The 57,671-nt window shown below is 44.1% G+C and carries 34 protein-coding genes and 1 pseudogene; 15 read left to right on the forward strand and 20 right to left on the reverse strand.

Annotated elements, in window-relative coordinates; translation table 11 throughout:
• The first annotated feature begins 640 nt into the window (after positions 1–640).
• The gene (gene glf / locus V7K44_RS05060; RefSeq protein WP_334929249.1) at positions 641–3,076 is read left to right on the forward strand and encodes a UDP-galactopyranose mutase; all 2,436 of its coding nucleotides are present in this window, start codon (positions 641–643) and stop codon (positions 3,074–3,076) included.
• Between the two features lie 165 nt (positions 3,077–3,241).
• Here the strand turns inward: glf and V7K44_RS05065 are convergent, their stop codons facing one another.
• Positions 3,242–3,442 (reverse strand): hypothetical protein, encoded by a 201-nt coding sequence (locus tag V7K44_RS05065; protein WP_334929251.1) that lies wholly within the window; start codon positions 3,440–3,442, stop codon positions 3,242–3,244.
• A 343-nt stretch (positions 3,443–3,785) separates the two neighbouring features.
• Between V7K44_RS05065 and V7K44_RS05070 the strand changes: the two genes are divergently transcribed.
• The 7 genes from V7K44_RS05070 to V7K44_RS05100 all read left to right on the forward strand — a co-directional run bounded on the left by V7K44_RS05070 (position 3,786) and on the right by V7K44_RS05100 (position 13,032).
• On the forward strand, positions 3,786–5,993 hold the full coding sequence (locus V7K44_RS05070) for a family 1 glycosylhydrolase (protein WP_334929253.1): 2,208 nt from the start codon (positions 3,786–3,788) through the stop codon (positions 5,991–5,993).
• A 102-nt stretch (positions 5,994–6,095) separates the two neighbouring features.
• Positions 6,096–7,082, forward strand: a complete 987-nt coding sequence (galE, locus tag V7K44_RS05075; protein ID WP_334929255.1) for a UDP-glucose 4-epimerase GalE — start codon at positions 6,096–6,098, stop codon at positions 7,080–7,082.
• A 91-nt stretch (positions 7,083–7,173) separates the two neighbouring features.
• Positions 7,174–8,130, forward strand: a complete 957-nt coding sequence (gene uvsE, locus V7K44_RS05080; RefSeq protein WP_334929257.1) for a UV DNA damage repair endonuclease UvsE — start codon at positions 7,174–7,176, stop codon at positions 8,128–8,130.
• Between the two features lie 545 nt (positions 8,131–8,675).
• Positions 8,676–10,364: a GTPase HflX gene (gene hflX / locus V7K44_RS05085; protein WP_334929259.1), complete on the forward strand. Its 1,689-nt coding sequence runs from the start codon at positions 8,676–8,678 to the stop codon at positions 10,362–10,364.
• A 15-nt stretch (positions 10,365–10,379) separates the two neighbouring features.
• Entirely contained in the window at positions 10,380–11,252 is an 873-nt protein-coding gene (locus V7K44_RS05090) for an isoaspartyl peptidase/L-asparaginase family protein (RefSeq protein ID WP_334929261.1), read from the forward strand.
• A gap of 183 nt (positions 11,253–11,435) precedes the next feature.
• A complete protein-coding gene (locus tag V7K44_RS05095; protein WP_334929263.1) occupies positions 11,436–12,704 on the forward strand; it encodes a carbamoylphosphate synthase large subunit in 1,269 nt (422 codons plus the stop codon).
• A 115-nt stretch (positions 12,705–12,819) separates the two neighbouring features.
• Positions 12,820–13,032, forward strand: coding sequence for a hypothetical protein (locus V7K44_RS05100; protein ID WP_334929265.1), 213 nt, complete (start codon positions 12,820–12,822; stop codon positions 13,030–13,032).
• A gap of 210 nt (positions 13,033–13,242) precedes the next feature.
• Here the strand turns inward: V7K44_RS05100 and V7K44_RS05105 are convergent, their stop codons facing one another.
• The 4 genes from V7K44_RS05105 to V7K44_RS05120 all read right to left on the reverse strand — a co-directional run bounded on the left by V7K44_RS05105 (position 13,243) and on the right by V7K44_RS05120 (position 16,478).
• Positions 13,243–14,706, reverse strand: coding sequence for an MFS transporter (locus V7K44_RS05105; protein WP_334929267.1), 1,464 nt, complete (start codon positions 14,704–14,706; stop codon positions 13,243–13,245).
• Positions 14,707–15,063: 357 nt separating this feature from the next.
• Positions 15,064–15,555, reverse strand: a complete 492-nt coding sequence (locus tag V7K44_RS05110) for an O-linked N-acetylglucosamine transferase family protein (protein ID WP_334929269.1) — start codon at positions 15,553–15,555, stop codon at positions 15,064–15,066.
• A 59-nt stretch (positions 15,556–15,614) separates the two neighbouring features.
• Positions 15,615–16,001 (reverse strand): tetratricopeptide repeat protein, encoded by a 387-nt coding sequence (locus V7K44_RS05115; protein WP_334929271.1) that lies wholly within the window; start codon positions 15,999–16,001, stop codon positions 15,615–15,617.
• 21 nt (positions 16,002–16,022) lie between these two features.
• Positions 16,023–16,478 (reverse strand): tetratricopeptide repeat protein, encoded by a 456-nt coding sequence (locus tag V7K44_RS05120; RefSeq protein WP_334929273.1) that lies wholly within the window; start codon positions 16,476–16,478, stop codon positions 16,023–16,025.
• On the opposite strand from V7K44_RS05120, the gene V7K44_RS05125 reads away from it, so the two are divergent.
• Both V7K44_RS05125 and V7K44_RS05130 read left to right on the forward strand, forming a co-directional pair.
• Positions 16,469–16,735: an FG-GAP repeat protein gene (locus V7K44_RS05125; RefSeq protein WP_334929325.1), complete on the forward strand. Its 267-nt coding sequence runs from the start codon at positions 16,469–16,471 to the stop codon at positions 16,733–16,735. The genes V7K44_RS05120 and V7K44_RS05125 overlap by 10 nt on opposite strands.
• Before the next feature lie 53 nt (positions 16,736–16,788).
• Positions 16,789–16,977, forward strand: a complete 189-nt coding sequence (locus tag V7K44_RS05130) for a hypothetical protein (RefSeq protein WP_334929275.1) — start codon at positions 16,789–16,791, stop codon at positions 16,975–16,977.
• A 226-nt stretch (positions 16,978–17,203) separates the two neighbouring features.
• On the opposite strand, the gene V7K44_RS05135 is transcribed toward V7K44_RS05130, so the two are convergent.
• The 3 genes from V7K44_RS05135 to V7K44_RS05145 form a co-directional block, all read right to left on the reverse strand.
• Positions 17,204–18,154 carry an NmrA family NAD(P)-binding protein gene (locus V7K44_RS05135; RefSeq protein ID WP_334929277.1) on the reverse strand — a complete coding sequence of 317 codons (951 nt, stop codon included), beginning with the start codon at positions 18,152–18,154 and terminating at the stop codon, positions 17,204–17,206.
• 191 nt (positions 18,155–18,345) lie between these two features.
• The gene (locus tag V7K44_RS05140) at positions 18,346–19,092 is read right to left on the reverse strand and encodes an SDR family NAD(P)-dependent oxidoreductase (RefSeq protein WP_334929279.1); all 747 of its coding nucleotides are present in this window, start codon (positions 19,090–19,092) and stop codon (positions 18,346–18,348) included.
• A 71-nt stretch (positions 19,093–19,163) separates the two neighbouring features.
• On the reverse strand, positions 19,164–19,328 hold the full coding sequence (locus V7K44_RS05145; RefSeq protein WP_334929281.1) for a hypothetical protein: 165 nt from the start codon (positions 19,326–19,328) through the stop codon (positions 19,164–19,166).
• Positions 19,329–19,345: 17 nt separating this feature from the next.
• On the opposite strand from V7K44_RS05145, the gene V7K44_RS05150 reads away from it, so the two are divergent.
• Positions 19,346–22,987 carry an NB-ARC domain-containing protein gene (locus V7K44_RS05150; RefSeq protein WP_334929283.1) on the forward strand — a complete coding sequence of 1,214 codons (3,642 nt, stop codon included), beginning with the start codon at positions 19,346–19,348 and terminating at the stop codon, positions 22,985–22,987.
• Positions 22,988–23,006: 19 nt separating this feature from the next.
• On the opposite strand, the gene V7K44_RS05155 is transcribed toward V7K44_RS05150, so the two are convergent.
• Both V7K44_RS05155 and V7K44_RS05165 read right to left on the reverse strand, forming a co-directional pair.
• Positions 23,007–24,050 (reverse strand): transaldolase family protein, encoded by a 1,044-nt coding sequence (locus V7K44_RS05155; RefSeq protein WP_334929285.1) that lies wholly within the window; start codon positions 24,048–24,050, stop codon positions 23,007–23,009.
• 284 nt (positions 24,051–24,334) lie between these two features.
• A pseudogene (locus V7K44_RS05165) lies at positions 24,335–24,592 on the reverse strand (hypothetical protein); the annotation flags it as partial.
• Between the two features lie 187 nt (positions 24,593–24,779).
• Between V7K44_RS05165 and V7K44_RS05170 the strand changes: the two are divergent.
• From V7K44_RS05170 to V7K44_RS05185, 4 genes are all read left to right on the forward strand, one after another.
• A complete protein-coding gene (locus V7K44_RS05170) occupies positions 24,780–25,562 on the forward strand; it encodes a glucose 1-dehydrogenase (protein WP_334929287.1) in 783 nt (260 codons plus the stop codon).
• A gap of 346 nt (positions 25,563–25,908) precedes the next feature.
• Entirely contained in the window at positions 25,909–28,581 is a 2,673-nt protein-coding gene (locus tag V7K44_RS05175) for an MGH1-like glycoside hydrolase domain-containing protein (RefSeq protein WP_334929327.1), read from the forward strand.
• Positions 28,568–29,398, forward strand: a complete 831-nt coding sequence (locus tag V7K44_RS05180; RefSeq protein ID WP_334929289.1) for an MIP/aquaporin family protein — start codon at positions 28,568–28,570, stop codon at positions 29,396–29,398. The genes V7K44_RS05175 and V7K44_RS05180 overlap by 14 nt, the downstream gene beginning before the upstream one ends.
• Complete coding sequence (locus tag V7K44_RS05185) at positions 29,395–30,960, forward strand: GMC family oxidoreductase (RefSeq protein WP_334929291.1); 1,566 nt, start codon at positions 29,395–29,397, stop codon at positions 30,958–30,960. Before V7K44_RS05180 ends, V7K44_RS05185 begins: the two co-directional genes overlap by 4 nt.
• A gap of 194 nt (positions 30,961–31,154) precedes the next feature.
• On the opposite strand, the gene V7K44_RS05190 is transcribed toward V7K44_RS05185, so the two are convergent.
• From V7K44_RS05190 to V7K44_RS05235, 10 genes are all read right to left on the reverse strand, one after another.
• Positions 31,155–32,219, reverse strand: coding sequence for an isocitrate/isopropylmalate dehydrogenase family protein (locus V7K44_RS05190; RefSeq protein ID WP_334929293.1), 1,065 nt, complete (start codon positions 32,217–32,219; stop codon positions 31,155–31,157).
• Positions 32,220–32,282: 63 nt separating this feature from the next.
• Positions 32,283–33,368, reverse strand: coding sequence for a 3-phosphoserine/phosphohydroxythreonine transaminase (gene serC / locus V7K44_RS05195; RefSeq protein ID WP_334929295.1), 1,086 nt, complete (start codon positions 33,366–33,368; stop codon positions 32,283–32,285).
• Positions 33,365–44,158 (reverse strand): amino acid adenylation domain-containing protein, encoded by a 10,794-nt coding sequence (locus tag V7K44_RS05200; RefSeq protein WP_334929297.1) that lies wholly within the window; start codon positions 44,156–44,158, stop codon positions 33,365–33,367. The genes serC and V7K44_RS05200 overlap by 4 nt, the downstream gene beginning before the upstream one ends.
• A gap of 353 nt (positions 44,159–44,511) precedes the next feature.
• The gene (locus V7K44_RS05205) at positions 44,512–45,999 is read right to left on the reverse strand and encodes an MFS transporter (protein ID WP_334929299.1); all 1,488 of its coding nucleotides are present in this window, start codon (positions 45,997–45,999) and stop codon (positions 44,512–44,514) included.
• Between the two features lie 191 nt (positions 46,000–46,190).
• Positions 46,191–52,775, reverse strand: a complete 6,585-nt coding sequence (locus V7K44_RS05210; RefSeq protein ID WP_334929300.1) for an amino acid adenylation domain-containing protein — start codon at positions 52,773–52,775, stop codon at positions 46,191–46,193.
• Positions 52,776–53,061: 286 nt separating this feature from the next.
• Entirely contained in the window at positions 53,062–53,598 is a 537-nt protein-coding gene (locus V7K44_RS05215) for a chorismate--pyruvate lyase family protein (RefSeq protein ID WP_334929302.1), read from the reverse strand.
• A gap of 103 nt (positions 53,599–53,701) precedes the next feature.
• Positions 53,702–54,220, reverse strand: a complete 519-nt coding sequence (locus V7K44_RS05220) for a LeuD/DmdB family oxidoreductase small subunit (protein ID WP_334929304.1) — start codon at positions 54,218–54,220, stop codon at positions 53,702–53,704.
• On the reverse strand, positions 54,217–55,440 hold the full coding sequence (locus V7K44_RS05225) for a 3-isopropylmalate dehydratase large subunit (protein ID WP_334929306.1): 1,224 nt from the start codon (positions 55,438–55,440) through the stop codon (positions 54,217–54,219). Before V7K44_RS05225 ends, V7K44_RS05220 begins: the two co-directional genes overlap by 4 nt.
• Entirely contained in the window at positions 55,437–56,573 is a 1,137-nt protein-coding gene (locus tag V7K44_RS05230; protein WP_334929308.1) for a homocitrate synthase/isopropylmalate synthase family protein, read from the reverse strand. Before V7K44_RS05230 ends, V7K44_RS05225 begins: the two co-directional genes overlap by 4 nt.
• A 260-nt stretch (positions 56,574–56,833) precedes the next feature.
• On the reverse strand, positions 56,834–57,664 hold the full coding sequence (locus V7K44_RS05235) for a class I SAM-dependent methyltransferase (protein ID WP_334929310.1): 831 nt from the start codon (positions 57,662–57,664) through the stop codon (positions 56,834–56,836).
• Between the last annotated feature and the right edge of the window lie 7 nt (positions 57,665–57,671).

The following is a 57,671-nucleotide window of genomic DNA, read 5'->3' on the forward strand; positions in this document are numbered from 1 at the left end:
TCTCAGTTGCACTCAATTTAATAAATCCTCAACATTTAAGAAACTGGTTTGCTAGTTGCTGCTACTGTACCTCATAACAGCCGTAAATGCTGTATAATTAAACTTGCTTAATATTCCAAAACTGACACAAAAATCTTCTCTATTTCTCTTCTCTCTGTGTTCTCTGTGCCTCTGTGGTTCCTTTATTTGGATAATTTATTTCCTGAAAATCCCTTAGAAGCGATCGCGTCAGGTTCATTAATTAGCATAGAACTACTTTACACTGACTAATTAAGTAATGTAATCAAGAAACTAGACTTATTAAATTTGATACTTTTATTAATTATTTTAATATTTATGTATGAAATCGAACAGACAAAAAAACATATATGTGCATATATTTTGTTATTGTATACCGCAAAAGATAGTACTTAGGGCTTAATAAAAAAGTAATTTAATATTTATTTGGGTAGATGAGTAAATCATAAATAAAACAGTATTTTATTAATACAACAAAGAATTGATTATAGCGATTCGATAGAGCAATGCAGCAAACTGTGTTGTAAACTTTGGCCTGAAAGTAAGCTTGGTGCTGCCTTACAAAGAAAAGGTATTAGCGTTTGGCTAATCAGAATTAATAATTTAAATAATGAGACGAACTATGGCAAGTGAAAAATCTCAAGTCAAAAACAATGGTGTCGGTAATATTATTTCACCTAAGCAGCGTAAAACAAAGCGATCGCAGCTAGCTGAAACCCAATCATCAGGTACATCACGGTTGAATTTAACTTCGTCTAACAAAAAAGTTCAATCAACAGAAACCTTTAAAGACACACCTGATATAGTTTGTTTATCTCATTTGCGTTGGAATTTCGTCTATCAAAGACCACAACATTTACTAACTCGCTGCGCTCAAGGAAAACGAGTGTTCTTTATTGAGGAGCCAATTTTCTCTGAAGAACCCTTGGCAAGGTTAGATATAAACGAAGATTCTAATGGAGTAGTTGTGGTCGTGCCACATCTACCACAAGGTTTAAGTGAAGAAACAATCAACGCAGATTTACAAGTATTAATCGATGGTTTGTTTAGAGAGCAGAACATCAACAAATACATTTGTTGGTATTACACACCAATGGCGATCGCGTTTACCCGTCACTTGCAACCCCAAGCTGTGGTGTACGATTGCATGGATGAATTGTCTGCATTCCAGGGAGCATCACCCACTTTAAAGAATTACGAAGCCGAACTATTCAACCGTGCAGACTTAGTATTTACTGGGGGACAAAGCCTTTACGAAAGTAAAGTGAACCAGCACCCCAACGTTTATGCCTTTCCCAGCAGTGTAGATGTCCCCCACTTTGGTCAGGCGAGAAATATTCAAGAACCAGAAGACCAAGCTCATATTCCTCATCCTCGCCTTGGATTCTTTGGCGTAATTGATGAACGGATGGATCTTGAATTGCTTGCAGGTATTGCCGAAGCACGCCCCGATTGGCATTTAGTAATTATTGGGCCAGTTGTCAAAATCGATCCAGCAAGTCTGCCACAGCATGAAAATATCCATTATCTTGGTGGCAGAGATTATAAACAACTACCTGCATATTTAGCCGGCTGGGACTTAGCAATGTTGCCGTTTGCGCGTAACGAGTCAACCCGCTTTATTAGCCCGACCAAAACTCCAGAGTATCTTGCCGCAGGTAGACCTGTAGTATCCACCTCAATTCGGGATGTCGTACGCCCTTATGGAGAATCGAAGCTGGTGCGAATTGCAGACACAATTTCTGAGTTTGTCACTGCCGCAGAACAAGCAATGCAAGAAGACACCCCAGCCTCAGAATGGTTGAGTCGAGTAGATGTCTTTTTAGAGAAGATTTCTTGGGATCGTACTTGGGCATCAATGATGAAGCTGATTGACTCTGCGATCGCAGCCCGTGATGGTGAAGACAAAGCTAACTCCACAGGTGCGGCTGGTAAACAAGCACCAAATATCATTACCAGAGAGTTTGTTTTCGATTACTTAGTCGTCGGCGCTGGTTTTTCTGGTAGCGTCATTGCTGAACGTTTGGCAACTCAAGGTAAAAAAGTGCTGGTTGTAGACAAGCGCAACCACATAGGCGGCAATGCCTACGATCATTACAACGATGATGGTATTCTTGTACACAAATACGGCCCCCACATCTTTCACACCAACTCCCGCGAAGTTTTTGAATACCTCTCGCGCTTTACTCAGTGGCGGTCTTACGAACATCGCGTCCTTGCAAGTGTAGACGGGCAACTTGTTCCGATTCCAATCAACCTCGACACCATCAACAAGCTGTATGGGATGAATCTCAATTCATTTGAGGTGGAAGAGTTTTATAAATCCCTTGCTGAACCCGTAGAATACATCCGCACTAGTGAAGATGTGGTGGTCAGCAAAGTTGGTCGAGTGCTGTATGAAAAGTTTTTCCGTAATTATACCCGTAAGCAATGGGGACTCGACCCATCGGAACTTGATAAATCAGTAATTGCCAGAATTCCCACCCGGACTAATCGTGACGATCGCTATTTTACCGATAGCTACCAAGCAATGCCACTCCACGGCTTTACCCGGATGTTCGACAATATGCTAAATCACCCGAATATCAAGGTAATGCTTAACACCGATTATCGGGAAATCCAAAAAGCTATACCTTGCCGCGAGATGGTATACTCCGGGCCGGTTGACGAATACTTTGATTATCGCTACGGCAAACTACCCTATCGTTCGCTTGATTTCAAGCATGAAACGCATAACACCTCTGTGTTTCAATCAGCCCCAGTCATTAACTATCCTAATGAACAGCTTTATACTCGTGTGACAGAGTTTAAATACTTGACTGGTCAGGAACACTCTAAAACTAGTATTGTTTATGAGTTTCCTCAAGCTGAGGGAGATCCTTATTATCCTGTACCGCGTTCTGAAAATCAGGAAATTTACAAGAAATATAAGGTGCTGGCTGATGAAACTCCAGGAATCTATTTTGTAGGACGATTAGCGACCTACAAGTACTACAACATGGATCAATGCGTTGCTCAGGCTTTGTCTGTGTACAAGCAAATTGCGGTTAAGGCTTAAATAATTCCTAATTCACCCCGTCCGTGTACACAACTTTCTTTCAAACCTAACCCCCAGCCCCTGCCCTGGAAGGGGAGCAGGGGAGGCAGGGGGAGCAGGGGGGGGAGAAAAAAGCTTAACTGAACTGTATTGCCTTATAAGGGGCTACAGTGTACACACAGTCTTTTAAAGTTGCTGCGTAACGTAGGGTGGGTTAATTTTTGTAGGTCGATACAACAAAGATGCAGGACGATGCAACAAAGGTGCGGGGCGATGCAACAAAGGTGCGGGGCAATGCAACAAAGGTGCGGGGCGATTCAACAAAGGTGCGGGGCGATGCAACAAAGGTGCGGGGCGATGCAACAAAGGTGCGGGGCAATGCAACAAAGGTGCTTAGTTGAATGGCACGCTTGTAAAGGGAGAATCGTTGAGGCAGCAGGGGTGCAGAGGAGCAAAGGAGCAGGGGAGAAAGAAGAAGTTTTAAGCATTGCGTTCGGATATTTAGAAATTCTCCTCTGCGCCCCTGGCCTCCTGCTCCTCTGCAATTCTTACGCTGCATACCCTTCAGCTTAACTTAGTGCCATTCGGTGCTTAGTTTTTAGCCTTAACTGAACTGTATTACTGTATAACACACCGAAAATCTAAGATGGTGCGTTAGCCTTCGGCATAACACACCCTACAAAAGTTGAAAAGAACGCATTAAATAAAATATCAGCTTGAGTTGTAAATTATGATTTCTGCTTTCAACTCGACACTCAACATTAACAAAGCACAACTTCCTCTAGAAGTGTGGGCTGGTGTAGAGTGTACGGTTAATCGTGTGGGTGAAGAGTATTTCGATCAGTTAGAACGCAATGGTCATGCAACCCGCTTGGATGACCTAGATTTATTTGCCCAACTAGGTATACACGCCATCCGCTATCCAGTTATTTGGGAGCGGATAGCACCTAATGGTTTAGAGAATGCTGATTGGTCGTGGACAGATGAGCGGCTGGAGCGTTTGCGCGAACTCGGCATCTGTCCAATTGTGGGATTAGTGCATCATGGCAGTGGCCCGCGTGATACCAGCTTGGTAGATCCAGAATTTCCTAAGAAACTAGCGGTGTTTGCTCGTGCGGTTGCAGAACGCTATCCTTGGGTTACACATTACACACCCATCAACGAGCCACTGACAACAGCACGATTTAGTGGGATGTACGGTCACTGGTATCCTCACGGAAAGGACGATTTAACTTTCGCCCGTGCTTTATTAGGAGAGTGTAAAGCGATCGCTCTTTCGATGCAAGCAATCCGGGAAGTCAACCCCAATGCCCAACTCGTACAAACTGAGGATTTGGGTAAAACTCATAGTACGCCAAAGCTGGCTTATCAAGCAGAACTAGAAAACGAGCGTCGTTGGTTGAGTCTTGATTTATTATGCGGTCGAATTAACCCAACTCATCCCATGTGGGGTTATTTGCGCGATTGTGGTGTAAGTGAGTCTGAACTTGAAGAATTTTTGCAATATACCTGTCCGCCTAATATTATCGGCATTAACCATTACCTGACGAGCGAACGCTTTTTAGATGAAAACCTAGAAACCTATCCAGCTTGGACGCATGGTGGTAATGGCCGAGACAAATATGCAGATGTAGAGGCAGTGCGAGTCTGTGCTGAGGGTTTAGCAGGCCCGCGGACATTGCTCAAAGAGACATGGGAACGCTACAAACTACCCTTTGCTGTCACTGAAGTTCACCTGAGTTGCACCCGTGAGGAACAGCTACGCTGGCTCAATGAAGTGTGGAATGCAGCGCAAGAATTACGAGACCAAGGCGCAGATGTTCGCGCTGTAACTGTTTGGGCACTTTTGGGCAGCTACGATTGGAATAGTTTAGTGACTCGCTCCGCAGGATACTACGAGCCAGGTGTGTTTGATTTGCGATCGCCACAGCCTAGACAGACAGCGATCGCTAAAATGGTGCGAGATTTAGCCACTGGACATAAACCCAATCATCCACTACTAAATACACCAGGATGGTGGCATCGAAAAGAGCGCCTATTATACCCAGCCGTCAGTTGTCGCATATCTCCCCCATCTCTCGCGTTTTCCTCCCCTGCTTCCAATCGTCCCCTAGCGATCGTGGGAGCCACAGGAACACTAGGCAAGGCTTTTGCTCGGTTGTGTGAAGTGCGAGGAATTTCATATTGCCTGCTAAGACGACAAGATATGGACATTGCCAATCCTGCTTCCGTCAATAAAGTACTTGCCGAGTTGCAACCGTGGGCAGTTGTGAACGCTGCGGGATACGTGCGGGTGGACGATGCCGAACGCGAACCCGATGTTTGTTTAAAGGTAAACGCTGAAGGGGCAGCAATTTTAGCTGCTGCTTGCGCTCAACATAATGTGGCGCTGGTAACTTTCTCTTCAGATTTGGTATTCGATGGTGCTGAGTCAAATCCTTATGTAGAAACTGATACTGTTGCGCCCCTCAATATATATGGATGCAGCAAAGTTTTGGCAGAAAAGCTAGTATTGCAGGCTCATCCGGCATCGCTAGTGATTCGTACCAGCGCATTTTTCGGTCCGTGGGATGAATACAACTTTGTTACGATCGCCCTACGCCAACTTAGTGCTGGTAATACTTTTGTCGCAGCCGAAGATGCGATCGTTTCACCTACTTATGTACCCGATCTTGTCCATACCAGCCTTGATTTGCTGATTGATGGTGAGAAAGGTTTGTGGCATTTGGCTAACAAAAGTGCTATAGCTTGGTCTGACTTAGCCCGATTAGCGGCGAAAAAAGCAGGTGTAAGTGTCAGTAGTCTAATTGCTCGTCCAACACAAGAACTCGGTTTAATTGCTGCCCGCCCAGCTTACAGCGTTCTTGGTAGCAATCGAGGTGAATTAATGCCAAACCTTGACAGTGCAATTTCTCGCTACTTGGAAGAAAGAAATTAGTACAAAAAATTTTAGATTTTAGATTTTGGATTAGATTTCAATCTAAAATCCAAAATCTAAAATCCAAAATTCAAAATTGTTTACAATCTCCAATTGCCAATTATGTCAACTATTTTAGTAACAGGAGGAGCCGGATATATTGGCTCCCATGCTGTATTAGCTCTGAAAAATGCAGGTTATGAAGTAATTGTTTTAGATAATCTGTCCAACGGACATCGAGAACTTGTAGAAGAAGTTTTGCAGGTAAAATTGATTGTTGGAGATATGAGCGATCGCTCTCTTCTTGATGAGATATTTTCAACTCACAATATAACTGCGGTTATGCATTTTGCCGCTTATATCGCAGTCGGTGAATCTGTCACCGACCCAGCCAAATATTACCAAAATAATGTTGCAGGCACTCTGACACTTTTAGAAGCAATGATTGCTGCATCAGTTAATAAATTTATCTTTTCTTCTACTTGCGCTCTTTATGGTGTACCAAAGTTTGTTCCTCTTACCGAAGACCATCCGCAAGATCCCATTAGTCCTTACGCTACTAGCAAGTGGATGGTAGAAAGAATTCTATCTGATTTTGATGCAGCCTACAATTTAAAGTCTGTACGTTTCCGTTACTTTAACGCCGCAGGTGCTGACCCTAATGGGTTGTTGGGTGAAGACCACGAACCTGAAACTCATCTCATACCATTAGTACTACTAACTGCTTTTGGTAAGCGCGAATCTATTTTGATTTTCGGCACTGATTACCCTACCCCAGACGGAACTTGTATCCGCGATTATATTCATGTGACTGACTTAGCACAAGCCCATATTTTAGGTTTAGAATATCTGCTCAAAGGTGGAGAAAGTGAAGTCTTTAATTTAGGAAATGGCAGCGGTTTTTCAGTCAGAGAAGTGATAGAAACTGCTAAAGAGATAACAGGCAAAGAAATTAAAATAGAAGAACGCGATCGCAGACCAGGCGATCCTCCTATTTTAGTTGGCAGCAGCGACAAAGCAACTAAAATATTGGGCTGGCATCCAGAGTATCCTAATTTGAACGAAATTATCGCCCATGCTTGGCAATGGCATCAAAAACGACATAGGTAGAGACATCGTTCTTTAGGTACTCGTAAGCCAGTGGTCAAAATTGTTTAAATTAAAGAATGGCTTAAAACAGATAATAGTTTAATATTAATTAATGACCACAATCGAGTTTTCAAATTTACCTAATGCACAGCAGTGCCAAAAAAGTACACTGCCCCATTTAGGGTTAGTTTGCATTACTTCCGACAAACAAGTGCGTTTTCGGACAATGACACGCACCCGATACTTAAAACTTTCCCTTAGCGATCGCAAAATTGCCCTAAGTGAATTGTATCGCAATAACTTACAACGCTTACATGACGCCCTCTCCTTTTGTGAGCAGAATAAAATTCAGCTTTATCGGATGTCTTCTGCTTTATTTCCCCTAAGTGACTTAGAAGACGAAATCGGCGCAAATATATTAGAGACAATGAGCGCTGATTTAGCAAAAATCGGTGAACGAGCAAATGCATTGAGCATAAGAATGGTGTTGCATCCAGATCAATATGTAGTGCTGAGTTCTGATTCTCCCGAAGTGGTACAGGCAAGTATCAATAATTTAGCATGGCATGGACGTATACTTGACTTACTGGGATTACCGCGATCGCCTTGGTCATTGATGAATATTCATGGTGGCAAATCTCAACGGGCTGAACAACTAGTAAAAGTAATTTCCGAACTACCAGAAAACATCAAAAGTCGCTTGACTCTAGAAAACGATGAATACGCCTATAATGCCGATGAAATTTTAGCAGTATGTCAGCAAGCTAGTGTGCCAATGGTATTTGATGCCCATCACCATATTTGCCACGAAAATTTGGACAGCTACGATCATCCGAGTGTAGCATCCATGTTTTACGCAGCGCGAGGAACTTGGAAAAATCGCGATTGGCAATTAGTCCATATTTCCAATGGCGAGCAAGCTTTCAATGACAGAAAACACAGCGACTTGATTACCGATATGCCCAATGTTTACTACCAAGCGCCGTGGATTGAAGTTGAAGCCAAACAAAAAGAAGAAGCGATCGCACTTTTGCGTTCTCGGTGGCTAATGAATAATAATTGTACGTAAATTAGGACTTCTAGTAAAAAAACATCTTACTATAGGAGCGCACATCTGTCATTGGCGTCAACTTAAGCTGAAAGCCTTTTCAAATCTCGTTTCCAGCCTCTAGGCTGGCTTTGACGTTAAGTTGAGACCTATGGCACATCTGTGCGCCCCTACAAATGTACAAATAATTTTGAATAATTTATTTTTTGGAAGTCCCTTGCTCATAAAAATTCATACCGTCACCGCTTTAATGATTCTGAATATGATAGTAAGACTTTATTAAGCAATACAGTTTAGTTAAGAAAATTTTCTTTATCTTTATTCTCTCTCTTTTCTGTGCACCTCATCTGTCTGTGGCGTCTGCTTTAACCACAGCAAAACTTACACATTTCTACTTTCATGGTCGATACTTCATTGAGCTATAAACCATTTTATAAGAGATTTTATAAAAGATTTATCTTAACAGAAATATTCAGCCAATTTGCTTATTCCTATTGATAGATTAAATCAAAATTAAAAATATCAAAATAATAATATACAGAGATGAAAACAACCTAAAAATTATTATGCAAAAAATTTATGGCAATGTTCAGGGAATCAAAGCTAGTCAGATTAAACGACTGCAAGAACTTTATGAGCAAAATCAACCAGCAGATAGATTTATTACTCCAAAATTTGCTCAAGCCTTAGCTACAATCAGTCAACAAATTCATCACCCGATTTGTTGTTATATCAATCGGCGTGGGCAAGTTATCCGAATTGCTGTCGGAACACCTAGTCAAACTCAAATTCCACCTGAAGAATTACCCCGCCGCAGTGCAGAACGTTTGAGCGGAATCCGTTGTATTGTTACTCAAGTTAAATCAGAACCACCTGATGAAGCATCGTTAATTGCAATGATGCGTCAGCGCTTAGATGCTCTTGTTATATTAATCGCAACTGATAGTGAAGTAAAAGAAGCTTTTCTAACTTACCTTTTCCCTGATTCAGAAAGCCCTTGGGTAATTTCACCTCCTCTAAGTTTGGATGATTTAACCGAACAAGAATTTGATGAGCTAGTTCACGAATGGGAGAGAGAAATTGTTGATGCTGGAGATGGAATATTCCTATCTCAAGAAGTTGTCTCTGACCAAGACAGGGTGCTGCTGGTGGGAGTGCAGACAGAAGATGTATCTGTCCAACGGTTTGAAGATGGGCTGGCAGAACTAGTGCGTTTGGTGGAAAGCGCTAAGGGTATTGTACTGGATACAATGCGGCAAAAGCGCGATCGTGCCCATCCCCAAACAGTGGTCGGTAAGGGAAAAATTGAAGAAATCACGCTTTTAGCTCACAAACTAAAAGCTAATCTAATCGTTTTTGACCGAGATATTTCTGCATCTCAAGCCCGCAACTTAGAACAGGAAATTGGCATCCGAGTTGTAGACCGTACGGAAGTAATTCTGGATATTTTCGCTCAACGCGCTCGCACTCAAGAGGGTAAATTACAAGTAGAACTGGCGCAACTCGAATATATGTTACCTCGGTTGCGCGGTCGCGGACAGGAAATGTCTCGATTAGGTGCGGGAATTGGTACGCGAGGCCCTGGTGAAACAAAACTAGAAACGGAACGGCGAACAATTCAACGACGAATAAACCAGTTACAGCAGGAAGTAAACGAATTACAAACACATCGCGCCCGCATTAGACAACAACGACAACAGCAAGAAATTCCGGTTTTGGCATTAATTGGCTATACCAATGCTGGTAAATCTACTTTACTGAATGTGTTAACCAATGCAGAAGTTTACACCGCAGACCAACTATTTGCTACCCTCGACCCAACAACCCGCAAAGTAATCATTACAAAACCAGAAACACAAGAACGCCGCTCGATTTTGCTCACAGATACTGTAGGGTTTATTCACGAACTCCCGCCAGCACTGATGGATGCGTTTCGCGCCACATTGGAGGAAGTAGTTGAGGCTGATGCGATGATTCATATTGTGGATTTGTCCCATCCAGCTTGGGAAAGTCATATTGCAAGTGTGCTGGAAATACTCGAAGAAATGCCTGAGATTCCAGAAAAAAGTTTGATTGCTTTTAACAAGGTTGACAAAGTAGATAGCGAAACCTGGGCTAGAGTTCAACAAGATTATCCCCAAGCTGTGTTTATATCAGCAACCCAGCACTTGGGTTTAGAGACTTTAAAAATGCGATCGCTACAACTAATTGACGAAAGAGTTGAAGCAGTTGCAGTCCCACAAAATTCATACTAAACAAGAAGGAATTATATGACACCGACTATTATTGTTCACGGTGGAGCAAAAACCATCACAGACGACAAGGTTGCAGCCAACAATGCAGGCTGTACAGCAGCAGTAGAGGCTGGTTGGGCAGTGCTAATCAGTGGAGGTACAGCCGCAGAAGCTGTAGAAGCAGCGATTCGAGTTCTGGAATCCGATCGGACATTTAACGCTAGCCTCGGTGCAACTCTCAATAGTGATGGAGAGGTGGAATTAGACGCGGCGATTATGGAAGGCTCATTAAGTTGGGGAGCGATCGCAGCAGTTCAAGGCATCCGTCATCCAATTTCGGTTGCACGGAACATTATGGATGATAAACCCAGACTACTAGTAGCGCGGGGTGGAGAACGCTTCGCCATAGATTCCGGGGCTGAAATGTGCAAAAAAGAAGACTTAATAGCTGAGGAACAGTTGGAGCAGTGGAAGGAAGATCGGGAAGTAATCGATCGCCCCAACACTGTAGGTTGTGTGGCTTTGGATGCTAGCGGCATCCTAGCTGCTGGCACTTCAACTGGCGGCACTACCAAGCAGCAACAAGGTCGCGTCGGTGATACTGCACTTGTTGGCTGTGGCTTGTACGCTGATAATAAAATCGGCGGTTGCTCAACAACAGGTGATGGCGAGTCAATTATCCCAGTGGTTTTGGCTAAAACTGCGATCGATTTCTTAACTGGAGACAGACACCCAGATGAAGCCGCACAGATGGCAATTGACGCTTTGGTTTCTAAGGTTAAAGGTGAAGCTGGGTGCATCCTCATAGACCGTCAAGGACGCGTTGGCTGGGCGTATAACTCATCACACATGGCTTGTGCTTATATGACCGCAGGACAAGACAAGGTGGCTGTCTTTACTAAGAAATAACTCATACCAATTCGGAATGGGCTACGCTCAGGTAATGCGTAATTAATGAAGCCAAATTACATCTGAGTTTTCAAGTTTAAATATACAGCTTTATTTTTTCAAGCTGGTATTATTTGGAAATTCAGGAGACTCGTTTAAAAAAAACCGCATCCACAAAAGAGATGCGGTTTCTCGGAGGACTAGATGAATTCAAAATACAACTTTCAATACTTTCAAGGGAATTCTCTTTCTGACTTGTTTGCTGAAGATATCACAGATGCATCTTATGGGTTTATTTTAAATTACCCTGCAACTGCCAGTTGGGCTGCTTATCCCAATCGGAAAAAATATTTTATTCAAGATGGCAGTAGTGAAGCCACAAAAACCTCCTTCGACAAGATTTGTCAGAAGGAACCTTGGAAAAATCTGGCTGTATTAGGCGATCGCATTCCAGGAATTGTGATTATACCACCGTCAAAGTCGCTGCTTGAATACTGGCAAGAGCATTTCGGCAGCCGCTCCAATCGGTCGATGATGGATTGTTCGACTTATCTAGATGACCTCAGCCAGGGCGAACATTTTGACAAACTCATCACTTTATTTCCCTTTGATCGTCTAAAACCTGAAAAACACGCTGTTGATTCAGACACCCATTACCGCTTACTCAGCAAAGTAACACTAGACCAACTGGGCGTGCAATGTCCAAAATATAAGAGCTACAATTTGCACACCTGTAATCTAGAAGACATTGAATTACCAGAATTCCCCTATTTAATTAAAACGTCGCACGGACTCTCAGGAGAAGGCACTTATATCATCAAAAATCCCAGCGATTTGAACTACTGTTTTGAAGAAATCAGGAAATATCTTGATATTAAGTTGCTCGATACGATTATCGTCTCGGAGTTCGTCAAGAATGAGGTGCAGAATTACTGCGTACAGTTCTATGTCAACAAGTTAGGAGAGATAACCCTCATCGGTACTACCAGCCAACTTGTCACTCCAGAAGGCAACTATTTAGGCGGACTGATTGACTACCGCAACACTGACATGAGCAAGTTCTTTGAGATGATTGCCGCCATTGGTCAGTATGCTCACAAACAGGGGTATTTTGGCGTGATTGGGTTCGATGTGTTGGAAAATCGAGACGGACAATTTTATGCGATCGATGCCAATTTTCGAGTCAATGGCTCGACTCCTTTGTGTTTGCAGCGTCATACTCTACTGGGACTGGGAAAGGAAGTAGCTAAATATTCCAGTGACTACCGCATGGAAGGAACGTTAGATTCAATTTTAGTGACTTTAAAACCAGAACTAGATCGCAAAGACTTGATTATCCTGTCGGCTTTAGAGAAGGCTAAATATGGAAAAATCTATACCGAAATTTATGCGATCGTTACTGGAGAAAGTATAGAAGAAATGCAGAAGATCGAGCAGCAATTACAGGATAAGGGATTACAATGGCTCCCTTAAACAGCGCTACTGTTGATATCTGGCGTTTGTTTTGTAGATGTAAATTCTTTAGAGAAATCATAAACAATGTATGTAATTTATCTATATCTAAAGGTCTTAAAAAAGGTGAGTAAACATGAAATTTCAAATTGAATGCAATACAGACAAAATCAACAAAATATGTTTAATTTGCCAGCAAAGTTTTCAGACACATGAAGCCAGATTAATTGTATGCAATGACAAAGGCGAAGGCTATGGAGATATCTGCCATGAATGTATAGCTCATGGCGGTAGTTGGGTTCAATCTCAACTCCAACAATTTAGTCATCAACTACTAGCTTTAAGATAATTTTAAGTAAATTAAAAATTGGAACTTATTAATTTATAATTCTTTATTTATTTAATAGATTGAGTTGTGTTTAATTCAATTACATAGATTATTTATTATAAAGTTTGGACAATTCAATTAATGATTGCAACACATCCATTTGTAGAGACGCGATTCATCGCGTCTCTACAAATGGTTTATTTGTCGCATTCTTTTTTCCAAGTGGTATTATTATTCCACTTCTATCAAATCAGTTGACTGCTTCATTGGGAATAAGAATCGCATTAGCTGGCCTAGTGGTATAGAGCGTTGCTCATGAACAAAAACTAAGGGTAGAAGTGCAGCCATGCGTAGTAAGCCTGAGATAACAAACAACCCCAGTAAACCCGCAACACCAGGGAGAGTTGCTAGAAAGCTACCGACAGTAATACCCATTGCTCCAGTGATACCAGCAATTGCACCTGCGATCGCAAAATAACTCGACTGATGACCCAACGGTGCTATTCCCATCATCAAATTGTTGGTACACAAATCAATTGCTGCCCACGTTGCGCCAGCTAGTATGTGCAACAAGGGTAGCAAGATCCAAAAAGAAATGCGATCGCTTCCAACAAAAAGCCACAGCAGAGGTGTCACCGCCACTAAGACTCCCACTAATAGTAGTAGCGGGCGATTCCCAATCCGGTCGGCCAGTTTGCCCCACAAAAGCAGCATTAGCATATTTGCACCAGTTCCTAAGCCGTGATAAATCGTTACCACACTAATATCTATATCCAGGTTATCCAGCAGATAAAGGTTAAAGAAAGGAGCGCTGACGTTAACAGCAAAGCACCAGATGCTCAGATAAAGCACAAACTTCAAAAAATTAGCATCTTTAAATAAGCTAAAATCTATTCCTTGGGGCTGTGGATTTGGTGTGTCTGAATGTGCAACTTTTAAAAGGTGCGGGTTTATATCGGTCATCCAGAACTGACAGCCCACACTGATTAACCCTAGCATAATTCCTAGAACCAAGACTGTGCCATAACCTTGAAGGGTTCCACCAGGCCAAGCTGATACTACTAAACCTAGCAGAGGCACACCAACAAGGTTAGTCAAGCCAAGAATACTATTACGAAAGCCGAAATATCGCCCCCGCAACCGCTGAGGTACTAAAACCGCTGACCACCCAAGCCAAGGCGCACGACCAAAAGCTTCGATGATATTAGCCACTAAGAGAATTGCCAATGTCAACTGTACTACTTGGTATCCAGTAATACGAGATGAAGTAACCAACCAAATTGCTGGTAGAAGAATCAACCATAGCAGCCGCGACGAGATGAAAATACACATGAAATACCAACGGAAGCTGGTACTTCGGTTTACCAAATACGCTCCCAATGGTTGAAGCAGATTCACCATCTGAGGGATAGCCGCGAGTAGACCAATTTCGACTGGACCAGCACCTAACTCTAGCAAGAAATTACTGAGCAATGCGCCGCCGATGATACTATAAAGAAGCGCAGCAAAGACACTTTCATAAGTTAACGCCCTGAGACTTTGGCGAATTTCTGGCTTAGGAATTTTTAGAAACAGTTTTGGAGTTGGGAAAAGTACCGTCTCTGTTAATGCCCTATCCTCTGAGATTTCTTGAATGGGGACAGGGGGAAGAGAACTAGCTTCTACAGAAATGTCATCTTCTTGGGGCTGAACCATATTATTTAGTCAATATTTAAAGAATTAAATTGTTATAGCTACTATTAGCCACAATTAGGAAAACTTATAGAAAATTTAATCAATAAGTTCTAAGGCATTGCAATTGCTTACTTATCCTGAAGAACTAGTCCATAGTAAGTATTACCTCATTTACTTGCAAACTGCTGTAACTGTAGTTAGGCTTCTATCTCATAAGTCAATTATTTGACCTAAATTTAATACAGATTTTGCTAGAAGCTTTAGTGTAATGAATTTAGCAGTTAATTAATATTTAGTGAATGTAAAATAATCGAGTATTGTCAAAATCATTCTTGAGGATTAATACTTTTATATAGGAATATTAAAATTTAGCTTTTACTAGTACACATAGACATAAATAATACTGCATTTATCTAACCAAGAGTTAGGAGTGAAGTTGAAATTAGCGATTAAGTCTGGTAAACCAACTGCTTTCAGCAAACTAGCCCCAACACGAGAAGCAAAGGTTTTTCCTATACAATTGAGGACTGGTAAACCTGCCCATAAAGCATCATTAGCAGTAGTATGAGCATTATAATAAAGGGTATCTAGAAATAAGTCTGCTAATTGATGTCTTGCTAAATGTTCTGCTTTGATGTGAGAATATTGGGCAAAAATTAAGCGATCGCTATTAATTCCTCGCGCTTGGGCTTCTCTTCTAAAATTATCCTCAGCATTAGAGAATTTGACAGTTAACCACAACACACTACCCGGAACTGCGGTGAGAATTCTCATCCAAACATCGAAAATCTGCGGTTCAATTTTATAATTGTTATTGAAGCAGCAAAAGACAAAACCCGACTCTGGTAAACCATACTGAGAACGAGTCACAGGAGTGGAAGCGATCGCTTGTTGATAATCGTTGACTTGATAACTGTGGGGTAAAGTAACTAGCTTCTCGCTAAAAATACTACCCTGGCTTCATCTACTTGACCTTGAGTCACGATCGCCAAAGATACCAAAGATAACAGTGCTGACCCTAAACGGTTATATGCTTTAATATAGTCTGGGTTGTGGCGAATAGCAGATCGATAACAAGCGATCGCCCCTTCTAAATTCTCCTGCGTCTCTAAGACAATGCCCAGATTCAGATAAGCTTCTGGATATGCGGGATTTTTCTGTAAAGCCTCCTGAAACTTAGCTGCTGCTGATAGCTTACCTTGCATTTGCCAAGCTAGACCAAGATTGTTGTGAGCAAAAGCATAGTTCGGGTTGCTGAGAATTGCAGACTCAAAACAAGCGATCGCTTTTTCTAAATTGTTCTGGGCTACTTCCACAATACCCAAATTATTGTATGCTTATGCATATTTCGGGTTGATTGTCAATGCCTGTTGGTAAGCCAGAACAGCTTGGTTAGTTTGTCCTTGATTGCTCATAATTACCCCCAACTGATACCAAGCGGGAGCATATTGGGGATATTGGCTAATTATTTGTTCGTATAAAGCGATCGCTTCTGTAAATCGTAGTTGTGTTTGTAAAGCTAATGCTTGTTCATAAAGCGGTTCTACGGCTGAGAATTCCAGCACTGGGGTTGGCCATAACCAATCAGAATTAGGCCAGTCTTGATTCTGAGGCGCGATCGCACAGATTGTATTGTTCCGATTTGCGTTGTCAGTCAATTCTTGTGTAGGCGCTGACTTGTCAGTTCGCAAATTTCCCTCTATGAGAGGAGAACGTGGATCGAGGGTAATCAACTGCTGAATCTCCTGAGTCTGGAATCCCAACGCTTGGGGACGACGAACTCCTGGTAACACCTGCTAGTCCCTTTTCAGTAACAGTTGGAGACTTCAACGGCGACGGCAAACAAGACTTGGCTGCCGCTAACTACAACAGCAACAACGTCTCAGTGTTGCTGAATGCTAACCCCAGTGCCACTTTAACAATTGCCGAACCTGTTGCCCCAGTCATTATCCTCACCAACACCGCCCTTGCTTACACCGAAAACGACCCTGGCATCACCGTCACCGATGTAGACTCAACCAGCCTCAGCAGCGCCACCACCACCATTTAGTCATCTTAGAAGAAATTCAGCATAAACCTGCCGAAAACAACGGTTTATTGTGTATGTTCAGCGACCAAGAGTTTGAAGACTGGTGTCGCCGCCTTTGTTTAAGAGAGACGACAAAAAAGTTTGTGCAAAAAATCCGTTGTTCAGAACCTGTTAGGAGAGTAGGTGGCGGAGCGAAAAATGTTTGCGGTAGCTATCCAAGCCGCAAAATGGGGAAAACAATTCAGTTTGAATCTCATAAGTAGTGAGTAAGAAAAAAGGACAATAACTTCGCCACTCATTACTCCTTACTCATTACTTATGACCAACAAAGGCTTTAGGGTGTAGGGTATCGGGTGTGGGGTGTAGGGAATGAAGAATAAGTAATCTCTGTTTCACCTCGTGAGCTTGAATGATGTTTATTAACACTACACCCTACCCCCAACAAGATAGCCCAGACGAGGTTTCACGTTTTCTTAGTGCCATTCCCCTTCACCCGATTAGTCTTTTTAAATGTGGAAGGGCATGAACCGGGGTCGAGGTAATGGCGTAGAGACCATCGTTGGTGAAAGCTTCCTTGTTGGCGTTCACGTAGTCCTCGACAGTCATCGGGGTCTTGTTGCCGATGACCTCGATAAAGTTGTTGGTTCCGGCGAAGATCCCGTTTTGGTAGTCGACTGCGACATTGCTGAGGTGCTGGACGAGGTGAGATGGAAATTGCTTTGCCTTCAACGCTTCTGCGAACGTGGCAACATCGATAGGTTCATACCGCACGGGAATGCCGAGTGTCTGTGAGATCGCCGACGCGATCTCGTAGTAGTCCATCTCGACCGGGCCGTAGAGTGGGTATATCTGGCGATCGTGCGGTTCCGGGTTTTCCAGAATGGCGGCGATGACGTAGGACTGGTCTTTTCCAGCGATCGGTGCGTGGCGACCATTTCCGAGAGGAAGTCGCAGAACACCCTCGTCACCAGGGTAATTCCAGTACCATGTCAACCATTCGGCGAAGAACGTCGGTCGCAGGTGTACCGTCTGCATAGCGGTTCGATCCAACAGGCGTTCGCCAAGCCAGTGCTGGCGTGCGGCATCGCTATTCGCCTCGCGGCGTGCAGATATTTGGGACATATTCACCACTGCCTTGACACCAGCTTCGCTGGCTGCTTGGGCAAAGATGACGGTGGCGTCGAGCAGTCCGGGATTGATAGGGTAGCAGAAATACGCTCCCGTGACCCCTCGCATTGCAGAACTGACGGCGTGGAAGTCGAGAAGATCCCCGACAACGATCTCAGCCCCTGCTGCGGACAGGCTCTCGGAACGTGCGTCGCTACGGTGGACGAAGGCACGGACACGGTGCCCCCGTTGAAGCAGCAGGCGCACCGTCGTGTCACCCGTGTTCCCGGTCGCTCCTGTGATTAGAAACAGCTTATCATTCTGCGTATTCATGAAAAAACCTCCTTGACGGCAGTTTGAGAAATAGAGTTAATGCGGACTTCTAAGGGTTGAGATCCCTTGAGCTTGTTCATGTGTTACCTCTTGAGAGTGCCTCGCGGCATAACAATGGAACCGACCTCACTCAATCACAGATGCAGCTGTATGTTGAATGAGGTACTCGGTCGAGTGGGAGTCCCTATGGATTAGCGCTGGCCTCCGGTAGCGAGCAGCTGTTCGCCGGTGAGCCAGCCAGCATCGTCTGATGCCAAGAAAACGGCAATGGAGGCAATGTCTCCGGGTCGTCCCGCGCGACCAAGCGGTGTCTGAGCAATGAATGCGTTCTCGAAGTCAGAGCCGATGTAGCCAGCACTTTTTGTGCCCTCGGTTTCGACGATGCCGGGATTAAGAGAGTTGACGCGGATCTGCCTCGGTCCGAGTTCCCTTGCCAGTACACCCGTGATGGCATCAACAGCGCCCTTGGTGCCGGTATAAATCGTGCTGTTTGGAGGTGTAATACGGCTGACACCAGAGCCGATGTTGATGATGCTGGCACCTTCGCCGAGGTGCTTGACGGCTGCCTGCGTCATGAGCAGAAGACCGAGTACGTTGATGTTGAATATCTTATGGAACTTGTCTTCGGTGATGTCCTCGATCGGAGCGAACTCGTAGACGCCAGAGTTGTTGACGAGGATATCGAGATGTCCGTAGTTCTTGATGGCTGCGTCAATGATGCCCTGTGCCTCAGCAGCCTTGGAGACATCACCACCCACGGCAATAGCCTTGCCACCGGCTGCGACGATCTCACTGACCGTTTTGTCTGCACCAGATTTGCTAGAGGCGTAGTTGACGACGACTGCTGCACCTTCTACGGCGAGTGACTTGGCGATCGCAGCACCGATGCCCTTAGATGCGCCTGTAACGACCGCTACCTTACCTGTGAGCTTGCTCATAGTCTTTCCTCAAATTAGTAAATTGCTTCTGCTTGAATTGGCGACTTTGATTAGCAACATTTGCTTATGCTTCATAATCGAGCGATCGCTCCATGCAGACCACTCAAGTTCTTTGAGTTAAAACGCAATTTAAGCCTCTCTGCTTCAGTAAGAATGGCATAATTTGCCGATTCACCTGTATCAGCAAACCCTTCGGCATGAAAGAAAAATGCGGTATTCTTGAGGGGAAGCCTCACGTTGCCCTCGCTTGTCTATGGATTCCAATGCGCCAAAATCTGGACGGGGTCGATCCGCTGCTGGGCGAGTTCGAGGAGTCATCTTATCACCTCAGGGGTGGCAGAAGTTTCAGACGGCAAAACAGCAGGCGGAATCTGACGAGACTTGGGGTAAGCACTTTACTCAGGAAGATATCAGCGATCGCACTGGACTCTCCCTGAATACCCTTGCTCGAATCTTCAAGCGCGAACTGGGGGTCGATCGCCAGTCATTAGAGTATCTCTTTGGAGCATTTGGACTGGAATTAACGAAGGCAGACTTGACATCTCCCGTTTCATCACCTGAAGCGGCAAAAACCCGACGAGCAGATCCCCAACAGGATTGGGACAATGCGGTTGATACCTCGGTGTTTTATGGGCGCGCGGCAGAACTGGCGCAACTGTGGCAGTGGATTGTGTCTGAGCGCTGTCGCATTGTCGGGTTATTGGGCATTGGGGGCATTGGTAAAAGTACGATCGCTGTCAAGGCTGCGCTTGGGATGCAGACAGAATTTGAAGTCGTCGTGTGGCGATCGCTTGCCAACGCGCCACCCCTGGATGAACTCCTGTCGAGCCTGCTGAAGTTTCTCATGCCGCTCTACGGCGAAGATCCAGTGATTCCCACCACGCTCGATGAAAAGCTCTCGAAATTGATGCATTACCTGCGATCGCGGCGGTGTTTATTAATTCTGGATAATGCTGAAATCATTCTGCACAGCGAGCAGGTGGGACAGTGGCGATCGGGTTATGAAGGTTACGGACAGTTGCTCAGAACGATTGGCGAAACGTCTCACCCAAGTTGTTTGTTGCTTACCAGTCGAGAAAAGCCACAGGAAATGGCGCTGATGGAAGGCGCACAGGCTCTAGTGCGATCGCTAACCTTGAGTGGGCTAACACCCGCTGATGGACGCGCCATCTTTCGACAAAAGGGAGCGTTTACAGGTTCCGAAGCCGAATGGCAGACCCTGATCCATCACTATGGCGGCAATCCTCTGGCGTTGAAACTAGTGGCGGCTGCCATCCAGGATTTGTTTAACGGCAGTATTGCAGAGGTATTAGCGTATCTCAATCAGGGGATTTCTATTTTTACAGACATCCGCGATCTGCTTGCTCGTCAGTTCGATCGCTTAACCGAAAACGAACAGCATCTGATGTTCTGGCAAGCCATTCATCGGGAGCCAGTCTCGCTCGCAGATATGCGGGAAAATGCGATCGATCTTGCTTATCAGAAAAGTGTGCCCAATCTGGTTAACTCGCTGCTGAGGCGATCTCTAATCGAGAAGGCAAAGCCTACACTGCTCGAAAAAACGGATGGGTTATTCTTCTTGCAACCAGTTGTGATGGAATATGTCACAGAACGATTCGTACAGCAGGTCTGTGCAGAATTTGAGACACAGCAGATTGAAGTCTTGCGAAGTCATCTCTTAATGCAGGTGCAGACAAAAGACTATATCCGAGAGATTCAAATCCGGTTGATTGTGCAACCTGCGATCGAGCGACTCCTGTCTCGTTTTGGTAGTGTGGCAGCGATCGAGGCAAGAGCAAGGCAATTATTGGCACAGCAAGGGAAAACTCCAGGGTACATTGGGGGCAACCTGATCAACTTGCTGGTGCAGCTTCAAGTAGATTTGCGTGGCTCTGACTTTTCCGATCTGGTGGTGCAACAAGCCGACTTCCGACAGGTCGATTTAGCAGGGGTCAATTTTCAGCAGGCCGCTTTAGCCAAGTCCGTCTTTTCAGAAACACTCAGTCTTGCGATGTCGATCGACCTTAGTCCAGACGGTCAGCGAATCGCCGTTGGCGACTCAAGCGGCAACATTCATCTCTGGAACATCACCACAACCCAACTGTTAGCAACCTTTGAAGGTCACATGGGCTGGGTTTGGTCAGTTGCCTTTAGTCCTGATGGCAATACTTTAGCTAGCAGCAGTAGTGATACTTCCGTGCGCTTGTGGGATGTCCAAAGCGGGCGCTGCTTGCAGGTGCTTACAGAGCATACTAGCTGTGTTTGGTCAGTGAGTTTCAGTCCCGATGGTCAGCAAATCGCGAGTGGCAGTGAAGACCGAACGGTGCGCTTGTGGAATTTGCAAGGGCAGTGCCTCCATGTTTTGCAAGGGCATACCCAAAGTGTTTACGCTGTCCACTTCGCTCTCAATGGGCAAACTTTAGTCAGTAGCAGTCATGATACTGACATTCGGATTTGGGATGTCCGCTATGGAAACTGCCTGAATGTCTTAAAGGGGCATACCAGCGGGGTTCAGTGTGTGCGCTACAGCCCTGACGGTCAACAGCTAGCCAGTGGCTGTCGCGATGGGTCGATTCGATTGTGGAGCGGTTATTGCTCCAACGATCGACAGTCAAATCCCGCTTTCAAGCTGCTGCATGGACATACCGATTGGGTTTGGGACATCACCTTTAGCCCTGATGGTCGTTTGTTGGCTAGCGCCAGTTGCGATGGCACTCTGCGCCTTTGGAGTGTCCCAGACGGGCAAGCGATCCATGTGTTCAACGGTCACATACACGACGTTTATGGGGTTGTTATCAGCGCGGATGGGCAATGGTTGATGAGTGCAGGTCAAGACAATACAGTTAGATTGTGGCATTTGCAGAGCGGACAGAGCCTGAAAACGTTGCGCGGCTATACCAGTGGCGTTCACTCCCTGAGTCTCAGTGCGGACGATCGAATGCTTGCCAGTAGCGGTCAGAATAAGACGATCCAGTTGTGGCAGTTGCCGTTGGATGACAATCCAGTAACGCTTCGCCCCTACAAAACCTTATCCAGCAAGACCCGTTGGATTGCATCATTAAGCAATTTAAGCTTTAGTCCCGATAGTCAAACGCTGGCAATCAATCGACATGACGGCTCAATTGCCGTATGGAATGTCCAAACCGGGGATCTCGACCAGTGGTCAGCGCACAGCGCGTCCGTGTGGGCAGTGCTGTTTAGTCCAGGGGGACAGGTTTTAGCAAGCAGTAGTGAAGATCGCACTGTGCGACTTTGGGATGTGCAGACTCATCGCTGTTTGCAGGTGTTACGCGGTCATGAAAGCAGCATTCGCGCGATCGCCTTTGATCCCAGCGGTCAATGGTTGGCAAGTGGCGGTTATGATAACACCATTCGGCTCTGGGATGTGCAAACCGGAGCGTGTCTGAGGCTATTGCAGGGGCATACAGATTCAGTTTTCACAGTGGCATTCGATCCCAGTGGTCAACGACTGGCAAGCGGCAGTCATGACCAAACGATCCAATGGTGGGATCTGCAAACTGGAGCGTGTTTGCAGACTTTGCACGGGCAGACGGGAGCTGTGTGGACACTTGCCATCAGCCCCGATGGTCGCCTCTTAGCCAGTGGCAGTGCTGACCAAACCATTCGACTGTGGGATCTCCAAACAGGGCATTGCCTTCAAGTCTGGCGCGAACACACGAGTTGGGTTCGGTCAGTCATCTTTAGCTCTGACGGTCAAATTCTCTTCAGTGGCAGTGACGATCGCACGATTAAGCTATGGGATGTGACGACAGGACGTTGTATCAAAACGTTGACGGTCGATCGTCTTTACGAAGGCATGAATATTCAAGGTGCAACCGGGCTGACAATGGCTCAAAAAGCCACCCTTAAAACGTTGGGGGCAATTGAGCATTAGGGCGATTGCACATCCAGTTTTAGCGAATTCTCTTTTGTGCAATCTCGTCTAATAACCGATCGAAGGCGTTGAGCGATCGCGTCATCTCTTCATGGACAAGTCGATCGACCAGTTCATCCAAAGAAATTGCCACAAGCGGGAAGTTCGTCAGCATCTGCTCAACTCTTTCGCTGCCAATCACACTCATGGGCAGTAGAGAAACCTCTTGATACATTTTCAGTGTTGCTTTTGACAGCAGGATAACGGTTCCAGGAAATGCCAGCACCTGAATATAGCGCCAGGCATCCTGAGGCTGAATATCTGTACAATCCCACACTAAACGAAGTGGGTTTGCTCTTCCCTGTAACGCTTTCCAACGGGCACTTTGACAAAAATTTTGAGAATGCTGGTAGAGGATTTCGGCTTGAGTGATTCCAAAAGATGTCAGGGGATGCAGAGCAGCATCCAAGCGCCCAATCGAAAAACTGGTAAAACAAACAACATCGTTCGCAGACTCTCCTTGCTGAATTAATCGCTCTAGACCGCTGAGATAAACATCAAATACCTGCTCATAGGTTCGCTGAGAAAATACGAACGTCGCATTTACATTTATGCGATCGCCAATCAATTGTTCAATTACCGGAAGCATGATTGGCGTCGCTGGAATTCTCAGCATCAAATTCTGCCACCCAACCTCTTGCCAAATTTTCTGAGCTTCTGCGATCGCTGTTTCAGGCTGCAATAATGCATGAGGCGGGAAATCAACCTGAACATAACCCTCTCGTCCTTGAGTCTGAGAATGTACTTGTTTGAGCAAATCAGCCGCTAATTGCAAATCTCGCTCAACGATATAGTCATAATCCGATCGAGCCGTTCGATTGACTGCTTGTTGAGTCAGTATGCTGAAGTCGCGATCGTACTCCTGCCCCTGGATAGCAAGCCTTAAACCTTCAAAAGTCAGAAGTACACCCCGCACACCATCATCAATGGTATGCTGCAATTCCCCCTGACTAATCCAGCCTCGCTCAAATCCATCGAGCCAAACCGATTGTCCCTGTCGTCGCAGCGATTGTATCAGGTTCATAGATTGCAAACTTCAAGATCGAGGTTCAAACGTTCAATCAACCAGTCTGCGAAACTTCTTCAAATTCCACCACTCAAGATCCGCCAGTTAAGCTCTGATTTAAGTGAAGAATTGATTATGGGGTCAAATAATAAGCAATCGTAAATCGTATATATAGTTACGCTAAGGCTGTAACCCTTGCTGGGTATGCATTATGTCAAATCGATTCCACAATTATTACTCTTACCAGTAAGTTATTATGGCTGCTAGGTCATCATCAAGTAAAACTTTTTACTTCTCTCGCAGCGGGTAGCATTGATATCCGGTGGTAGCAATGCCTCTACGATCTGGATATATTCCACTCCTCTGCATATCGCTAGGCGTTCCCCCGTATAGGAATACCCCACGCAATCGATTGGATCTGAGTGCCGCACGCTTCTGGTAAAGCGATCCATCAAAACCTTTGCAGCGGGAGGAACAAGTGCTTCCACAACAGCTTCGGCTTTATATCCCATCGACTCGATATCGAGCAAGGCAAGTTGGTCGTGACTCGCTTCCTCTCTATACTGAGACAGACCGGATTCTATAGTGTTGTATCATATCCAGTGAAAGACTTATTCATACCACGGTGGGCAGAGAGCCAGGGAGAAAAGAGTTTTGGATTTTTGTATAGATATATCGAACGATCGTTAATTAACTGGACTTGATGTAAGAGAACGCTTTCAATACTAAAGTCATTGGAACAGGTATATGAAACTAAAAGATAAAATTGCACTGGTTACAGGGAGTAGTCAAGGAATAGGACAGGCGATCGCAATTCGTCTAGCACAGGAAGGAGCAAGTATTGTTATTAACTATCGCTCTCATCCTGAAGGGGCGGAAGAAACCTTGTCGAAGGTAAAGGCGGCTGGTGGCCAGTGCCATATAGTAGATGGGTTTACAATTCAGGCAGATACAAGTAGGGTTGCCGATGTGCAGCGCATGATTGCAGACAGTATTTCCCACTTTGGTAAGCTAGATATTTTGGTTAATAATGCAGGAATAGAAAAAAACGCCAATTTTTGGGATGTGACTGAAGCAGATTACGATGCTGTCATGAATGTGAATCTCAAAGGAATATTCTTTGCCACACAAGCATTTGTGCAACATCTACTAGAAACAAAGCAACCTGGCAAGATTATTAATATTAGTTCTGTACACGAAGAATTACCCTTTCCGCACTTTGCCGCCTACTGTGCTAGCAAGGGTGGCTTGAAAATGCTCACCCGTAATTTAGCTGTGGAACTAGCTCCTCATGGCATTAATATTAATAATGTTGCGCCAGGGGCAATTGAAACTCCCATAAATACTAAACTTTTAAACGATCCACAGAAGTTAGGGGCGCTTCTGAAAAACATTCCTTTAGGACGATTGGGACAACCAGGAGATGTTGCATCTATGGTGGCATTTCTCGCATCTTCTGAGTCAGATTATGTAACAGGCACAACATTTTTTGTTGACGGTGGGTTGCTCTGGAATTATCAAGAGCAATGAGGGGCAGCGGGCATTGGGCATGGGGCAGAGGAGTGGAATTCAGAAAGCTCATTAACGGAGTTCCGAGCCTCATTAATGGAGTTCAAAGACTCATTAATGGAGTTCAAAGACTCATTAATGGAGTTCTGAGCTTCATTAACGGAGTTCAAAGCCTCATTAATGGAGTTCAAAGACTCATTAATGAAGTTCCGAGCTTCATTAACGGAGTTCCGAGCCTCATTAATGGAGTTCAAAGCCTCATTAATGGAGTTCTGAGCTTCATTAATGAAGTTCCGAACCTCATTCCCAATGCCCAATGCCCAATGCCCCATTCCCAATTTAAATTTTGAATTCGGAGCAAAGCGACGTGACTCCAGAAGAAGTAAGATTGCAGCAGGATAAAGAACGTGTTGCCTACTGGAAACGCTGGGGGCCTTATCTCAGCGATCGCCAATGGGGAACGGTGCGAGAAGATTACAGCCATGACGGTTCTGCATGGGATTATTTTCCTCACGATCATGCCCGATCGCGTGTTTATCGTTGGGGCGAAGATGGTATTGCTGGTATTTCTGATAGTCGGCAACGTTTGTGTTTTGCGATCGCTCTGTGGAATGGCAACGATCCCATTCTCAAAGAACGGCTGTTTGGACTAACCGGCATAGAAGGCAATCACGGTGAGGATGTTAAAGAATATTACTTTTATCTTGACAATACGCCCACCCATTCCTACATGAAATGCTTGTACAAATATCCCCAACAAGCATTTCCTTATACGCAACTATTACAAGAAAATCAGCGCCGAAGTAAATTTGAGCCGGAGTTTGAGCTACTTGATACGGGCATCTTTGCCGAGAACCGTTATTTTGATGTTTTTATCGAGTATGCCAAAGCCGCACCGGAAGATATTTTGATTCAAATTGCGATCGCTAATCGCAGTTCAGAAGTCAGCACACTCCACCTACTGCCAACACTCTGGTTTCGGAATATCTGGGCTTGGAATCCCGAAATTGAGAAACCTTTTATGAAAGTGGTTAGCTCAGATTCCAACTTCAGTTTAATTGAAGCCGAGAATTCTCACTTGGGAACTCGTTGGCTTTACTGCCAAGGAGATACAGAACTTCTGTTTACCGACAACGAAACCAATTCTGAACGATTATTTGGTTCCACCAATGACTCACCTTATGTCAAAGATGGCATTAATGAGTATGTGGTAAATGGGAAAACAGCAGCCGTCAATTCCAAACGTATAGGTACAAAGTTTTCTTCTCACTATAAATTAACTATCAATCCAGGTGAAACTAAAGTTGTGCGCTTGCGGTTGAGTGATGTGCAAACACTCACAGATCCTTTTGGCAAAGATTTTGACACAATTTTCCAGACACGCATTGCCGAAGCTGATGAATTTTATCAGGGCATTTGTCCCTTTCCCGTGTCAGAAGATGAGCGCAATATTCAGCGCCAAGCCTTTGCCGGCTTGCTGTGGAGCAAGCAGTATTATAACTATGTCGTTCATGACTGGCTCAAGGGCGATCGCCAACAACCACCACCTCCACCAGAACGACAGGCTGGACGCAACCATGAGTGGATTTCTCTATTTAGTGAAGATATCCTCTCGATGCCAGACAAATGGGAATACCCTTGGTTTGCTGCTTGGGATTTAGCATTTCACCTGATTCCCCTAGCTGTCATCGATCCAAATTTTGCTAAGTTGCAGCTTGACCGCCTGACACGGGAATGGTATATGCAGCCCAATGGTCAATTACCTGCTTACGAATGGGCATTTGGTGATGTTAATCCACCCGTGCAGGCGTGGGCAGCTTTGCGGGTTTATCAAATCGAGCAGAAATCTTGCAAAAAAGCCGATCGCGCTTTTCTGGAAAAGGTCTTTCATAAGCTGTTGCTAAATTTTACTTGGTGGGTAAATCGCAAAGATGTAGAAGGTAAAAACGTCTTTCAGGGCGGGTTTTTGGGGCTGGACAACATAGGGGTATTTGACCGTAGCAAGGAATTGCCCACAGGCGGACATCTCAATCAAGCAGATGGTACAAGCTGGATGGGAACGTACTGTTTAAATATGCTAGCGATCGCATTGGAACTCGCCAAAGAAGATTCTACCTACGAAGACATTGCTAGCAAGTTCTTCGAGCATTTTCTCTACATTGCCGATGCTATTGACGGTATTGGGAATTCAGATATTTCGCTGTGGGATGAAGAAGACGGCTTTTACTACGATGCGCTGCGTTTACCTGATGGACAGCAATTTCCTGTCAAAGTGCGCTCAATGGTTGGGTTAATTCCCCTTTACGCTGTCACAGTCTTGGAATTAGAAACTTTAGAGCGTTTTCCCGGCTTCAAGCGTCGTCTGGAATGGTTCATCCGTAATCGTCCAGATTTAAAAGATAATGTCGCGTGTATGGAAACACCGGGGGTAGGTGCAAGAAGGCTGTTAGCGATCGCTTACAAGACAAAGTTACAACGTATTCTGCAACGGATGTTAGACGAGAATGAATTCTTGAGTGATTACGGAATTCGCGCTATTTCAAAACATCACCTCAAAGATCCTTATGTATTACATCAAGGCGAACATGATTACTGCGTTCGTTATGAACCCGCTGAATCTACCACAGGTTTGTTTGGCGGTAACTCTAACTGGCGTGGCCCGATTTGGTTCCCGGTAAACTACTTAATTATTGAATCACTGTGGAGGTTTTATGATTACTTCGGAGATAGCTTGAAGGTGGAATATCCCACAGGTTCCGGGGAAGAAATGACATTAAAGGAAGTAGCGATCGCCCTTTCTCATCGCTTAGTTGCGATTTTTGAGCAAGATCCTGCCGGTCGTCGTCCAGTATATGGCGGTCTGGAAATATTTCAATCCGATCCCCATTGGCGCAACTATATTTTATTCCATGAATACTTTCATGGAGATAACGGGGCTGGTATTGGAGCCAGTCATCAAACAGGCTGGACAGGATTAGTCGCCGCGCTAATTCTCCAAAATGCTGAACACCGAGCGCAAGAGCAGCATGGAAACATTTAGAAAGCATTTACCAGAATACTTAATGGAAGCAGCACAGCTAGCATTATTTCTGATTGCTGCGGGAGTATTCACTTGTGTGTTTCAGTATCCTAATTCCCCGATTCATCAAGCAATTCCCAATGGTGATTTGCGTCGGTTTTTAATTGGTGTGGTCATGGGTTTGACATCAATTACCCTGATTTATTCGCCTTGGGGCAAGCAATCCGGCGCACACATGAATCCTGCTGTCACGCTCACATTCTATCGTCTGGGAAAAGTCAAACGTCAGGATGCTATTTTTTACATTCTGTTTCAATGTTTGGGTGGATTGTTTGGGGTTTATTTGGTGGCATTATTGCTGGGTCAGGTGTTCACCAAAGTGCCTGTGAACTACATCGTCACCGTGCCAGGAACATCAGGTTGGCTTGTGGCTATATTGGGCGAACTAGTCATTGCATTTGTAATGATGATTACAGCTTTACTAAGTAGTAACAACCAGAAACTCAATCGCTTTACAGGGCTGTTTGCCGGATTTCTGGTAATGCTTTACGTTTTTTTTGAAGCTCCTCTATCTGGCTTTGGCATGAACCCTGCTCGCAGTCTGGCTTCTGCCTTACCTGCTCACATTTGGACAGCATTTTGGTTATATGTAATTGTGCCACCTGCGGGGATGTTTCTGGCATCAGGAGTATATCAATATTTATTTGGCAAACGCGCCGTCAAGTGTGCCAAATTGCATCACAACAATCACAAACGCTGTATTTTTCGCTGTGACTACAATCGTCACGGCAAAATCGATTTGAGCGACTCTCTGCCAATTCCAGGAGAACAATCATGACAACCAACACTCATTATGATGTGATTATCATCGGCACTGGGGCGGGTGGTGGCACTTTAGCCTATCATCTTGCACCCAGTGGCAAGAAAATTTTAATTTTGGAACGGGGTAAATTTTTACCGCGAGAAAAGGAAAACTGGAGTGCGCTGGAAGTTTACCAAAAAGAACGGTATCACACTCCAGAGCAGTGGTATGACGTAAACCATAAACCCTTTCGTCCAGCAACGAACTACTGGGTCGGTGGTAATACCAAAGTTTATGGTGCAGCTTTGTTGCGATTACGCGAACGCGATTTTGAAGAGGTGGAACACAAAGACGGTATTTCACCAGCATGGCCATTGAAATACCGCGACTTTGAAGCGTACTACACGCAAGCAGAGCAGCTTTACGATGTTCACGGTCAAGGGGGTATCGATCCCACCGAGGGAGCTAGGAGTTTACCTTATCCTCATCCTCCCGTACACCATGAACCCCGAATGCAGGAACTTGTTAACAGTCTGAGACAAGCTGGTTTGCATCCCTTTAATCTGCCGTTGGGATTGAAACTTAATGAAGTAGATAAAAGCCTGGGCAACTGTATTCGTTGCGATACCTGCGATGGCTTTCCTTGTTTAACTCAAGGTAAAGCTGATGCTGAAATTAACTGTATTCAACACATTCGCCATAATGAAAACATTACTTTACTGACTGAAGCCAAAGTCACACGGTTACATACAAGTCCCTCTGGTCGAGAAGTCACCCGCGTAGAAGCTGAGATTAACGGCGAAACTCAATTCTTTACAGGTGATATTGTTGTAGTTGCTTGCGGCGCGATTAACTCAGCAGCATTGTTGTTGCGATCGCACAATGACCAACATCCCAACGGATTAGCAAACAGTTCCGATCGGGTAGGGCGCAACCTGATGAAGCATATTTCTATGGCAATGGTGCAACTAAATACAAAACTCAATCCATCTGTTTATCAAAAAACGATCGCCATTAGTGATTTTTATTGGGGCGAATCCGATTTTCCCTACCCAATGGGCTTGGTACAAAATACTGGCAACGTCTTGGCAGATATGCTACCCGCCGAAGTTCCCGCACTGATGGCTCCACTCTTAAGGCTACGACCAGGGGCAGAACTGAAAACAGTTGCCGATCATACAGTTGGCTGGTGGTTGCAAACAGAAGACTTACCCGATCCTGAGAATCGCGTGCGGGTAGAAAAAGAGCGCCTTTACTTAAACTATAAACCCAACAATTTAGAAGCAAGCGATCGCCTAGCTAAACGCTGGGTAGGTGTTCTCAAGCAGGTCGATCGGGCAGAACACTGTATTCCATTTAGCCTCTATCCCCGCAACATGATGCCGTTGCAATCAGTTGGTCATCAATGCGGTACTTGTCGTTTTGGAGAAGACCCAAAAACCTCTGTACTGGATCTCAATTGTCGTACCCATGATGTGGATAATCTCTATATTGTCGATGGCAGCTTCTTTCCATCCAGTTCTGCCGTCAATCCCACGCTGACCATTATCGCTAATTCATTGCGAGTTGGCGATCGTTTACTAGAGCGCTTGAAGTGACAATACCTTTGCCAAAAAAATCCTACTAAGGTTTCAATTTGGATTCCAACTAAATAACCTATACATCTTCTTAACACTCCCCTGGCTAAAGCCGAGGGGATTCTGTAATCTACGTCAAAATTTGCTCTAGCAGGTTTGCGCCAAATAGCGTATTGATTCCAACTCCTACAGCGTTACTTTGGAAGTGCCCCTCCCTAGCAAGTCTTGCAAGTTTCTGCAACTATTTGTCCATACTTAGCTGTCCCTAAATAGCCACCAATATCTACAGTGCGTGTGTCTGGGTTCAAAAGTACGTGTTCTATAGAGGACTTAAAACATGATGCCGCCTCTAACATATTTAGATTATTATGCTTATTTCCAATCCATTCTAATAACATTGCCGTAGAAACCATCAATCCTGTAGGATTTGCTCTATCTTGACCGCTAATATCAGGTGCAGAACCGTGAGCAGCCTGTGCTACTGCGCGAGATACTCCCTCATTTAAAGAAGCTGCAAGTCCTAAACTTCCCGAAATTTCTGCCGCTTCATCTGATAAAATATCGCCAAATAAATTAGTAGTCAATACTACATCAAACCTTTCAGGATTCCGAATCAGCAGAGCCGCCATAGCATCAACAAAAACTTCATTCAATTCAATATCCTGATATGAAGAAGCGACTCGCCGCACTTCCCGAAGGAACAGCCCATCACTCAGCTTTAAAGAATTTGCTTTATGTACTACAGTTACCTGTTTCTTCCTGTTGAGGGCTAACTTGAAAGCAGTTTCAGCAATTCTTTTGGAAGCGCTGGCAGAAATTTTCCGAACAGCTAAAGCTACATCTTCTGTTGGCATAAATTCGCCACAACCGAAGAGCATATTACGATCGGCAAGAAATCCTTCTGTATTTTCTCGAACAATAATTAAATTCATGTCCGGTGAATACTTTGATATCCCTGTCCTACCAATAGAAGGGCGGATGTTTGCAAAAAGATCCAATTTCTGCCTGAATTCGCGGGAAATGTTTATCCCTCCCTCCGCAGCTGGTGGATAACTGGCAGTAGAAAGCGGGCCGAGTATAATACCATCAACATCCTTGGCACGCTCTAGTAAATCCACTGGCATTGTTGCACCTTTTTTTTGCAATCTTGCTAGACCCACTTCTTCCACTTGCAGTTGCAAATTGAGCGAAAAACGTCTATCAAGTGCTTCAATACACGAAATGACTGTTGCTGTTATTTCAGGTCCAATTCCATCGCCCGGTAAAATTAGCAGTTCCACAAAACACCTCGAAAATCTAATAGGCTATAACTCGCATTAGTGTCGGTAACAAATAAATAAATTTCACCCATATTTTTGCTCGAATTTTTTCATAAATGATACTAGCGCTTCAACTCCTTCAGGCGGGAAAGCGTTGTAAATCGAGGCACGCAGACCGCTAACTGAACGATGACCTTTTAAGCCTTCAAAGCCTGCGATCGCGGCTTCTTCAACAAATAGTTCTTCCAGTTCCTCTGAGGGCAGTCGGAACGTGACGTTCATCATGGAGCGCGAGTTGGTATCGGCATGACCGCGATAAAAGTCTGATGCATCAATGACATCATAAAGCGATTTCGCCTTCGCTTCGTTTTCGCATTGCACCGCAGCGAGACCGCCTTTATTTTGGAGCCACTGGCAAACAAGGCTGATGATATAAATGCCGAAAGTGTTTGGCGTGTTATAAAGCGACTTATTTTCGATGTGGGTGCGGTAATCAAGCATCACAGGCAAACCATCAGGAATGCGATCCAGCAAATCGTCGCGGATGATGACAAGCGCGACACCACTGGTTCCTATGTTCTTTTGCGCTCCAGCATAAATAAGTGCGTACTTATTGATGGGTATTGGTCGCGAGAGAATGTTGGATGAAGCATCGGCGATCAGTGGTACATTGCCAACAGAGGGTTCCGTTTTCCACTCCGTGCCGAAGATCGTGTTGTTCGTGGTTATGTGGACGTAAGCAGCACTATCATCAAGCTTTAATTCATTCTGTTGGGGAATGCGTGAGAAGTTGTTGTCTTCTGTCGTTGTCACGATGTTGACCCTACCCACACGCTGGGCTTCTTTGACAGCCTTTTTTGACCAGGTACCGGTGACGATATAGTCTGCGCTTTTATCCTTTGCAAGCAGATTCATTGGAACCATCGAAAACTGCAAGGAGGCGCCGCCGTGCAAAAAGAGAACGTTATAGTTCTTCGGGATTCCCAGTAGTTCGCGCAAGCTACTTTCTGCACTTCTAATAATTCGATCGAATGTTTTGGAGCGATGGGTGAGTTCCAGAATTGACATACCCACTCCGGGCAAAGCCATAAGATCGCGCTGCACCTCTTCCAACACTGGCAACGGCAACACTGCTGGGCCGGAGTTAAAGTTAAAAACTCTTTTAGTCATGGTTTGTCTCCTACCCGATCGAGGTAAATTCCCAGCCGTTCGGCTAAAAACTGAACGTTAGGTTTGCGGACGATCGCGTAATGATCGCCAGGAATATTGTGGATTTCTACGCCGCCAGCAGCTAGCTTACTCCAGTCATGGCTGAGTGGTGCAACTTGTTCGCTAGCACACAAGAAGGTAATTCGGTTAGGATAAGACTGAGGTATATAGCTATACAAGGCTTTGAGATTGGCTCTGAAAACCTTGAATAACTGACGCATCTGCTGTAAGCCAAAGTCTGGCGATAAAATATTCAGCATTTTTGCTTGTTCTAAAATGTAATTCAATTGCTCCTCTGGTTCGAGTTGCTGCAATTTATCAGCTGAAATTGAGAGTTTTTGTCCAAAAAGTCCGTCTAAATATTTGGCAAGAGAGACTAAGAGCATAGCTTCATTAATTTCTTTGGGCTTGTTCGTGGCGATCGGTACATAGCTATCGATCAAGGCAAGCAGAGCTACTTGATGTCCTGAAGCATATAACTGCCGTGCCATCTCAAAAGCAATGATGCCACCTAAAGACCAACCGCCAAGATGGTATGGCCCTTGAGGCTGAACGCTTTGCAATGCCTGAATGTAGCAGGCTGCCATCTCCTCAATTCGGCTCAAAGGTTCTTGTTCCCCATTTAAACCCAGTGACTGCAAGCCGTAAAATGGTTGTTCTCGTCCTAAATAACGAGCTAAATCCATATAGCAGAGGACGTTACCGCCACCTGGGTGAATGCAGAAGAAAGGCGATCGCTTTCCAAGTGGTTGAATTGTTACCAAGGGAGACGAAGAGCGGTAATCTATTGAGGAGCGAAGAATACTTGCTAGTTGTTCAATAGTCGGGCTTTTAAAGAGTGTCGCTAGGGGCAGAGTTTTGCCAAACTGCTGCTGAATTCGTGCCATGAGACGGACAACCAAAAGGGAATGTCCGCCGAGATCGAAGAAGTTGTGCTGGACGCCAATGGGACGTGTACTGAGAACATCTTCCCAAATCTGCGTCAGTTGTAATTCTAAGGTGTCGCGGGCTGCAACAAAACTAACTTCTTGAGAAATGGCAATATCTGGTATAGGCAACGCTTTTTGGTCTACCTTGCCGTTAGGGGTCAAAGGTAGGGTTTCCAACAACATAAAGGCATTAGGTATCATGTAATCAGGCATCTGCTGCTTCAAAAAGCGGCGCAGTTCACTGACAAGCAGTTGTTTATCGTGGGGAACAATATAAGCTACTAGGTGCTTGTTAGCAAGTTGGTCTTCACGAACAGTGACAACTACCTCTTTTACCTCTGGATGTTGTGCCAAAACTACTTCAATTTCTCCGAGTTCGATGCGGAAGCCGCGAATTTTTAGCTGATTATCGATTCGTCCCAGGTATTCAATATTACTGTCCGGAAAATAACGTGCCAAATCCCCAGTTTTGTAGAGGCGACCAGAACCAAAGGGGTTGCTGATGAATCTTTCAGCCGTTAATTCATCACGATTGAGATAGCCTCTTGCCAACCCCACGCCACCGATGTGCAACTCTCCTGGCACACCCACAGGCACTGATTGCAAATTTTCGTCTAAGATGTAAATTTGGACATTGGCGATCGCCTTACCAATAGATATTTTCTCGTCATCAGTGCATTTGCCAATCGTGGCACAGACAGTAGCTTCCGTTGGCCCGTAGGCGTTGAAGAAGTTTCTGCCAATAGACCATTGCCTGACTAGTTCAGCAGCACAAGCTTCTCCAGCTACAATTATTGTTTGCAGTGCCGGAAGTTCCTCTACAGGCATAACTGCTAACGCCGATGGTGGTAAGGTTATATGGGTAATGCAGCGATCGCGTAATTGCTCAATTAATGGTTTCCCTGGCAATAGAGAGTCTTTTGTTCCCAAATAAAGCGTTCCACCTGACCTCAGCGCCATTACGACTTCCCAAATAGAAGCATCAAAACTGAAGGAGGCAAACTGGAGAACGCGACTATTAGAGTCTAAGCCAAAAGTTTCAATCTGAGCTTGAGCTAAGTTGCATAATCCCTTATGCTCAACCATGACACCTTTAGGTCTACCTGTAGATCCTGAAGTATAAATCACATTAGCTAGATGAAAAGCTTTGACTCCAGTGATGGGATTATCTCGATTGTTTTGGGCAATTTGTGACCAGACTTCATCTAAACAGACTTGTTTTACTTGATACTCAGGAAGTCTTTCAATAAGTCGTTGTTGAGTCAGCAGCACCGAAACTTGAGCATCTTCTAGCATGAAGCTCAAGCGTTCAGTAGGATACTCTGGGTCAAGTGGTACATACGCTCCACCAGCCTTGAGAATCCCCAAAAGTCCGACCACCATATCTAAAGAACGTTCTACACAAATACCCACCAGCACATCTGGTTTTACACCCAATGAGCGTAAGTAATCAGCCAATTGATTAGCACGACAATTTAATTGGTAGTAAGTCAGTTGTCGATCTTCAAATACTACTGCCATAGCATCCGGGGTACGAGCAACCTGCTCCTCAAACAACTGATGGATACATTTATCGAAAGGATAATCTGCTTGAGTATCATTCCATTCCACCAATAGCTGCTGTTGCTCACCCGCTGTCAGCAGGGGTAATTGGGAAATTCGTTCTTGAGGATTAGCAACAATTGCTTCCAGCAACGTTACAAAATGACCAGTCATTCGTTCAATTGTGCTGGCATCAAACAAATCAGTGTTGTATTCCCATACTCCTACCAGTCCAGTGCTTGTACTGAGCGTAGTCGTTGGCGAAGCCTCTGCCTTAGCAGAGGTGGCAGTGTTCTGCATGATTAAAGTTAAATCAAACCTTGAAGTTGTACCTTTTATTGGCAATGTACTAACAGTGAGCTTAGTCAATTCTACTTGTGATGTGGGTGCATTCTGGAGGACAAACATTACCTGAAACAGTGGTGTATGGCTGAGGTCGCGTTCTGGCTGCAATGCTTCCACCAGCATTTCAAAGGGCAAATTCTGATGGGTATATGCGGACAATGCAACTTCTCGAACACGAGTCACCAATTCGCTAAAGCTCGGATTGCCGGCCAAGTTGGTACGCATCACTAAAGTGTTGACAAAAAAGCCAATCAACCCTTCTATTTCACTGCGATCGCGGTTTGCAATTGGCGAACCCACCAAAATATCTTCTGTACCTGTGTAGCGGTAAAGTAGCGTGTCATAAGCTGCCAACAGCGTCATGAACAAGGTGACTCCTTGTTGCTGACTCAGTTGTGTAAGATCGCCAGTTAACTTCTGTGAGAGTGCAAACTCTTGATATGCACCGTTGTAAGTTTGCACAGATGGCCTGGGTCGGTCAGTGGGTAACGACAATAAAGCTGGTGCATCTTTTAGTTGTTGCTGCCAGTAACTCAGTTGGTTTTGCAGTACATTTCCCTGCAACCATTGTCTTTGCCAAATTGCGAAATCTGCGTACTGAATCGGCAGTGGCGTTAACGATGGAGATTGACCATCAGAATAAGCATTGTACAGTGTCGCTAATTCTTGAACAAACACGCCCATTGACCAACCATCAAAGACAATGTGATGTATACACACTAATAAAACGTGTTCTGTTTCAGACAACACTACTAATGTTGCTCTGATTAATGCTTCAGTTCCCAGGTCAAAGGGTCGTTGCGCTTGCTGTTGTGCTAATTGCTGCAAAGCAATTTCTTGTTCGGTTGTGGATAAATGCTGATACTCAACAACACAGACTGCCCAAGTAACCTCTGCTTGTATAATTTGAGAAGGTTTTCCATCAACCGTGATGAAGTTGGTATGTAACGCTTCGTGGCGAGCAATTATTTCTTGTAAGCTTTGTTCTAAGGCAGTTTGATCGAGAGTTCCGACTAGACGCAAAGCTATGAGTAAGTTGTAGGAGGAACTGTTCGGGTTTAACTGGTCTAAAAACCATAGCCGTGTTTGAGCAAATGACAGTGGTAATTCTGCATCCCTTGTCCTTGGTAAGATGGGTTGTGTAGAAAGTTCTAAATCCTGGTGTTGCAACCGTTGAATGCTTTGAGACAATTGGGCAATTGTTGGTGCAGCAAATAAATTACGCAATGGCAGTTCTACTTTCAAGCTGGTACGCACGCGGGAGATGAGTTGCGTTGCTAGTAGCGAGTGTCCTCCAAGTTCAAAGAAGTTATTATATATACCCACCTGCTCTACTTTTAGCACTTGCTCCCAAATTACTGACAGGATTTCTTCGATTGGGTTACGTGGGGCAACATACTTGTCTGATAATTGGCTGTGTAAATCAGGTGCCCTTAATGCACGACGGTCTAGTTTACCGTTGGGTGTAAGTGGTAAAGCTTCTAAGATAACGATCGCACTTGGCAGCATATACTCTGGTAACTTTGACTTCAGGAAACTACGTAGAACGCTGACTGTAAGTGTTTGCTCTTTTTGAGGCACAATGTAAGCGACTAAACGTTTGTTCCCAGGAATGTCTTCGCGGGCAATCACACAAGATGCCTGTACATCACCATGTTGGCTCAGTACTGCTTCAACTTCGCCTAATTCGATGCGGAAACCACGAATCTTGACTTGATTATCTATGCGTCCTAATGATTCGATGTTTCCATCAGGTAAATAGCGTGCTAAATCCCCAGTTTTATAAAGGCGATCGCAATTAAAGGTTTCCCCTCTGCTCTCCTGCTCCCTTGCTCCTCTGCTAAAAGGATTAGGAATGAATTTCTCTTGTGTTAACTCCTTCCGATTGAAGTAGCCTTGCGCTAAAAGGACACCAGCAATGTATACTTCTCCTGGTACACCAATCGGTACAGGCTGTAAGAACCTGTCTAGGATGTAAATTTGCGTGTTGGCAATCGGTCGCCCAATCGGAGGAAGTAGCGGCCAAGTCTCTACTGAATTATTTAGGATAAAACTGGTGGCTACATGGCTCTCTGACGGTCCATACTGATTTTGCAATGTACAATCAGTTAATTTACTGAACCACTCAGAAATAGCCGGAGTAATCTGCAACTGTTCCCCAGCAGTAATGATTTCTCTCAAATGACTATTAACTAATTCATTACTAACAGCGACTTCAGCTAGTTGCTGTAAGGCAACAAAGGGGAGAAACATTCTTTCTATTGCTTTTTCTTGGAGAAAACCTAATAAATTTGAGGTATCGCGGCGTAATTCTTCCTCAATTAAGAACAATGTGCCTCCAGAACACCAGGTAGTAAAAATTTCTTGGAAGGAGACATCAAAGCTAATAGAAGCAAATTGCAGGGTTTTAGCCCCACGAGCAATTTTCAGATTTTCTCGGTGCCACAATATATGGTTGCAAAGGGCAAGCTGATTCATGGCTATACCCTTGGGTTGACCTGTAGAACCAGAAGTATAAATTATATAAGCTAAGTTATTTGCTTGTACTGAAGAGATAAGATTGTCCTGACTGCACTGGGAAATCAATTCAGCGTCAGTATCCAAACAAATAAGCTGTGCTTGATAAGAAGCAGGCGGACTCAAAACCTCCTCTTTCCCTTTGATTGAAGCTCCATCCCTTGTGTGTGGCTTTTCTCCTCTGCTCCCTGCTCCCTGCTCCCCTGCTTTTTGACTTGGGGGCAATCGGTCAAGGAGTGACTGCTGGGTAAGCAATACTCTTGCTTGAGTATCTTCTAAAATAAAGCTCAAACGCTCAGTTGGATACTCTGGGTCAAGTGGCACATAAGCAGCACCAGCTTTGAGAATCCCCAGTAGTCCGATAACCATCTCTACAGAACGCTCAACGCACAGACCAACCAGCATCCCTGGTTCCACGCCTAATGCTTGCAGATGGTGCGCTAGCTGATTGGCACGGGTATTCAACTCTCTGTATGTTAGCTGTTGGTCTGCAAACACTAATGCGATCGCATCCGGTGTTTGTTCTACCTGTTCTTCAACTAGCTGATGGATACATTTATCCTGGGGATAATCTACCTGGGTATCGTTCCACTCCACTAGTAACTGATGCCGTTCCGAAACTGATAAAAGAGAGTAAGATTCATAGCGCTCAGAATGTTGAGTAGCCATTGCAGCGAGAGTTTTGGTGTAATAACTGCCGATGGCTCTTACCTGTTCTTCACACAACTCGCTGGTTTCATATTCCAGCAACAGCTTTACTTGGGACGAAACCACATCCAAGCCAAAGTTAGCTTGAAAAGTAAAATTTGTTTTTTGAAAAGTCTTCCTATCTAATTCTTCTAAACCTGCGAGTCCTAAGATGTTCTGGTAGACGTGAAAATGCACAAAGTTAAAAGCTGCCTCAAATAAAGACTGTCCACCAAGAATTTTCTGCAATTCAATTAGGGGATAGCGTCGGAAAGGAAGAAATTCTCGTTCAGCTTTGAAGGTTTCTTGCACGAGTTCTATCCAAGTACCCCCTAATAAATTCAAACGAAATGGTAAAGTATTGAGAAATAGTCCCAGTACCCGTTCTCCATCGCTTTCCTCTGGTCTACCATTAGATACTAGACCAGTAACTACGTCTTGCTGATTGCCCAAAACGCTTAACACCTTCAAATGTGCAGCCAACAAAACACTTTTCAAAGGAACTCCGGCTGCTCGTGCTAGCTGTTTCAAGCCATCAGAAACTTCAATCGGTATGCTCACATCCATTTCACCGGATTGCTCAACTTGAGGTGAACGGTAGGCTTCTGGCCAGCGAGGGATTTTTGTAATATTGATGTCGCTGAGTTTCTCAACCCAGTATTGTCGGCACTCCTGTGATTCTAAGGTAAGTCGCTCTAGAGCCACAAAATCTCGGAAAGCGATCGCAGGCGGTGGAGCGAAAGTCAAGGTTTCTTGGTTGAGTAGGAACAAATACCGTTGCCACAATTCAGTCCGAAATGAAGCCAAGCTCCAGCCATCGAACATAGCATGGTGAAAGCTCAGGGTCAATTGAAATGTTTCATCAGTGTAGCGATGAGCATGAAAACGCAACAGCGGCGGACAAGTCCAATCAAAACGCTTTGCCTTTTCTGCTTCAAACCAAGTATTGAAAACTATTTCCTGTTCTGTAGTAGACAGATGACGTAAATCTTCTACTTCTAGGGGAATACAAACTGTTCTATGAACCAATTGCAACATTTCCCTGAAGTTGCTAAGGTCGCAAGAAGTACGCAGGATGGGATGACGCTCTGCAAGGTCTTGTAAAGCCGTCCGCAATATTTGCTCGTTGAAAGTAACTCGTACATGGCGACTGCTGACATCGTGATAAATTGAAGATTCGGGATTATACTCGCTGTGGAAAATCATTCCTGCTTGGAGTGCAGTTAGAGGATAGGCATCTTCGACATCTGATGGCAAATGAGTGCGATCGCGATCGCAAATCAGACTAAATGCTTCTATTTTCGGTGTAGAGAAAGAACCAAGTTCATCCCTAACTAAACGGCTCAACTGATAAATTGTCTGATATTGAAAGATTTGCGACAGTGAAAAATTCAGACCAAGTTGTTTAGCCTTAGCCAAAACCTGGATGCTTCTAATAGAGTCTCCTCCCAAATTAAAGAAGTTGTCATGGATGCCGACCTGTTTTAGGCCAAGAACATCAGCCCAGATACCAGCTAAAAGTTCTTGCTCTGGAGTATAAGGTGCTACAAACTCAGATTCCAGTTCGGGTCGTCTTTGGTCAGGAACAGGAAGACTGCCGCGGTCTATCTTGCCGTTGTGTGTTAAAGGTAGAGTGTCTAAAATCACAAAGGCAGAAGGAACCATGTATTCTGGTAGTTTTTGCCTGAGAAATTCACGTAGCTGGCTAGTAGTGAGTGTTCGATCGCTAGGAACCACATAAGCAACCAAACTTTTGTTCCCCAGAATATCTTCTCTAGCAATGACTACAGCTTGTTGAATTTGGGGGTAGCTGTTGATAACTACTTCTATTTCACCTAGTTCGATACGGAAACCACGAATCTTTACTTGATGATCTATCCGACCAAGGTATTCTATGTTGCCATCTGTTAAGTAGCGGGCTAGGTCGCCTGTTTTGTAGAGACGTTCTGATTTGCCATCAACAAAGGGATTTTGGATAAATTTTTCTTGTGTTAATTCTGGGCGGTTCAGGTAGCCTCGCGCTAAACCATCACCACCAATATGTAGTTCTCCAGATATGCCTATGGGTACTGGTTGGAGGTGTCTGTCTAGGATGTAGATTTGGATGTTACTTATGGGCTGACCAATCGGGACTATTTGTAAATTTTCTTGGGGTTGACATTGCCAGAAAGTGACATCAATCGCTGCTTCTGTAGGCCCGTAGAGATTATGCAATTCACATTCGAGTTTGGAGAAGAAGCGTTGAATAAGTTCACTGGGTAATGCTTCTCCACTACAAAATACTCGCTTCAAGCAACTGCAATTGCCAAGGTTGGGTTCTTGGAGAAAAACTTGAAGCATGGATGGGACAAAATGTATTGTCGTAATTTGTTGTTGAGAAATTAAGTTAACTAAATAAGTAGTATCTTTATGCCCTTCTGGTACTGCGAGTACAATCCTAGCTCCAGTTAGTAACGGCCAGAAAAATTCCCACACTGACACATCAAAACTGAAGGGAGTTTTTTGCACAACGCGATCGCTACTGGTTAATTGATAAGATTGTTGCATCCACAGCAACCGATTGTGAAGTCCTTGATGAGTATTCATTACTCCCTTGGGTTGTCCAGTAGAACCAGAAGTGTAAATCACATAAGCCAAATTATCCGATTTCACCTCAGGATTCAAATTATCCTGACATTGTTGCTCAATTCTCCCCCAATCAGTATCCAAACAAATCACCACTGCGGTATTTGGCGGCAAAGATGACAATAACTCCTGTTGAGTCAACAACACCTCAACACCCGAATCCCTTAACATAAAACTTAATCGTTCTGGAGGTAATCGCGGATCGAGTGGCACATAAGCCGCGCCAGCTTTGAGAATCCCGATCAGTCCTACCACCATCTCCAAAGAACGTTCAACGCATAGACCAACCAACACCTCTGATTTGACATTGTTCGCTTGTAGGTGGTGTGCTAATTGATTAGCGCGGGTGTTCAACTCTCTGTAAGTTAGTTGCTGGTCTTCAAACACCAGTGCCACTGCATTCGGAGTTAGTTCTACTTGTTCCTCAAACAATTCATGAATACATTTGTTTTGGGGATAATTTACTTGGGTGCTGTTCCACTCTCCTAACTGGTGTAACTCAGCTTTAGTTAATATAGGTAATTCGGAAACTCGCTGTTGTGGATCGGTAACAATCCCTGTCAGTATTGTTTGGAAATGCCCGACCATGCGATCGATTGTGGTTGCATCAAACAAGTCGCTGTTGTAATTAAACTTTCCTTCAAGTTCCTGCTCTGTTTCCTTTATCGATAGAGTTAAATCAAACTTGGTAGGAAAGTTTTCGATTTCCAAAGGAGTTAGGATGAGACCAGGGAGTTCTAATTTTTCAGGAGGCACATTCTGTAAAATGAACATCACCTGAAACAACGGATTATAGCTTAAAGAACGTTCTGGCTGTAAAACTTCTACCAATTGCTCAAACGGCACATCTTGATGCATATAGGCATCCAAAGCTACCTGTTGCACTCGTTGCAGTAATTGCTCAAAACTCGGATTGCCCGCACACTGAATACGCAGTACCAATGTGTTAATAAAGAAACCAATTAGGGACTCAATTTCATTGCGATTACGGTTAGCAATTGGGGAACCAACGATAATATCTGACTGATTGGTGTAGCGTGAAAGTAAAGTGACGAAGGCAGCCAACAAAGTCATAAACAAGGTTGTCCCAGACTGTTGGCTGAGTCTTTTGAGCTTTTGAGTGAGGTGGCGATCGAGTTGAAAAGATTGTGTACCACCTCGAAAAGTCTGAATTGGAGGTCGCGGTCGGTCAGTAGGCAATTCCAGTAGTGGTGGTGCGCCGGCTAACTGTTGCTTCCAATAGTTGAGTTGAGTGTCCAGTACTTCTCCTTGAAGCCACTGTCGCTGCCAAATAGTGAAATCGGCGTACTGTATGGGCAACTCCGCTAAAGGTGTACCCCTTTGGGGAAGCAAGCTACGCGTAGCGTCTGTCTGCGACACGCTGCGCGAACGCAGAGAAGGCATTCCTTTTGAGAAGGACTGATAAAGTACAGACAATTCGCGGATGAATACCGCCATCGACCAGCCATCAGAAACTATGTGATGCATAACGAGCATCAGCACATGGGAATTTTCTGACAACCTGAGCAGGGTAACACGCAGTAATGGATCGTGTGCTAGGTTAAACCATCGTCCAGCTTCTTGGGTAACTAACTGTCGTACCTGTGCTGACTGTTCAACTTCTGTTAACCCTTGCAAGTCCACTATTTGCATATTCACTTTCTGGTTGGAGTGAATGATTTGAATTGGGGAGCCATTCACCATCTCGAAGTTGGTACGCAACGCTTCGTGACGCCGGACAATTTCTTGCACAGCGGCCTCTAACGTGCTTACTTGAAGCGACCCAATTAAGTGCCAAACAGTTGGTATATTGTAGGTAGATTTATCTCCCTCCAGTTGGTCTAGGAACCAGAGTCGTTGTTGAGCAAAAGACAGAGGAATTGCCCCATCTCGCGCGATCGCCCGAATAGGTTCAAGATGACGATGTTCGGCTGGATTGCCTTGGTTAAGAAACGCCAAGATTTCTGCTTTGCGTTGGGCTAACTGAGTTTGCAAGTCTAGCGTCAGCTTTCCTTGAGGAGCATTACAGCGTAGGCGAGCGCCTTCAACCGAAATCTTTATATCCAAAGTGCAAAGGTAAGACAAAAACTCTTCTATAGATTTCATAGCTCTACTTCCTCTCAGTTGCCCGACTTTTTCAGAAAATTAGTTTGTAATATCATGTCCGTATAATTAGTTATGATCTCCACAGTCATTGCACCCCACCCCCACCCCCAGCCCCTCCCCGCCTGCGGGGAGGGGAGACAAAGCATAGCTTTGGCGGGGTGGGGTTCTTCAGGTTTAATAAGTAATCTAGTGGACATGATATAACTGTTTCAATATTGAAGAAATCCTTTGAATGTGCTTAAAATTCAGCTACGATCGGCATCGGAACACTGTTACTAATTAAAGATGGTAATTGTTAGCTTTTAAATGTATACTTTTTTGCAACTTCCCCAAGCTAAAACTGTTGAGTCTATTCAGCTTAAATCAATCGTGCTTTCTGTTTTTGTAGCTTGCTCTTTTCTTCGTTCCAACCATAACAAGTACCCTGCTAGGACAATCGCCAGCATTATAATTGGCACAAAAAAACGAAAACTCATCTGCACACTTTCCACCAATGCTTCAATCGGTGCTTCTGTAATATCAGTTTTAGGGGCAAGATTTGCGTTTATAGTAGTCAAAAATGAAAACAGAGTACCTGTGAGTGCTAAACCAGTTGTCTGACCTAATATATTTGACAAAGACAACAACCCTGATGCAATGCCTAACCGTTCTGGAGGCACAGATCCCATAACGGCGCTGCTGTTCGGTGAAGTAAACATTCCCAACCCCACTTGCAGCAGTATCATCCTGAGAATAAAGCCTAGTACAGTTAATTGAGTATCAAAGGTGCTGATAGCTAAGTACCCAAACACGACCAACACTAGCCCGATTAAGCTAATGATCCGCGAGCCAAAGCGGTCAGACAGAGTGCCAGCAATAGGTGCAATCACTGCTGTGAAAATAGATGTTACTGCCAGCAAAAATCCTGTCTGTTGGACTGAGTATTGTTTAACCAATTCTAGAAAGAAAGGTAAAATAAAAATCATACCTGCCATAACGGCAGCCACTATTAAACGCATTAATAAGCCGAAACTTAACTCTACAGAGCGAAAAATTTTCAGATCGATCATTGGCGAGTTACTGCGGGTTTCTACAATGAGAAAGCACCATAAACTAATCGCTGCGATCGCTAACAGAATCAGCGCTATTGGGGAGCCAAAACCCTCATTCTGGACTGTTGTCATACTAAATGCGAAGCAGCTTAATGTCACCGCTATGAGTATTGCTCCAGCTATATCAAAGCTTTTTTTAGCTTCACGCCTCACCGAATCTGGTACGGTTAGAGCGACAATTAAAATAGCAATTATACTGATTGGCACATTCACCAAGAAGATTAAACGCCAGCCCACCAAACTAATCAACAGCCCTCCTACTGATGGGCCGCTGGCAACACCTATCCAGTTAATCCCGTTAATAATGCCCAATGCACGTCCACGCTCCTCTTTTGGGAACACTTCTGCGATAATTGCCGATCCGATGACTCCGATCAACACCGCTCCCAATCCCTGGAGTACTCGAAAGCCTATTAAAAAGCCGATATTTGGTGCAGTTCCACAAAGCACAGAGCCAATGGTGAACAGAATCAGTCCACCCAAAAACAACCACTTTTTGTTCCACATATCTCCTAGACGCGCTGCAATCAGAATAAAAGCAGCGCACACCAATAGATAACTTAAGGAAACCCATTGAATGGTAGCAAAGCTAGTGTGCAGCGATTGGATCAAAGTAGGAAGGGCGAGATTGACAATGTTGATATCCACAGTGCATACAAACGCACTCATGCCAATAGCCAACATTACCCACCATTTTTTTGATGCTCCTGGGTTTGTCAGATCCTTAGATTCCTCTTGTGTGCTTTGCATGGCTATCTTTTATTAGTTATCAGAAAAATGTGTTTAAAACCCCGTGCTTCCAGCACGGCTTTAAAGTAATGATTCTGGAGTAATGAGTAATGAGTGGATGAAAAATGGGTATTTACTCATTACTTATTACTTATTACTTATTACTCATTACTCCAGACTTACGCTTGATAAAGATGGCAAAGGTTTAGGTTTCATAGCTCTACTTCCTCTCGATTATTTGACATTTCTAGCGGATTAGCCTGTAGCTGTTTCATTATGGAATGAATGCTGTCAATTCTTTTTGCCAATTCAGCTATAGTTGGTAATTCAAATAAACTGCGTAAGGGCAACTCTATAGAGAAGGCTTGGCGCAACCGTGAAAAGACTTGAGTAGCTAGCAGGGAATGTCCTCCCAATTCAAAGAAGTTGTCGTAGATGCTGACTCGTTCTAATCTTAAGACTTCAGACCAGATGGCAGCTAAAATCTCTTGGGTGGCGTTATCAGGTGGAACAAAGCTTATTGACTGGCTGAGACTGGAAGCATCTGGTACGGGCAAGGTGTGACGGTCTACTTTACCGTTGGGAGTTAGGGGGATTGTCTCCAAGCTGACGAAAGCACTAGGCACCATGTAATCTGGCAACTTCTGTTTAAGATAATTACGCAATGTACCCAAAGTAGGAACTTGCCCTTTTTGCGGTACGAAATAGGCTACTAAGCGCGGGTTTCCCGGTTGGTCTTCGCGAAGAATCACCACTACTTCCAGTAGTTCAGGGTGTTGACTTAAAACTGCCTCGATTTCTTCAAGTTCGATGCGGAAACCGCGAATTTTTACCTGATTATCAATTCGACCAACAAACTCTAGGTTGCCATCAGGTAGATAGCGGACTAAATCTCCTGTTTTGTAGATTCGAGAACTTGGCCGATCGTTGAAGGGATTTCGGATAAATTTTTGAGCCGTTAAAATTGGGTCATTCAAATAACCAAGGGCAAGACCGGAACCACCAATATAAAGTTCGCCTACTACACCTATAGGGGCTAAATTCCCCATTTTGTCCAGGATATAAACTTCTGTGTTTGGCAGTGGTCTGCCAATTGGGATAGAAGTTTTGTTACTCTTTTGACAACGCCAAGTAATGGATGATGGCCTTTCTGTCGGCCCATACTGATTGTAGAGGTCAGCACTGAAATTATTCATAAATGCTGCCATTAAATTAACTGTTAACTTATCACCTCCTGTAATAACCCGGCGTATAGATTTGCAAGTGGTAAATTCTTTTTGCTCAAGCAGCATTTGTAACATTGGAGGTACAAACCTAGCGATGGTAACTTGTTCTCGATTAATCAGGCGAATCAAATAATCAAAATCACTCGTTCTTTGCGGATGTCCGATAACAATTCTGGCTCCAGTTAAGAGTGGGATGAAAAATTCCCACACAAACATATCAAAACTGATATTTCCTAATTGCAGGATGCGGTCATTTGATGTGAAATTATGAATTTTTTGTGTTCTATCAACTCGACTAATGACACCTTCATGCGTCATTAAAATACCTTTGGGTTTTCCTGTTGACCCGGAAGTAAAAATTACATAAGCTAAGTTATCAGATGTTACTTTGCTAACTGGATTTTCTTCATTTTGTTGGGCGATCGCTTCCGAAATTGAATCCAGACAAACCACTTTCGCGCCACTTGGTGGTAAATTCTCAACAAACTGCTTTTGAGTTAACAGTACTGATGCCTGTGACTCATTTAACATATAAGCTAAACGTTCTTGTGGATAGGTAGGATCTAACGCCACAAAAGCCCCACCTGCTTTGAGAATTCCCAAAATTACCGCAGCCACTAAGAGCGATCGCTCTAAAAAAATACCCACTAAAACTTCTGTTCCAACTCCCAAGGTTTGTAAGTGGTGCGCTATTTTGTTGGCACGGCAATTTAATTCTCGGTAAGTCAGTTGCTGGTCTTCAAATACCACTGCTACTGCATTGGGATTTCTCTCCACCTGTTCCTCAAACAACTGCGGAATCAGTTGATCGGGATACTCTGCTGTTGTCTTTTCGTTCCACTCTACCAGTAATTGATGTTGCTCCGCTGCTGACAGTAGAGGCAATTCCCATATAAGTTGCCCTGGATTGGTTGCAATACCTGCCAACAAAATCTGCAAATGCTCTACCATGCGGCGAATTGTCGTCGCCTCAAACAAATCGCTATTATATTCCAGTACTCCCGTAAGCCCGTCTTTTGTCTCCGACATCAACAGAATTAAATCAAACTTAACGGTGACATTGTTGATTTCCAAGGGAGTCAAACTTAGATCGGGCAGTTCCAGTTTCCCTAACGGTGCATTCTGCAAGATAAACATTACCTGGAACAACGGGTTATGGCTTAAAGACCGTTCTGGCTGTAAAACCTCTACCAGTTGCTCAAAGGGTACATCTTGGTAAGCATAGGCATCCAAAGCTACTTGGCGCACCCGATTCAGTAACTCTTCAAAACTCGGATTGCCTGAAAGGTCAGTACGCAATACCAGAGTATTGACAAACAAGCCAATTAGTGGTTCAAGTTCTGAACGATTGCGGTTGGCGATCGGAGTGCCAACAACAATATCTTCCTGATTGCTGTAGCGTGACAGTAAGATGGCAAACCCTGTCAGTAAAGTCATAAACAGGGTTGCTCCTGATTGTTGGCTCAGGCGCTTGATCTGTTGAGTCAGGTGATGATTGAGTACAAAGGACTCGCTATTACCTCGAAAAGTCTGAACTGGAGGATGTGGGCGGTCGGTAGGTAATTCCAGTAGTGGCGGCGCTCCAGCTAACTGTTGCTTCCAGTAGTTAAGTTGAGTTTCCAGTACTTCTCCTTGAAGCCACTGGCGCTGCCAAACAGCGAAGTCTGCATACTGTATAGGCAACTCTGGTAAGGGTGTACCCCTTTGGAGAAGCAAGCTATAGCTATGCGTAGCGTCTGTCTGCGACACGCTGCGCGAACGCAGAGAAGGCACACCTTGAGAAAAGGCTTCGTACAGTGCAGATAATTCCTGCATAAATATGGCGATCGACCAGCCGTCGGAGATGATGTGGTGCATCACCAGCAGCAGCACATGAGATGCTTCCCCCAGTCGCAGTAGAGTGACTCGCACTAAAGGAGCCTTTGATAAATTAAAAGGTCGTTCAACTTCCTCAGCAATTAACCGTTTCACCTCATGGAATTGCTCTTTTTCTGATTGCTGTAAGTCTATTACTGATAGAGTTAAGCTTGGGGTAGAGGCGATCGCCTGGACTGGAGACCCATTCACTATGGGGAAGATAGTACGCAAGACTTCGTGACGGCGACAAATTTCGTGCAAAGCCATCTCCAGGGCGGCTAGGTGGAGACAACCATTAACACTCACGGCAAATGGTATGTTATAAATACTACTGCCAGACTCAAGTTGATCTAAAAACCACAGTCTAGTTTGAGCAAAGGACAAAGGCAGTTCTTGAGAGCGAGACACAGGCTCTATCGGAAACGCCATTGGGCTTTTGTGATTGTGGCGAGCAAGTTCAACCGACTCACTAAGCTGGGCTAAGACAGGCGACTCAAATAAACAGCGCAGAGGCAACTCTACACCAAAGGCTTGACGCAACCGTGAGATGACTTGAGTGGCTAGCAGCGAATGTCCCCCCAATTCAAAGAAGTTATCGTGGATGCCGATTTGTTCTACTTTCAGCACTTGCGCCCAAATTTGTGCCAGCATTTCTTCAATGGGGGTGCGTGGGGCGACATATTTGTCTGCGCCGCTTTGTAAATCTGGTTTTGGTAAAGCGCGGCGGTTTACTTTCCCACTAGGAGTTAAAGGTAAGGACTCCAAAATGACGATCGCACTAGGCACCATATATTCTGGTAGCTGGTGCTTGAGGAATTCACGTAGTTGGTAGGTTGTCAGCGATCTATCAGTAGCAGCTAGATATGCTACTAAGCGTTTATCACCCCTGTTATCCTCTCTGGCAACGACTACAGCTTGTTGTATTTGTGGGTGGGTGTTGAGGACTGTCTCAATTTCTCCGAGTTCGATGCGGAAGCCGCGAATCTTGACTTGGTTATCGATACGACCAAGGTATTCTATATTGCCGTCATCCAAGTAGCGCACTAGGTCGCCTGTTTTGTAAAGGCGTTCTGATTCATCATCCGAGAAGGGGTTTGAGATAAATTTTTCATTGGTACGCTGCAAGTCATTAATATAGCCCATCCCTACGCCTATACCTGCTATACAAAGCTCACCAATTACTCCTACGGGAACAAGTTGTAAATTTTGATCCACTATATGGAGCTTGATATTGGCAAGAGGTTTGCCTATGGGTATGGATTTATTTAAGAAATCTTTTGGTTGTTCTACTGTATACGCTGAACAAACATCTGCACATTCAGTCGGTCCATAGCTGTTCACTATTTTGGCAGAACAATATGGAGAGTTTTGCCAACTTAACAAACTAGGAATGGAAATCGGTTCTCCACCCAGAAATACATATCGTAGCGATCGGGTTTTGGCAAAACTATCATCGACAGATGTCAGGATTGAATAGAAAGTACTAGGTGTACAATTAACCCAAGTTACTCTCTGCTTGGATATCACATCCAAAATATAACTGGGGTCAAATCCATCGGGAGGTAAGTTTAATATTCCACCTATGATTAAAGGCGCAAATATATTCTTGTGAGTTAGGTCAAAACTTAAAGATGAAATCAGTATTGTACTGTCTTTTGAGGTGAATTGGTAATCTGTAACCAACCAATTGACCAAGTTAAGAAAACCACGATGGTATACACCTGCTCCTTTAGGCTTACCTGTAGAACCCGAAGTGTAGATTACGTATACTAAGTTACCGGATGTTGCGGTATTGACAGGGTTCGAGTTGCCGTTTTGCTCTATTGTTTCCCTGTCGCTGTCTAAGCAGATAATTGCACTATGCTCAGGTAGTTTGTTGACTAAATGCTGTTGGGTGAGCAGCACTTTAACTTGAGCATTTTCTAGCATAAAACTCAAGCGGTCTTGAGGATACTCAGGGTCAAGTGGCACATAAGCACCACCCGCTTTGAGAATACCCAACAGTCCCACCACCATATCTAATGAACGCTCTACACAAATTCCCACCAGGGTATCTGCTCCTACACCCAATGAGCGCAAGTAGTTTGCTAACTGGTTAGCACGGGTATTCAATTCATGATAAGTGAAATGTTCATTCTCAAAGACTACCGCCACAGCATTCGGGGTACGTGCTACCTGCTCTTCAAATAACTGATGGATACACTTGTCTAGTGGATATTCAGCTTGGGTGTCATTCCACTCCACCAACAACTGATGTTGCTCTCTTTGTGTTAGCAGAGGCAGTTCGGAAACTCGCTGCTGTGGATTAGTAACAATGCCTTCAAGCAAAGTTACAAAATGCTTTGCCATCCGGGTAATTGTAGCTTGCTCGAATAGGTCAGAGTTGTACTCTAAACTTGCAGTCAGTCCTTGCTCAGTCTCCGTCATTAACAGAGTTAAATCATATTTAGCTGTCGGGTTTTCTATTTCTAGGGGAGTTAAAGTCAAACCGGGCAATTCCAATTTTCCAGGCGGCGTATTCTGCAAGACGAACATCACCTGAAACAGTGGGGAGTAGCTGAGGTTTCTTTCTGGCTGCAAAGCTTCTACCACTTGCTCAAACGGCACATCTTGGTGAGCATAGGCATTCAAAGCTACTTGGCGTACTCGTTGCAGTAACTCCCAAAAGCTGGGATTAAGAGAAACGTCAGTACGCAACACCAAAATATTGACAAAAAAGCCAATGACAGATTCTATTTCACTACGGTTGCGGTTGGCAATTGGGGAACCAACCAGAATGTCTTGTTGATTGCTGTAGCGCGATAGTAAGATGACAAAGCCAGTCAGCAAGGTCATAAATAAGGTTGCGCCTGACTCTTCGCTTAGGCTTTTGAGTTTTTGAGTCAGATGATAATCTAGCCCAAAGTGTTTAATGCCACCACGGTTTGTCGGCATTGGTGGGCGTATGCGGTCGGTCGGAAGTTCCAACAGGGGAGGCGAGGCTGCTAATTGTTGCTTCCAATAGCTCAGTTGAGTGTCCATGACTTCCCCTTGAAGCCACTGCCGCTGCCAAACAGCAAAGTCTGCATACTGGATGGGCAGTTCTGGCAAGGGAGAAGACTTTCCAGTAGAAAAAGCTGCGTACAAAGCTGTCAGTTCGCGCCATAAAACACCTTCAGACCAGCCATCAAAGGCAATGTGATGGACACTCAGGAGTAGTACGTGTTTATTTTTACCTAGCTGCACTAAGGAAGACCGTAATAGCGATCCTTGTTCTAAATCAAATGGTTGTTGAACTTCGTTCTTGACCATTTGCAAAACTTGAGTTTCCCTTTCAGGATCTTGCTGAAGATCCACTACAGGTAAGGTCAAGCTGAGATTAGGAGCAATTACTTGAATAGGCTTGTTTTTTGAAGCTAAGAACGTAGTCCGCAATGCTTCATGGCGTCGGATAATTTCGTTGAGACTATGCTCTAATGCAGAAATATTTAGCAAACCCTGAAGGCGAAAAGCAAAGGAGACATTATAAGTGGAGCTGTCTGGCTGCAACTGGTAAAGGAACCATAATCTTTCTTGAGAAAAAGACAAAGGCGGGTGTTCATTCCGAGATACAGGCATCAAAGCTGGAGCTTGATTTTGTAAATCGAGAATGGTTGCGATCGCTTGCCAGATATTTTCTCTTGTTTTGGTTGAATTGTTTGGTTCTAATGGATTTATTTCAGCAGAATAGCTCATTGTAGTCTTCTCGCTTCAGGTTTTTAGGAACACGCTGGATTGGGTTTTGCGAAAGAAGCCTGTAGTGACATAACCTGACTTTTTTCTAAAAATTATTAGTTTTGTTTTTTATCGATCAATTGAACAACAGTTGCTATACTTTGAAAATTTTCGGAATTAATGTCATTCATTTCAAATTTAATATTAAAAGTATAACATCTCTACCTCAATTATTAAGGCTTATGAACTTCACTATAATTAAAAAATGACTATTTAGTTAATAATTTTAAAATTAAATTTAGGCAAATTAAAAGCTTTTAAGAAAGTAGCTTTCTGGAAATTTTTCAGTAATCATCACGATCGGCTTTTTGTTGGAAATAACTCGATAAGTACGAGAAAGCATTTTATCTTCTCTTGCTATATTAAAAAACTCAGATAAGTCCTCAGCTGTTTCTATAGCTGAATCGATTATTTCTTTAAAGGTCTCTAGTTTATGTTCTAACCAGACTCTACCCATTGGTTCTTGGGATTTGATTAATCTGTCTTTCAACTTGGTATCTAATCTTTCAGGTACAATCAGAGATTCAGCGTAAATAAAATTATTTAGGCTAATCTTGCCTTGTAATAATATTTTTCTCTCAATTACTTGAGTGTCAATATCCAAGCCTAAAGCTGGAATAGATTTTGTAATGACTAGTTTTTCCGATAATTTTACTAACTGAATTTTTTCTAATAAATAAGCTTCTAATATTTCTGTCAATGTGCCATCAGTTGTTAGTAAAATTCTTTGAAAAGAACTTAGCTTAAGTGGTTCGATATGCCTCTTTACCAAGGATTGATGCATAATTTTCTTTTACATTGTATGTATATTTTATTGCTTTGATGGAAGAAATTTTTTAAATTTGTATTGTCCCCAGTCCTCACTTGAAATTAAACATCAGCTGTAGTCATTGACTAGTATCTTTAATGGCTGTTTCTACTAACTGTTTACGAATTTGAGCAAGCAAGCCACCATGCTTTACCATTTCAAGCATCTCCGTAGAGGGAGGTGTAAACTGTACAATACCAGATGGGGTTTTCACTAATCCTTGGCTTGGTTCGAGATCAATAATTTCCCCTTCCAAAGCGGGTAAAGAGTCGATTTCAATTGCCAAAAGTCCAAGGTTCCAAGAATTACGAAAAAAGATGCGTCCAAACCTTGGAGCAAAGACAGCAACAACGCCAGCGGCTAGTAATGAACTGACTGCTTGTTCGCGAGAACTGCCAATTCCAAAGGTATCGTCACAGCTAATTACGTCACCAGGTTTAAAAGTTGCTGCTAAACCTGGCACCATATTCTCGAATACATGAGTAGCAAGTTCAGATGGGTCTGTAGACGCGTGCTTATATCGTCCGGGAATAATATCATCGGTAGACACGACACCAAAGACTTGACGCACGCGTAAACTTTGATAAATGTGACTCATGATAAATCTCCTGTTTTAGGTATTTCCCCATGAATGGCTGTATGTGCAGCTACTAGTGGTGAAGCAAGCCAAATTTCTGCTTTGGGATTACCCATGCGACCAAGAAAATTACGATTCATGGTGGACAAGACGCGATCGCCTGATGCAGGTATTGTTCCCTGAGTTCCCAGGCAAGAACCACATCCAGGTGGAGTCACAATTGCACCTGCACGTACTATAGTTTCTACATATCCCAAACGCAGAGCTTCAAGATATACTGTTTGCGAACCAGGAGTCACTAAACAATGGACTCTGGAATGAACTTTTCCGCGGGCAAATACCTCAGCTACTTCGGCCATATCTTCCAAGCGGCTATTAGTACAGCTACCAATAAAAACGTAGTTAACTTTTTCCCCGCGACATTCGTCTAAAGGCACAGCATTTGATGGCGAATGTGGTTTAGCAATGAACGGCGGTAAGTCACTGATGTCAAGCCGAAATCGTCTCGGATCTCCTTCCTCTGGTAGATTTATCGGTTCAAGATTATATGTATTATCTAGACCCGCTGGCAGGAATGAGCATTTAGCCCCAAGTTCAACAGCCATGTTTGCAATAGTTGCCATAGAATCAAGGCTGAGTGTGTCTAACCAATTACCGCTCCATTCAATAGACTTGTAAAGAAATGGTTTTTGTCCTAGTTTTAATAGAGTATAGAGCATCACGTCTTTGGCACGGGTATGCTGCTGGGGAACGCCATAGGTTTCAATCCAGGCTGTTTCTGGTACTCGCAGCCAAGTCTTACCAGTGATCATCGCCGCGACTATATCGGATGCTCCCATCCCTAATGCCAGACATTGCAGAGCGCCACCAGTACAAGTGTGAGAATCGGAACCAACGACAATTGTTCCAGGTTCAAACCATCCTTCTTCCAAAGCTACAACGTGACTGATACCCGTACCAGCTTTGAAAATACATAAACCTAATTTTTCGGCAAAATCTTCGGCTTCGCGCAAGCGATCGGCAATTTTGATATCAGGAGCCAAAACCGAATGATCGAAAAATACGCCGATGCGTGATGGATCGAATACCTCGGTGAAGCCATTCTCAGCAAACAGTTTACGAATTGTTGGTGAGTTACCATCTTGAAGATAAACTCGATCTACTGCAACTGTTACAAGTTCACCTGGTGCAACGCGATCGCGATTGGCATGGTTTGCAATAATTCTTTCAGCTAAAGTCATGCTACACGTTCCTTGGAAATACGAAAGTAGATATCCCGCAGTTGTTCGGGGCTAACAGAGCCACCTTGTTCGATTGCTAAGGCACGTACTTGCCTTAAACAATGTCCTAATTGGGTTTCATCAACTGTTACGCCTTGCTCTTGCAAAACATGATTTAAGATTGCCCGCCCAGAATGCTTGCCAAGGATATACTTGCGTTCTCCTCCGACTTCTTCGGGTGCAAAAGGCTCGAAAGTTTTGTTATTTTTCAGCATCCCCTTTGCATGAATGCCCGATTCATGGGCAAAAACATTGTCACCAACAATTGGTTGCCAGGGAGTTATTTTTTGTTTGCTTGCCTGAGCTACTATTTCACTCAGCTGACGTAGACGAGAAGTAACAATACCTAAATCCTTGCCGTAAAGCTGCTTGAGCGCTAGGGTAGTTTGGGCAAAATCGGGCATCCCTGCACGTTCGCCGATTGCGTTGACAGTGACATGAAAATAGCGTGCGCCAGCATTCAAACCTGCTAGAGTATTGGCTACAGCCAGACCAAAATCATTGTGAGTATGGCATTGAACATCTATGGAAGAAACCTTGACAACGCTTTCGACACGTTCAGCATAGGCTTCAGGTGTGAGGATACCGATGGTATCAGAAAGGCGTAGGCGATCGGCACCGGCTTCAGTAACGATGCACGCATATTCTTGCAAAAACGGAATTTCAGTCCGACCAACATCTTCAGCGCTAATTGATACAAAAGCACCCCGGTCTTTTGCGTATTTAATGAGATTTTTTGCTTGCTCTAATAACCAGTGGCGATCTTGACCTATGCTGTCCTTCAAATGCACATTGGATGTTGGCAAACCTATATGAACAGCCTTAAATCCAATATCTAATGAAAGAGCTACTTCTTCTTTTACACCTCGGTTCCAAGCGACTAACGTGGCATCACTACCACGAGCAATCATTGTTTTCAAGGTGTCTAGTTCTTCGTCACCCATTGCAGGAATTCCTGCTTCAATCCAGCGCACTCCAGTAGCTACGAGATAATCGTGAATAGCTAGCTTACTAGCCTTGGAAAAAGCAACACCTGCTGCTTGTTCACCGTCTCGTAAAGTTGTATCTTCGAGGATAATATCGTTTCTGATCATTGGTGGCTCCAAAATAATATTTTTTTAAAATGAGTCAAACAATTTTGGATTTTAGATTTGGGATTTGGGATTGACCCCGACCACAACTTGTACTGAGCGTAGTCGAAGTAGGGTACGGGGCTTAAGGATTTTAGATTTGTTCCACTTGACTTCGGACGGGGCTTGAACCGAAAAACCAATTCCAAAATCTAAAATTGGTAGGGTAAATATTTGAGATTTGGATTTTTGATTGCTGCCAAATCTCAAATATGCTAATTACTTTATTTCTTACAAATCAGGATCGCTACACCAAATGCTTGTTCTGAAGAAAAAACTTCCTGTCTGGTAAACGATCTGACTTTATTTAGCTCATAAAAGGTATCGTAGTTTAAGTTGTCTGGTTCTGGTAATGGAACACCACCTGCATACTTAACTGTCAACCCTGCTTTTTCGACAAGCGTCCAAACATCAGAGAATGGTCTTAAGATATCTTCAGTGAAATTATGATGTTTCCAGGCTTCTATTTCGGAAGCGTTTTTAAAATTATTCTTTAAATTGTTCTCACCCCGAATGTGGATCATTTTAGCAAATGACTGCCATGATTTTGTTGTGTTAGAACTGCTGGCACACTTCTCCGCAGTTACAAAGCAGCCACCTTTCTTTAAAAGACTTTGCAACTTTTTTAGTAAAGATAAAAACTCTTCATCATCAGCTATATGGTCAAGTGTTAGCGATGATAAGATCAAATCTTTACTATTTGGTTCAATATCATTTTGCCAATCATCACTCAAAAAAGAAGCGTGTTTGAGTATGGGAGTTATTTGCACTGAAGGTGTTTCAGATAGCTTTTGCTTTGCTATTTCTAAAAATGGCGCACTGTGGTCTAATAAGAGTAAGCTTTTCAGTTGGATGTACTGGCTGACTGTAATTGATAAATTAGCGCTGCCAGAGCCAATTTCTATACAATCTAGAGCGTCTTTATTTGAAAAATATTCGCTCACACTTTTGCCAATGAAATTTAAAGCAGGCCAGTAAAAAGGAATGTTCTCGCCAATATAACCGTCATATTTGTTGGCGACTTTAGTTTTAACGAAGTAAGTTTCTTCTACCATTGTTTTT

Source organism: Nostoc sp. (genome assembly GCF_036917235.1).
GTDB lineage: Bacteria > Cyanobacteriota > Cyanobacteriia > Cyanobacteriales > Nostocaceae > Nostoc.

Excerpts from the sequence above, each read along its gene's own strand:
- glf (WP_334929249.1), top strand. The coding sequence starts at position 641 with ATGGCAAGTGAAAAATCTCAAGTCAAAAACAATGGTGTCGGTAATATT.
- V7K44_RS05070 (WP_334929253.1), top strand. The coding sequence starts at position 3,786 with ATGATTTCTGCTTTCAACTCGACACTCAACATTAACAAAGCACAACTT.
- galE (WP_334929255.1), top strand. The coding sequence starts at position 6,096 with ATGTCAACTATTTTAGTAACAGGAGGAGCCGGATATATTGGCTCCCAT.
- uvsE (WP_334929257.1), top strand. The coding sequence starts at position 7,174 with ATGACCACAATCGAGTTTTCAAATTTACCTAATGCACAGCAGTGCCAA.
- hflX (WP_334929259.1), top strand. The coding sequence starts at position 8,676 with ATGCAAAAAATTTATGGCAATGTTCAGGGAATCAAAGCTAGTCAGATT.
- V7K44_RS05090 (WP_334929261.1), top strand. The coding sequence starts at position 10,380 with ATGACACCGACTATTATTGTTCACGGTGGAGCAAAAACCATCACAGAC.
- V7K44_RS05095 (WP_334929263.1), top strand. The coding sequence starts at position 11,436 with ATGAATTCAAAATACAACTTTCAATACTTTCAAGGGAATTCTCTTTCT.
- V7K44_RS05100 (WP_334929265.1), top strand. The coding sequence starts at position 12,820 with ATGAAATTTCAAATTGAATGCAATACAGACAAAATCAACAAAATATGT.
- V7K44_RS05105 (WP_334929267.1), bottom strand. The coding sequence starts at position 14,706 with ATGGTTCAGCCCCAAGAAGATGACATTTCTGTAGAAGCTAGTTCTCTT.
- V7K44_RS05130 (WP_334929275.1), top strand. The coding sequence starts at position 16,789 with ATGTTCAGCGACCAAGAGTTTGAAGACTGGTGTCGCCGCCTTTGTTTA.
- V7K44_RS05135 (WP_334929277.1), bottom strand. The coding sequence starts at position 18,154 with ATGAATACGCAGAATGATAAGCTGTTTCTAATCACAGGAGCGACCGGG.
- V7K44_RS05140 (WP_334929279.1), bottom strand. The coding sequence starts at position 19,092 with ATGAGCAAGCTCACAGGTAAGGTAGCGGTCGTTACAGGCGCATCTAAG.
- V7K44_RS05150 (WP_334929283.1), top strand. The coding sequence starts at position 19,346 with ATGGATTCCAATGCGCCAAAATCTGGACGGGGTCGATCCGCTGCTGGG.
- V7K44_RS05155 (WP_334929285.1), bottom strand. The coding sequence starts at position 24,050 with ATGAACCTGATACAATCGCTGCGACGACAGGGACAATCGGTTTGGCTC.
- V7K44_RS05170 (WP_334929287.1), top strand. The coding sequence starts at position 24,780 with ATGAAACTAAAAGATAAAATTGCACTGGTTACAGGGAGTAGTCAAGGA.
- V7K44_RS05180 (WP_334929289.1), top strand. The coding sequence starts at position 28,568 with ATGGAAACATTTAGAAAGCATTTACCAGAATACTTAATGGAAGCAGCA.
- V7K44_RS05185 (WP_334929291.1), top strand. The coding sequence starts at position 29,395 with ATGACAACCAACACTCATTATGATGTGATTATCATCGGCACTGGGGCG.
- serC (WP_334929295.1), bottom strand. The coding sequence starts at position 33,368 with ATGACTAAAAGAGTTTTTAACTTTAACTCCGGCCCAGCAGTGTTGCCG.
- V7K44_RS05200 (WP_334929297.1), bottom strand. The coding sequence starts at position 44,158 with ATGAAATCTATAGAAGAGTTTTTGTCTTACCTTTGCACTTTGGATATA.
- V7K44_RS05205 (WP_334929299.1), bottom strand. The coding sequence starts at position 45,999 with ATGCAAAGCACACAAGAGGAATCTAAGGATCTGACAAACCCAGGAGCA.
- V7K44_RS05210 (WP_334929300.1), bottom strand. The coding sequence starts at position 52,775 with ATGAGCTATTCTGCTGAAATAAATCCATTAGAACCAAACAATTCAACC.
- V7K44_RS05215 (WP_334929302.1), bottom strand. The coding sequence starts at position 53,598 with ATGCATCAATCCTTGGTAAAGAGGCATATCGAACCACTTAAGCTAAGT.
- V7K44_RS05220 (WP_334929304.1), bottom strand. The coding sequence starts at position 54,220 with ATGAGTCACATTTATCAAAGTTTACGCGTGCGTCAAGTCTTTGGTGTC.
- V7K44_RS05225 (WP_334929306.1), bottom strand. The coding sequence starts at position 55,440 with ATGACTTTAGCTGAAAGAATTATTGCAAACCATGCCAATCGCGATCGC.
- V7K44_RS05230 (WP_334929308.1), bottom strand. The coding sequence starts at position 56,573 with ATGATCAGAAACGATATTATCCTCGAAGATACAACTTTACGAGACGGT.
- V7K44_RS05235 (WP_334929310.1), bottom strand. The coding sequence starts at position 57,664 with ATGGTAGAAGAAACTTACTTCGTTAAAACTAAAGTCGCCAACAAATAT.